At 71.5% G+C, this 54,918-nt stretch carries 57 protein-coding genes and 1 pseudogene (2 of these 58 cut by a window edge); 35 read left to right on the top strand and 23 right to left on the bottom strand.

From position 1 onward, the window contains the following. The 5 genes from AC07EQ_RS21915 to AC07EQ_RS21895 form a co-directional block, all read left to right on the top strand. A protein-coding gene (locus tag AC07EQ_RS21915; RefSeq protein WP_478389775.1) for a zinc ribbon domain-containing protein crosses the window boundary here: on the top strand, nt 1–47 show its 3' end. 250 nt of this gene lie to the left of the window's left edge; only the last 47 of its 297 coding nucleotides appear in the window; its start codon lies beyond the left edge, outside the window; it ends in the stop codon at nt 45–47. A gap of 31 nt (nt 48–78) precedes the next feature. Beyond that, nucleotides 79–1,632 carry an ABC transporter permease subunit gene (locus AC07EQ_RS21910; protein WP_478389774.1) on the top strand — a complete coding sequence of 518 codons (1,554 nt, stop codon included), beginning with the start codon at nt 79–81 and terminating at the stop codon, nt 1,630–1,632. Between the two features lie 190 nt (nt 1,633–1,822). Further along, on the top strand, nt 1,823–3,019 hold the full coding sequence (locus AC07EQ_RS21905) for an FAD-dependent monooxygenase (RefSeq protein WP_478389773.1): 1,197 nt from the start codon (nt 1,823–1,825) through the stop codon (nt 3,017–3,019). Nucleotides 3,020–3,177: 158 nt separating this feature from the next. Further along, entirely contained in the window at nt 3,178–3,387 is a 210-nt protein-coding gene (locus tag AC07EQ_RS21900; protein WP_478389772.1) for a hypothetical protein, read from the top strand. A gap of 781 nt (nt 3,388–4,168) precedes the next feature. After that, nucleotides 4,169–5,128 carry a sporulation protein gene (locus AC07EQ_RS21895; RefSeq protein WP_478389771.1) on the top strand — a complete coding sequence of 320 codons (960 nt, stop codon included), beginning with the start codon at nt 4,169–4,171 and terminating at the stop codon, nt 5,126–5,128. 95 nt (nt 5,129–5,223) lie between these two features. On the opposite strand, the gene AC07EQ_RS21890 is transcribed toward AC07EQ_RS21895, so the two are convergent. Together AC07EQ_RS21890 and AC07EQ_RS21885 are read right to left on the bottom strand one after the other, a co-directional pair. Next, entirely contained in the window at nt 5,224–5,607 is a 384-nt protein-coding gene (locus AC07EQ_RS21890; protein ID WP_478389770.1) for an inorganic pyrophosphatase, read from the bottom strand. Nucleotides 5,608–5,611: 4 nt separating this feature from the next. Continuing rightward, complete coding sequence (locus tag AC07EQ_RS21885) at nt 5,612–6,877, bottom strand: Nramp family divalent metal transporter (RefSeq protein WP_478389769.1); 1,266 nt, start codon at nt 6,875–6,877, stop codon at nt 5,612–5,614. Nucleotides 6,878–7,033: 156 nt separating this feature from the next. Between AC07EQ_RS21885 and AC07EQ_RS21880 the strand changes: the two are divergent. Together AC07EQ_RS21880 and AC07EQ_RS21875 are read left to right on the top strand one after the other, a co-directional pair. Next, nucleotides 7,034–7,424, top strand: a pseudogene (locus tag AC07EQ_RS21880) (aquaporin); the annotation flags it as partial. A 142-nt stretch (nt 7,425–7,566) separates the two neighbouring features. After that, complete coding sequence (locus AC07EQ_RS21875; protein ID WP_358565550.1) at nt 7,567–7,860, top strand: hypothetical protein; 294 nt, start codon at nt 7,567–7,569, stop codon at nt 7,858–7,860. A 21-nt stretch (nt 7,861–7,881) separates the two neighbouring features. Here the strand turns inward: AC07EQ_RS21875 and AC07EQ_RS21870 are convergent, their stop codons facing one another. The 3 genes from AC07EQ_RS21870 to AC07EQ_RS21860 are packed head-to-tail and all read right to left on the bottom strand — an operon-like array spanning nt 7,882 to nt 10,830. After that, nucleotides 7,882–9,333, bottom strand: a complete 1,452-nt coding sequence (locus AC07EQ_RS21870; RefSeq protein ID WP_478389768.1) for an aromatic amino acid lyase — start codon at nt 9,331–9,333, stop codon at nt 7,882–7,884. A 31-nt stretch (nt 9,334–9,364) separates the two neighbouring features. Continuing rightward, nucleotides 9,365–9,937 carry a cysteine dioxygenase gene (locus AC07EQ_RS21865; protein ID WP_478389767.1) on the bottom strand — a complete coding sequence of 191 codons (573 nt, stop codon included), beginning with the start codon at nt 9,935–9,937 and terminating at the stop codon, nt 9,365–9,367. Next, nucleotides 9,934–10,830 carry an amidohydrolase family protein gene (locus AC07EQ_RS21860; RefSeq protein WP_478389766.1) on the bottom strand — a complete coding sequence of 299 codons (897 nt, stop codon included), beginning with the start codon at nt 10,828–10,830 and terminating at the stop codon, nt 9,934–9,936. The genes AC07EQ_RS21865 and AC07EQ_RS21860 overlap by 4 nt, the downstream gene beginning before the upstream one ends. Before the next feature lie 107 nt (nt 10,831–10,937). Here AC07EQ_RS21860 and AC07EQ_RS21855 point away from each other — a divergent pair, with 107 nt between their 5' ends. Beyond that, nucleotides 10,938–11,942 (top strand): LacI family DNA-binding transcriptional regulator, encoded by a 1,005-nt coding sequence (locus AC07EQ_RS21855; protein WP_478389765.1) that lies wholly within the window; start codon nt 10,938–10,940, stop codon nt 11,940–11,942. A 163-nt stretch (nt 11,943–12,105) separates the two neighbouring features. On the opposite strand, the gene AC07EQ_RS21850 is transcribed toward AC07EQ_RS21855, so the two are convergent. Continuing rightward, the gene (locus AC07EQ_RS21850) at nt 12,106–12,447 is read right to left on the bottom strand and encodes an MmcQ/YjbR family DNA-binding protein (protein ID WP_478389764.1); all 342 of its coding nucleotides are present in this window, start codon (nt 12,445–12,447) and stop codon (nt 12,106–12,108) included. Nucleotides 12,448–12,555: 108 nt separating this feature from the next. On the opposite strand from AC07EQ_RS21850, the gene AC07EQ_RS21845 reads away from it, so the two are divergent. The 7 genes from AC07EQ_RS21845 to AC07EQ_RS21815 all read left to right on the top strand — a co-directional run bounded on the left by AC07EQ_RS21845 (nt 12,556) and on the right by AC07EQ_RS21815 (nt 19,697). Then, nucleotides 12,556–15,081, top strand: coding sequence for a helix-turn-helix transcriptional regulator (locus AC07EQ_RS21845; RefSeq protein WP_478389763.1), 2,526 nt, complete (start codon nt 12,556–12,558; stop codon nt 15,079–15,081). Nucleotides 15,082–15,385: 304 nt separating this feature from the next. Further along, entirely contained in the window at nt 15,386–16,504 is a 1,119-nt protein-coding gene (locus AC07EQ_RS21840) for a WXG100 family type VII secretion target (protein WP_478389762.1), read from the top strand. A gap of 20 nt (nt 16,505–16,524) precedes the next feature. Beyond that, on the top strand, nt 16,525–16,872 hold the full coding sequence (locus AC07EQ_RS21835; RefSeq protein ID WP_478389761.1) for a hypothetical protein: 348 nt from the start codon (nt 16,525–16,527) through the stop codon (nt 16,870–16,872). Continuing rightward, nucleotides 16,869–17,702 carry an ESX secretion-associated protein EspG gene (locus AC07EQ_RS21830; RefSeq protein WP_478389760.1) on the top strand — a complete coding sequence of 278 codons (834 nt, stop codon included), beginning with the start codon at nt 16,869–16,871 and terminating at the stop codon, nt 17,700–17,702. Before AC07EQ_RS21835 ends, AC07EQ_RS21830 begins: the two co-directional genes overlap by 4 nt. A gap of 38 nt (nt 17,703–17,740) precedes the next feature. After that, a complete protein-coding gene (locus AC07EQ_RS21825) occupies nt 17,741–18,163 on the top strand; it encodes a YbaB/EbfC family nucleoid-associated protein (protein ID WP_478389759.1) in 423 nt (140 codons plus the stop codon). Next, nucleotides 18,160–18,474, top strand: a complete 315-nt coding sequence (locus AC07EQ_RS21820; protein ID WP_478389758.1) for a type VII secretion target — start codon at nt 18,160–18,162, stop codon at nt 18,472–18,474. The genes AC07EQ_RS21825 and AC07EQ_RS21820 overlap by 4 nt, the downstream gene beginning before the upstream one ends. Further along, nucleotides 18,471–19,697 carry a hypothetical protein gene (locus tag AC07EQ_RS21815; RefSeq protein ID WP_478389757.1) on the top strand — a complete coding sequence of 409 codons (1,227 nt, stop codon included), beginning with the start codon at nt 18,471–18,473 and terminating at the stop codon, nt 19,695–19,697. Before AC07EQ_RS21820 ends, AC07EQ_RS21815 begins: the two co-directional genes overlap by 4 nt. Before the next feature lie 53 nt (nt 19,698–19,750). Here AC07EQ_RS21815 and AC07EQ_RS21810 read toward each other — a convergent pair whose 3' ends face one another. The 6 genes from AC07EQ_RS21810 to AC07EQ_RS21785 form a co-directional block, all read right to left on the bottom strand. Next, nucleotides 19,751–19,888 (bottom strand): hypothetical protein, encoded by a 138-nt coding sequence (locus AC07EQ_RS21810; protein ID WP_478389756.1) that lies wholly within the window; start codon nt 19,886–19,888, stop codon nt 19,751–19,753. Between the two features lie 265 nt (nt 19,889–20,153). Further along, nucleotides 20,154–20,783 (bottom strand): response regulator, encoded by a 630-nt coding sequence (locus AC07EQ_RS21805; RefSeq protein WP_478389755.1) that lies wholly within the window; start codon nt 20,781–20,783, stop codon nt 20,154–20,156. Beyond that, nucleotides 20,780–21,937 (bottom strand): GAF domain-containing sensor histidine kinase, encoded by a 1,158-nt coding sequence (locus AC07EQ_RS21800; RefSeq protein WP_478389754.1) that lies wholly within the window; start codon nt 21,935–21,937, stop codon nt 20,780–20,782. Before AC07EQ_RS21800 ends, AC07EQ_RS21805 begins: the two co-directional genes overlap by 4 nt. A 240-nt stretch (nt 21,938–22,177) precedes the next feature. Then, entirely contained in the window at nt 22,178–22,450 is a 273-nt protein-coding gene (locus AC07EQ_RS21795) for a phosphotransferase (RefSeq protein ID WP_478389753.1), read from the bottom strand. Between the two features lie 40 nt (nt 22,451–22,490). Next, nucleotides 22,491–23,117 carry a nucleotidyltransferase domain-containing protein gene (locus AC07EQ_RS21790; RefSeq protein WP_478389752.1) on the bottom strand — a complete coding sequence of 209 codons (627 nt, stop codon included), beginning with the start codon at nt 23,115–23,117 and terminating at the stop codon, nt 22,491–22,493. 28 nt (nt 23,118–23,145) lie between these two features. Beyond that, a complete protein-coding gene (locus AC07EQ_RS21785) occupies nt 23,146–24,513 on the bottom strand; it encodes a Gfo/Idh/MocA family protein (protein WP_478389751.1) in 1,368 nt (455 codons plus the stop codon). 181 nt (nt 24,514–24,694) lie between these two features. On the opposite strand from AC07EQ_RS21785, the gene AC07EQ_RS21780 reads away from it, so the two are divergent. The 4 genes from AC07EQ_RS21780 to AC07EQ_RS21765 all read left to right on the top strand — a co-directional run bounded on the left by AC07EQ_RS21780 (nt 24,695) and on the right by AC07EQ_RS21765 (nt 30,200). Then, nucleotides 24,695–25,477, top strand: a complete 783-nt coding sequence (locus AC07EQ_RS21780) for a DeoR/GlpR family DNA-binding transcription regulator (RefSeq protein ID WP_478389750.1) — start codon at nt 24,695–24,697, stop codon at nt 25,475–25,477. Nucleotides 25,478–25,574: 97 nt separating this feature from the next. Then, nucleotides 25,575–26,456: an SIS domain-containing protein gene (locus AC07EQ_RS21775; protein WP_478389749.1), complete on the top strand. Its 882-nt coding sequence runs from the start codon at nt 25,575–25,577 to the stop codon at nt 26,454–26,456. Nucleotides 26,457–26,536: 80 nt separating this feature from the next. Beyond that, on the top strand, nt 26,537–27,937 hold the full coding sequence (locus AC07EQ_RS21770; RefSeq protein WP_478389748.1) for a sugar porter family MFS transporter: 1,401 nt from the start codon (nt 26,537–26,539) through the stop codon (nt 27,935–27,937). 292 nt (nt 27,938–28,229) lie between these two features. Next, nucleotides 28,230–30,200: a hypothetical protein gene (locus AC07EQ_RS21765; protein WP_478389747.1), complete on the top strand. Its 1,971-nt coding sequence runs from the start codon at nt 28,230–28,232 to the stop codon at nt 30,198–30,200. A 32-nt stretch (nt 30,201–30,232) separates the two neighbouring features. Here AC07EQ_RS21765 and AC07EQ_RS21760 read toward each other — a convergent pair whose 3' ends face one another. The 3 genes from AC07EQ_RS21760 to AC07EQ_RS21750 form a co-directional block, all read right to left on the bottom strand. Next, entirely contained in the window at nt 30,233–30,520 is a 288-nt protein-coding gene (locus AC07EQ_RS21760) for a hypothetical protein (protein WP_478389746.1), read from the bottom strand. A 38-nt stretch (nt 30,521–30,558) separates the two neighbouring features. Continuing rightward, nucleotides 30,559–31,509, bottom strand: coding sequence for a class 1 isoprenoid biosynthesis enzyme (locus AC07EQ_RS21755; RefSeq protein WP_478389745.1), 951 nt, complete (start codon nt 31,507–31,509; stop codon nt 30,559–30,561). Nucleotides 31,510–31,673: 164 nt separating this feature from the next. Continuing rightward, entirely contained in the window at nt 31,674–31,931 is a 258-nt protein-coding gene (locus AC07EQ_RS21750; protein WP_478389744.1) for a cell division protein SepF, read from the bottom strand. A gap of 170 nt (nt 31,932–32,101) precedes the next feature. On the opposite strand from AC07EQ_RS21750, the gene AC07EQ_RS21745 reads away from it, so the two are divergent. Next, on the top strand, nt 32,102–32,530 hold the full coding sequence (locus AC07EQ_RS21745) for an MFS transporter (RefSeq protein WP_478389743.1): 429 nt from the start codon (nt 32,102–32,104) through the stop codon (nt 32,528–32,530). A gap of 16 nt (nt 32,531–32,546) precedes the next feature. Here AC07EQ_RS21745 and AC07EQ_RS21740 read toward each other — a convergent pair whose 3' ends face one another. Next, nucleotides 32,547–32,840 (bottom strand): hypothetical protein, encoded by a 294-nt coding sequence (locus AC07EQ_RS21740; protein WP_478389742.1) that lies wholly within the window; start codon nt 32,838–32,840, stop codon nt 32,547–32,549. A 214-nt stretch (nt 32,841–33,054) separates the two neighbouring features. On the opposite strand from AC07EQ_RS21740, the gene AC07EQ_RS21735 reads away from it, so the two are divergent. Further along, nucleotides 33,055–35,814, top strand: coding sequence for an ATP-binding protein (locus AC07EQ_RS21735; protein ID WP_478389741.1), 2,760 nt, complete (start codon nt 33,055–33,057; stop codon nt 35,812–35,814). Between the two features lie 44 nt (nt 35,815–35,858). Here the strand turns inward: AC07EQ_RS21735 and AC07EQ_RS21730 are convergent, their stop codons facing one another. Beyond that, nucleotides 35,859–36,272, bottom strand: a complete 414-nt coding sequence (locus AC07EQ_RS21730) for a cupredoxin domain-containing protein (protein ID WP_478389740.1) — start codon at nt 36,270–36,272, stop codon at nt 35,859–35,861. Between the two features lie 517 nt (nt 36,273–36,789). On the opposite strand from AC07EQ_RS21730, the gene AC07EQ_RS21725 reads away from it, so the two are divergent. After that, entirely contained in the window at nt 36,790–38,073 is a 1,284-nt protein-coding gene (locus AC07EQ_RS21725) for a diguanylate cyclase domain-containing protein (RefSeq protein ID WP_478389739.1), read from the top strand. 12 nt (nt 38,074–38,085) lie between these two features. Here the strand turns inward: AC07EQ_RS21725 and AC07EQ_RS21720 are convergent, their stop codons facing one another. Beyond that, entirely contained in the window at nt 38,086–38,781 is a 696-nt protein-coding gene (locus AC07EQ_RS21720) for a hypothetical protein (RefSeq protein ID WP_478389738.1), read from the bottom strand. Nucleotides 38,782–38,979: 198 nt separating this feature from the next. Between AC07EQ_RS21720 and AC07EQ_RS21715 the strand changes: the two genes are divergently transcribed. The 3 genes from AC07EQ_RS21715 to AC07EQ_RS21705 all read left to right on the top strand — a co-directional run bounded on the left by AC07EQ_RS21715 (nt 38,980) and on the right by AC07EQ_RS21705 (nt 42,332). Beyond that, complete coding sequence (locus AC07EQ_RS21715) at nt 38,980–39,249, top strand: DUF1876 domain-containing protein (RefSeq protein ID WP_478389737.1); 270 nt, start codon at nt 38,980–38,982, stop codon at nt 39,247–39,249. Nucleotides 39,250–39,472: 223 nt separating this feature from the next. Then, nucleotides 39,473–40,465: an alanine racemase gene (locus tag AC07EQ_RS21710; protein ID WP_478389736.1), complete on the top strand. Its 993-nt coding sequence runs from the start codon at nt 39,473–39,475 to the stop codon at nt 40,463–40,465. A 91-nt stretch (nt 40,466–40,556) separates the two neighbouring features. Beyond that, nucleotides 40,557–42,332 carry a serine/threonine-protein kinase gene (locus AC07EQ_RS21705; protein ID WP_478389735.1) on the top strand — a complete coding sequence of 592 codons (1,776 nt, stop codon included), beginning with the start codon at nt 40,557–40,559 and terminating at the stop codon, nt 42,330–42,332. A gap of 252 nt (nt 42,333–42,584) precedes the next feature. On the opposite strand, the gene AC07EQ_RS21700 is transcribed toward AC07EQ_RS21705, so the two are convergent. The 4 genes from AC07EQ_RS21700 to AC07EQ_RS21685 all read right to left on the bottom strand — a co-directional run bounded on the left by AC07EQ_RS21700 (nt 42,585) and on the right by AC07EQ_RS21685 (nt 45,678). Next, entirely contained in the window at nt 42,585–43,376 is a 792-nt protein-coding gene (locus tag AC07EQ_RS21700) for an FHA domain-containing protein (RefSeq protein WP_478389734.1), read from the bottom strand. A gap of 96 nt (nt 43,377–43,472) precedes the next feature. Further along, entirely contained in the window at nt 43,473–44,720 is a 1,248-nt protein-coding gene (fmdA, locus tag AC07EQ_RS21695) for a formamidase (protein WP_478389733.1), read from the bottom strand. A 12-nt stretch (nt 44,721–44,732) separates the two neighbouring features. After that, the gene (locus tag AC07EQ_RS21690) at nt 44,733–45,374 is read right to left on the bottom strand and encodes an AmiS/UreI family transporter (RefSeq protein WP_478389732.1); all 642 of its coding nucleotides are present in this window, start codon (nt 45,372–45,374) and stop codon (nt 44,733–44,735) included. A 31-nt stretch (nt 45,375–45,405) separates the two neighbouring features. Continuing rightward, nucleotides 45,406–45,678, bottom strand: coding sequence for an FmdB family zinc ribbon protein (locus tag AC07EQ_RS21685; RefSeq protein ID WP_478389731.1), 273 nt, complete (start codon nt 45,676–45,678; stop codon nt 45,406–45,408). A gap of 289 nt (nt 45,679–45,967) precedes the next feature. Between AC07EQ_RS21685 and AC07EQ_RS21680 the strand changes: the two genes are divergently transcribed. The 6 genes from AC07EQ_RS21680 (at nt 45,968) to AC07EQ_RS21655 (ending at nt 50,252) form a co-directional block, all read left to right on the top strand. Next, nucleotides 45,968–46,159: a hypothetical protein gene (locus AC07EQ_RS21680; protein ID WP_478389730.1), complete on the top strand. Its 192-nt coding sequence runs from the start codon at nt 45,968–45,970 to the stop codon at nt 46,157–46,159. A gap of 270 nt (nt 46,160–46,429) precedes the next feature. After that, a complete protein-coding gene (locus AC07EQ_RS21675; RefSeq protein ID WP_397529179.1) occupies nt 46,430–46,576 on the top strand; it encodes a hypothetical protein in 147 nt (48 codons plus the stop codon). A 216-nt stretch (nt 46,577–46,792) separates the two neighbouring features. Next, nucleotides 46,793–47,395: a TIGR03086 family metal-binding protein gene (locus tag AC07EQ_RS21670; RefSeq protein ID WP_478389729.1), complete on the top strand. Its 603-nt coding sequence runs from the start codon at nt 46,793–46,795 to the stop codon at nt 47,393–47,395. 126 nt (nt 47,396–47,521) lie between these two features. Beyond that, a complete protein-coding gene (locus tag AC07EQ_RS21665) occupies nt 47,522–48,403 on the top strand; it encodes a S1 family peptidase (protein WP_478389728.1) in 882 nt (293 codons plus the stop codon). A gap of 221 nt (nt 48,404–48,624) precedes the next feature. Beyond that, nucleotides 48,625–49,101: a hypothetical protein gene (locus AC07EQ_RS21660; protein ID WP_478389727.1), complete on the top strand. Its 477-nt coding sequence runs from the start codon at nt 48,625–48,627 to the stop codon at nt 49,099–49,101. Next, entirely contained in the window at nt 49,092–50,252 is a 1,161-nt protein-coding gene (locus AC07EQ_RS21655; RefSeq protein ID WP_478389726.1) for a L,D-transpeptidase, read from the top strand. Before AC07EQ_RS21660 ends, AC07EQ_RS21655 begins: the two co-directional genes overlap by 10 nt. Here AC07EQ_RS21655 and AC07EQ_RS21650 read toward each other — a convergent pair. After that, the gene (locus AC07EQ_RS21650; RefSeq protein WP_478389725.1) at nt 50,237–51,667 is read right to left on the bottom strand and encodes an MFS transporter; all 1,431 of its coding nucleotides are present in this window, start codon (nt 51,665–51,667) and stop codon (nt 50,237–50,239) included. The genes AC07EQ_RS21655 and AC07EQ_RS21650 overlap by 16 nt on opposite strands. 114 nt (nt 51,668–51,781) lie before the next feature. On the opposite strand from AC07EQ_RS21650, the gene AC07EQ_RS21645 reads away from it, so the two are divergent. The 4 genes in view from AC07EQ_RS21645 to AC07EQ_RS21630 are tightly spaced (at most 42 nt apart) and all read left to right on the top strand, a layout consistent with a single transcriptional unit that may run on beyond the window. Beyond that, complete coding sequence (locus AC07EQ_RS21645; protein WP_478389724.1) at nt 51,782–52,999, top strand: cytochrome P450; 1,218 nt, start codon at nt 51,782–51,784, stop codon at nt 52,997–52,999. Nucleotides 53,000–53,001: 2 nt separating this feature from the next. Further along, complete coding sequence (locus tag AC07EQ_RS21640) at nt 53,002–53,646, top strand: TetR/AcrR family transcriptional regulator (RefSeq protein ID WP_478389723.1); 645 nt, start codon at nt 53,002–53,004, stop codon at nt 53,644–53,646. A gap of 42 nt (nt 53,647–53,688) precedes the next feature. After that, the gene (locus AC07EQ_RS21635; RefSeq protein WP_132484958.1) at nt 53,689–53,889 is read left to right on the top strand and encodes a ferredoxin; all 201 of its coding nucleotides are present in this window, start codon (nt 53,689–53,691) and stop codon (nt 53,887–53,889) included. Continuing rightward, on the top strand, nt 53,886–54,918 hold the 5' portion of the coding sequence (locus tag AC07EQ_RS21630) for an NAD(P)/FAD-dependent oxidoreductase (RefSeq protein WP_478389722.1). It continues 149 nt past the right edge of the window; the window shows 1,033 of its 1,182 coding nt (coding positions 1–1,033); it begins with the start codon at nt 53,886–53,888; the stop codon falls past the right edge of the window. Before AC07EQ_RS21635 ends, AC07EQ_RS21630 begins: the two co-directional genes overlap by 4 nt.

Raw genomic sequence — 54,918 nt, 5'->3', positions numbered from 1 at the left:
TACCGCTCCAACCAGAACTGGAGTTGGTTGGAATCCCCCAGGTTTAACTGCGGGGAGAACGTCAAGATCTGGAAGTTCATGCTCCGCAGCGACGGCATGGTCAACACCGTGCTGGACGACCTCGGGGCCGGCGCGGGCGGCACCTTCTGGTTGCTGGGCGACAACGCCTTCGGCAGCATCGTCGTCACCTCGGTCTGGCGGCTGTGGCCGTTCTCGTTCCTCGTCCTGATGGCCGGGATGCAGTCCATCCCGGCCGACGTCTACGAGCAGGCCACAGTGGACGGTGCGGGGATCTGGCAGCAGTTCCGGTCCATCACCGTGCCGATGCTGCGGCCGGTGAACCAGGTCCTGGTGCTGGTGCTGTTCCTGTGGACGTTCAACGACTTCAACGTGCCCTACATCCTGTTCGACGAGCTGGCGGCGGTGGGCGGCAAGCCGGTGGTGCTGGAGGAGTTCGGCCTCTCCAGCGACCAGGTGTCGCCGGAGCACGCCGCGCACTACTACCGGCAGACGCTGCACAACTCGCTGCTCGCCGGATCGACCGGCTGGGTGGCGTGGAACAACACCGACTACGACGACCTCATCGAGCAGGGCCCGTACTCGCACCACCCCTTCGAGATGCACTTCGACATCACCGACGGCGCCGGGAGCCCGAAGCGGCCGCTGCACGAGCTGGCCGCGTTCGCCGACGTGCTATCCACTGTGGACTTCGCCCGGTGCGAGCGCACCGATGCGCAGGCGGCGCTGGTGGTGACCGAGTACCTGGAGCGCGGCTACCCGTTCAGCCAGGACGACGACCGGCCGCTCGTCTTCAGCTCGCTGCAGCAGGCGTACGTGGCCGCGCGGGAGGCCGACGTGCCAGTCGGGTTCACCAGGGAACGCGACGGCATCGACCCGGACTGCTCGCTGTACCTGCTGCCGTGCACCAAGCAGATCCAGGGGCCGACCTGGCAGTGGCTGCGCGAGCGGGTGGCGCAGGGCGCGGTGCTGTACCTGTCCTACACCGCCGGCGAGGTCGGGCACCACCGGCAGCCGTGGATCCCGTACCTGGACGAGACCTTCGGCGTCGCGAAGGAGATGACCTACGGCGTGGTCGACGAGGTGGCCGACGAGGTCGTCGAGTTCACCTTCGCCGAGGACTTCGGCGGCATCGGCGAAGGCGAGGTGCTGCGCTACCGGGCCGGCGGCAACGAGCACAGCCGGGCGTACCTCCCGGTCCACCCGCGCGGAGCGACGGTGGTGGCCACCGACGCGCACGGCAGGCCGGCCCTGCTGCGCCACCGCAGCGGGCGGGGCGAGACCGTGCTATGCACTTATCCGATCGAGCACTTCGCGGCGCGGAACGCGCGCGTCAACCCGGAGGACACGCACCGGCTCTACGCGGCGCTGGCCGAGATCGCCGGCGTCGAGCGGCCGATCGCGGTCGACGATCCGCGGGTGTTCGCGGACGAGCTCCGGCACGAGGACGGGCGCCGGTTCGCCTGGCTCGTCAGCCAGCACGGCCAGGAAGTCACGACAACGCCGCGGGCGGACGGTTCTTCCTTGCACGACACCAAGACCGGTGAACCACTTTCCAAGGTCACGCTCTTGCCCTACGGCGTCCGCGTCCTCGAGCTGCGCGCGGAGCGGTAGCACGGTGCCGTGTCGGGGGCGAAAGTCCCTTGCTCCGCAGCTCCGGTAGCGGGCAGACGGCGGCGCGCATGCGACCGGCTTCCCACCGGTGTACAACGGGGTCGTACCGACCCAAGCGGACACCGGTCGCTCGTGGTGCTCACGAGCATTCCGCGGTCACCACTCATCCCGCTGCTCGTGTGGAGACGCCATGAAGATCGTGTGCATCGGGGCCGGGCCGGCCGGCCTCTACCTGGCCATCTCGGCGAAGCTCAGGGACGCTGGGCACGACATCACCGTGATCGAACGGGACCCGCCTGGAGCCACCTACGGCTGGGGCGTCGTGTACTGGGACGACCTGCTGGACATCCTGTACCGCAACGACCGGGAGAGCGCGGAGCAGATCCGCGCCGCGTCGACGCTGTGGCGAGAGCAGGTCGTCTCGCTGCACGGCACCGAACACGCCTACATGGGCGGATACGGCTACAGCGTGAACCGCGCGCCGCTGCTGGAGATACTCGCCCAGCGCGCCACCGACCTCGACGTGGACGTCCGGTACGAGCACGCCGCGGAAGACCTGTCGGAGTTCGCCGACGCCGACCTGATCGTGGTCGCCGACGGCGCGAACAGCCGCACCCGGCAGCGCTACGCCGAGGAGTTCGGCACCCAGGTCGACCACGGCCACAACCCCTACATCTGGCTGGGCACGGACCGGGTGTTCGACATGTTCACCTTCGACTTCGAAGAAACACCCGAGGGCTGGATCTGGTTCCACGCCTACCCCTCCAGCGCCGGCATCAGCACCTTCATCGTCGAATGCCAGGACACCACCTGGCGACGACTGGGGTTCGACCAGATGGGCGACGACGAGAGCATGCGGTTGCTGGAGGACATCTTCGACCAGCCGCTGGCCGGGCACCCCCTGATCAGCGCCGCCCGGGGAAGGCCGGCCTCGTGGCAGCGCTTCACCCAGGTCTACAACCAGACCTGGCGCCACGAGAACATGGTGCTGATCGGCGATGCCGCGCACACCACGCACTTCACGCTCGGCTCCGGGACCAGGCTGGCCATGACCGACGCGGTGATGCTCGCGCACAAACTGCTGGAGCGCGAGCAAACGTCCATGGCGCTCAAGGAGTTCGACGAGGAAGGCCACGCCATGATGCGCATGGCGCAGGCCTCGGCGCGCTCCAGCATGGCGTGGTTCGAGAACACCGACCGCTACACCGACCGCAACGCCGTGGACTTCTGCTACGCGATGTCCGGCCGGAACAGCTTGCAGCCGCCCTGGCACTACCAGCATCACCTGCTGACGCAGCACCTGGTGGCGCGCAAGACCCAACGGCTGTTCGGCAACGGCTTGCGCTGGGCTCGCGCGCGCAAGCGCGGCGAGTCGCTGCGCCGCTGAGGCGGGCCGGAACGCCGTCGCTCACCGCTTCCCGGCTTCGCCGAGCAGGTCGCGGATCGCGTGCAGCACGGCGTCGGGATGCTCGATGTGGATGTACTGGTGCTGGGCATCGTCGAGCACCGGACGCGGGCATCCTGGAAGTCGAAGAAGAGCAAAGAGTGCGCGGCGCCGTGGAGCGCGTGTACCGCCTGCGCCGGGAACGAGCGGTGACCGACCACGAAACGGCCATGACGGTGCCGCCGGAGGAGCACCGCCGTGGCTTCGCCGCCGCCATGACCACGCTGATCGCCGAGTTCAACGCCTATCTCGACCGCGAGCGGGCCGACCCCGCCGCCGATTCCGTCGGCTACCGCCAGCACGCGATCTGACTCAGCCCCGGCGAACTCGCCGAGATGATCGACGGGATGCGTGGCGCCATCGCGCCTCAGCTGGCCAACGAACCCGCACCGCACCGCAGCCAGTACCCGCTCAGCCCGATCCTGTTCCCCATCGAGCAACCACCCCAGGGCACACCCGAGGAGTAGCGCTGACCGGCCAGCCGGTCATTGGCGCCGGAGCGAGTGGCGCTGCGCGCTCTGGTTGCACAGCACGCTCGGCTGGGAAGCGTGCCCGGTTCGCCACGGACTTGGCCGCAGTTCCTGGAGTTCGACCGCTTTGCCAGGCACAGCACCGGCATCGCGGGCGAGTGATGTTGTGTTGATCACGTTTTTTGAGTCGTTCGTCCGGAACCCGATGATCTGTTGCGCCGTTGCTACGGGCATGGGCGATGATCCCGGAAGTACCTGCCGCGCCCCTGGCGAGCCGAGGGGCGCGGACCCTGCTGGACCGCCGACGTCGTGCGTCGGCCGCCTTGCCCGCCGGGAGCCGGCGGGCCGCGCCCTCCCCCCGGAGTCGCGTCACGACCGCCGGTCGACGCCGCCCGTGACTCCGCACTGCGTCCGTTCAGGACCGCCTGGAGAAGTCGAGGCCGGCGCGCCTCAGCACCGTGCAGCCGAAAGCGTCCGGCGCTCCTCCCGCAGGTGGCAATCCTTTCCCCGCACGGCACCGCAGCTCGCAGCCTCTCCGGGAGGATCCGCACCACCGGCAACCCGTTCGACCACACGCACCGCAACTGAATCGACAGCGAAAAGAAGAGGAAGGGCCAGCAGAATGGTCTTCAAGAAGCTCCTGGGCGTGCTCGGCGTCGGCGGCCCGTCGGTGGACACCGTGCTGCACCACCAGCACGTCCGCCCGGGCGAGAACCTCGCCGGGGAAGTCCGCATCACCGGCGGGAACCAGGACGTCACCGTCGAGAACGTCGCGCTCGGCTTCGTCACGCGCGTCGAAACCGAACACGGCGGCCACGACGGGCATGCCGGCGTGGAATTCCACCGCGCCGTGGTGGCCGGCCGGTTCGAGCTGCGCGAGGGCGAGAACAAGACCATCCCGTTCCAGCTCCCGGTGCCGTGGGAAACGCCGATCACCAGCGTCTACGGGCAGCACCTGCACGGCATGACGCTCGGCGTGCGCACCGAGCTGGCCATCGCCAAGGTCGCCGACAAGGGCGACCTCGACCCGGTGTCGGTGGAGCCCCTGCCCGCGCAGGAGAAGGTGCTGGAGGCGTTCTCCCAGCTCGGTTTCCACTTCAAGAGCGCCGACCTGGAGCACGGCCGGTTGCACGGCGTCCGCCAGGAACTGCCGTTCTTCCAGGAGATCGAGTTCTACCCGCCCCAGCAGTTCGCGGGGCGGATCAACGAGGTCGAGCTGACCTTCGTCGCCGGCCCGCACGGGTTGGACGTGGTGCTGGAGGCCGACAAGCGCGGCGGGTTCTTCACCCCGAGCCAGGACGCCTTCGGCCGCTTCCACGCCTCCCACGAGGAAGCCCTCGGCACCGACTGGGCCGGGCGGATCCACGGCTGGCTGGAGCAGGTCGCCGAACGCCGCGGCACGGGCCAACCGATGGCCGGGTACGACCACCACGGCTACCACGACGAGCACCACCGGCGCGGATCCGGGATGGGCGGCATGGTCGCGGGTGCCGCGCTCGGCGTCGGCGCCGGTGTCCTCGGCGGCATGGTCGTGGGTGAGGTGCTGGAAGAGGTCTTCGAGGGCGACGAAGAGGAGTTCTGATCCTCCGGTGGGCGCCGGGAATCCGTTCCCGGCACCCACCGCGCGCCGGTCGGCTCAACTCCGTCGGGGCGCCGCGCCGGCCGCCCGGACGCCTGCTAGGACTCGCCCCGCAGGACGAGATGACCGCCGATGCCGAGGACTCCGCTGACGAAATCCCTGGCCATCCCGGCCTCCTCGGGCGAGCAGTCGACGAGCACCTTGATCTCGGCGTCCCGCTCGGCCAGGTCCGCGGTGAGCAGGACGCCCGCCACTCCCGCGCCCGCCGCCGAGCCGACGAAGACGTCGATGCCCTCACCGTCACCGCCGGTGGTGCCCGCTAGGTAGCCGTAGTCCAGCGGGTAGACGACGTCCGGGATGCGCGGGTGCGGTCGTCCCCTCGGCCGGTCGACGACGATCTCGCCGTGCCGCACGAGATCGGCCAGCGCGGCGAAGAATCCCGCCGATCCGGGATGCGCCCCGTCCGGCGCTTCGGTTCTCATGGGCTCAGCCCAGGAACTGGTCGTAGAGGAGATAGGCGTTCAGGCCGATGATCAGCGTCGTGATCGCCGTCATCACCGCCGTCAGCCAGCGCGGGTTCGCGAAGTCGCCCATGACCGAGCGGTCCCTGGTCACCAGCAGCAGCGGGATCAGCGCGAACGGGATGCCGAAGCTCAGCACGACCTGGCTGAAGTTCAGGACGTCGGTGGGGTTCATGCCGAGCACGATCACCACGAGCGCGGGCGTCATCGTGATCAACCGGCGCAGCAGCAGCGGAATCCGGAAGTTGATGAACCCGGCCATCACGACCTGCCCGGCGAAGGTGCCGACGCTGGAGGACGAGATCCCGGACGCGAGCAGGGCGACCGCGAACACCAGGGCGGCGGTGCCGCCGGCGAAGGTGGCGAGGCCCGCGTGCGCGTCCTCGATGCTGCTGATCCCGGTGTTGCCGCTGGTGTGGAACAGCTTCGCGGCCATGACCAGCATCGACAGGTTGATCAACCCGGCGAGGCCGAGCGCGATGACCACGTCCCAGCGCTCGAAGCGCAGCACCTTCCGGCGGTCGTCGTCGGTCGAGACGGCCACCCGGCGGCTGGTGAGCGCCGAGTGGAGGTAGACCACGTGCGGCATCACGGTGGCGCCGACGATCCCCACCGCGAGGTAGGCGCTGCCGGCCGGCAGCGTCGGCACCAGGCCGGCGATGGCCTGGGTGGGCTCCACGCCGATGCGCAGCAGCTGGTAGGCGAAGCCGGCGATGATCAGCAGCAGCAGCCCGGCGATCGCCCGCTCGAAGGGCCGGTAGCCGCGCGCCTGCAGGCCCAGCAGCGCGAACGCGACGACAGCGGTGATCAGCGCCGCCGGCACCATCGGGATGCCGAACAGCAGGTACAGGCCGAGGGCGGCGCCGACGAACTCGGCGAGGTCGGTCGACATGGCGACGATCTCCGCCTGCAGCCACAGGCCCCACCGCACCGGCCGGGAGTGCCGCTCCCGGCACACCTCGGGCAGCGTCTTGCCGGTGACCACGCCGATCTTCGCGGACAGGAACTGCACCGGCATCGCCATCAGGTTCGCCAGCACCACGACCCACACCAGCGCGTAGCCGAACTCCGCGCCGGCACCGATGTTGGTCGAGAAGTTGCCGGGATCGACGTAGGCGATGGCCGCGATGAAGGCGGGCCCCAGCATCGCGAGCGAGCCCCGCATCCGCCCCCGTCCGAGCACCTGCCCCAGGTCCTCCCGGGAATCGCGTCCCGCCTCGGTCACGCCCATCGGTCCCCCTGTGCCGCTACCTGCGCGCCGATGACGGCCTCCTGCCGGTACGCGCGCGGCGCCCCGGTGGGCCCGCGCGAACAACGATTCGTCTTCCCGTCCACGAGATTACGGTATGCCGAAAAATTCTCTTCGCAAGCCCCCACCCGGCCGCTCGCGGCGCTGGTGTACGCGACGTACGGGTGGGCGATCGACGCGTTCAACGCGAAGGCCGGTCTCGCCCGCCCCCAGTCCCTGGACACCTTCGCGATCTTCGCCACGTTCCCGGCCGAGTACTTCGCCGGGTCGTGGTGGGGGCCGCTGCTGGACCAGATCGTCGGCACCGCGATACCTGGTGCTGCTCATCTTCGCGCTCACCGACACCCGCAACACCGCGCCGTCGGCCAACCTCGGGCCGTTCCTGATCGGCCTGGCCGTCACCGCGATCGGCCTGCCCTTCGGGCCCAACGCCGGCTACGCGATCAACCCGGCGCGCGACTTCGGCCCCCGCCTGTGGACGTTCATCGCCGGCTGGGGCGATATCGCCCTGCCCGGGACCTACCAGTGGCGCCGGAAACCGGGCGGGTGAACGAGGACGTGAGCTGAGGCCGCCCGGTTAATCCGACCCGGTAGCGGCGCCGTCCGCCGGATTACGGCCGGAATCGGCCCGGGTACACCCATTTCGAACATCGGGATGGGTGGCGGTGACGATGACGCAGCAATACCTCGTCGGCGAACTGTCCGTTCGGCTGGCCCAGCTCCAGGAGGCGGCCGATCCGCAGGCCGCGGACCGGTTCGCGAGCCTGCGCCGGGAGGTGGAGGCCGCGCCGCCGCACGCGCTGGGCCCGGCGGTGGAGCGGGCGATCCGGCTGGCCGACGAGTACTGCTGGGACTCGGTGCGCAGGGGCGACGTCACCGCGTTCGACGGCCTGGCCGCGTGGTCGGCGGAGCTGTGCGAGTTCGCCGCCTGCGCGGGCCTGCTCGATCGGGAGGCCGGCGGTTGACCGCTGACATGTCCACATCGGTCAATCCCGGCGAACCGGCCCGACCAGCCGCGGGATCTCGTCGACGACGGCCGCCGCGGCCGCGACGTCGCCGGACAGCGGCCGCTCCTGGGTATCCGGGTCCAGCGCGTCGCACGCCCGCTGGTAGACCGCGCGGAGCGGTCGTCCCGGGCCGATGCCGCGCAGCCGGTTCGCACGGACCGCGGCCACGAGTTCGCAGGCCAGGACGAGCCGGTACGCATCCGCGGCGCGCCGGATCTGCCGGACTGCCTGCGGGGCGAAGCTCGCGTGTTCTTCGGCGCCCCTCGACAGCGCGATGTGGCCGAGCGTCGCCGGGAACGCCGCGGCGCGCAGTTCGGCGAGCGCGGAACCCGCGCCGTATTCGAGCGCCATGATCCCCGAGCTGCCCGGCGGCCCCGCCGCCAGGAACGGGCGCAACCCGGTCATCCCAGGTTCGGTGAGCGTCGCCAGCCTCGCCACCGACAGCTGGGCCGTGGAGAGCATCGCCAGCCGCAGCCGGTCCAGCGCGAGGGTCAGCTGGGCGGCGTGGAATCCGCCGTGGTGGCGGGCCGCCGCCGGTTCGCCGGTCGTGATCAGCGGGTTCTCCGCGGCCGCGTTGAGCTCCACCGCCACGACCGCGTCGGCGTCGGCCACGGCCTCCACCGCCGGGCCGTGCACCTGCGGGAAGCACCGCAGCCCGAACGGATCCTGGATCCGGCGGCCCGGACCCACCTGGCCGCCGAGCAGCGCCAGCACCTCGGCCGCGACCCGGGATGCGCCGGCGTGCGGGCGGCCCGCGTGCACCTCGGGCGCGAACGGCTCGGTCGAGCCGTCGACGGCGAGCGCGGTCAGCGCCGCGATCGCGGCGGTCGCCGACACCAGGCCCCGCACCGCGGCCACCGCCAGCGCCGCCTGGCCGATGGTCAGGGCGTTGCTGCTGATCAACGCCAGCGCCTCGCCCTCGGCCAGGGCGACCGGGGCCGGTCCGCGACCGATCCAGCGCGCCTCGCCCGCGAGGGCGAGCCCGAGTTCGGCCAGCGGCCCGAGATCGCCGGTCCCGACCGAACCGTGCTCGTGCACCTCCGGGTACGCCCCGGCGTTGAGCGCCGCGGCCATCGCCTCGGCGAGCCCGCGCCGCACGCCGGTGCCGCCGCGCAGCACCTGGTTCAGCCGGACGGTCAGCATCGCCCGCACGTCCCGCTCCGGCAACGGGTTCCCGATCCCGCTGGCATGGCTGCGCAGCAGCCGCATCCCGTGCTCGGCTCCACCGGGCACCACTTCGGAGCGGTTGGCACCCACGCCCGTGGTGCGCCCGTAGACCGGCCCGGTGAGCACCGGTGCCCCGCCGAGCCGGGCCAGCGCAGCGGGCGCGGCACGGACCGCCACCCGGTCGTCGGCGATCCGCACGACATCCACAATGGACATATCAGCGCCGTCGAGGAGCACCGGGGCTCCGGCGCGCACCGCGGTCATGACCCTTCCCTCCCCGCGGACCCGTGCCGGGTCAGACGGGCGCGGTGTCGTCGATGGGACGCAGTTCCTCCGCGTAGGACACGGAAACGCGCCGGATCACGCCGTCGGCCACGGAGTACTGGCCCATCCGCCACAGCGGCGGCGAGTAGGCGTGGATCGAGACGCTGCGCGGCTCCTGACCGGTGAGCCGGTGGATGTGGTCCGGGCCGCCGCCGTACGCGAAGCCCGCCGCGACCCCGGTGGCCGCGCTCGGCCCGGCGACGGCCAGGTTGTGCTCGACGAGCGCGCCGCGGGCCACCGCGACCGCGAACGCGGAGATGTCGTGGTCGTGCCAGCCCGTGTCGTTCTCCGGCGTCCAGCACAGCACCCAGACGTCGACGTGCGCGTCGCGGTGCAGCGATGCGTAATGCCGCTTCTCGTCGCTGAACGCGACGTGGTGCCGCCACGCCTCCGGTCGGCGCGCGAGACCCGCGACCAGTCCGAGCAGTTCGCCTTGGTCGAGGTAGCGCCCGGGCAGCGCTTCGAGGGTGAATCCGCCCGGCACGTCGCCGATCCGGCGCGCTCGCCTGGCGGGCAGGCCGGGCGCGGTGGGTTCGCCGATCACGGTGTTCCTCCTTCCAGCAGACGACGCGGGTTCGAGCAGCGGATGGCCCGGGCGGCGGCCTCCCCCAGCCCCGGATCGGCCGGTTCGGCGTAGGGCCGGTCGCTGCCGAGGACGACCGGGTCGATTCCGAGCACCCGGACCAGCGCGTCCACCCCGCGCGGCCCGTACGACGAGGTCTCGACGAAGACGCCCGGATCGACGCGGTCGAACGCGCCTCCCCTGGCCGCCAGCCGCTCGTGGTGCACCGGCGCCAGCCCGGCTCCGGCGGCGAAGCAGATCCGCAGCCGCGGGAGCAGTGCGCGACCCGCGACGTGCCAGGACCACCACGCCGCCTGCAGCTGTGCCACGTAGTCGACGACCGGTGGCCACCAGCCGGGCACGCCGGCGGCCGGGCTCGTCGCGGCGCCGGGGTGCACGAACACCGGCCGGTCCGCCTGCTCGCACACCGCGAGCAGCGCGGCGATGCGTTCCACATCGGCCGGTTGCCGCATGGCGTCGGCCGGGATCTGCAGGCCGGCGCATCCCCTGCCGAGCGCCTCGCGCACCTGCTGTTCGTCGGGCTCCAGCACGTTGGCCGCCGCCCACACCCGGAACGGATCGGGCAACGCCGCGGCACCGCGATGCCAGGCGTCCAGCAGTGGCGCTGCCTCGTCCGGCGGCAGCCACTCGATGCCGAGCGGGCTGGACAGCGACACGAGCGCGACCGCCGTCCCCGCTTCGCGAGCGGCGCGCTCGGACGGCTCGTGATCGGCCGGGTCCACCTCGAACGGCGGCTCGCCGGCCAAGTGCAGCGTCCAGCCGCGCAGCAGCGGTGGGTCCGCGCGTGCGCGCAACGCGTCGACGAACTCCGCGGGCCACAGATGCTGGTGCACGTCGATCACCGGATCGGACACGGACACACCCTTGTGAAGCGTTTCAGTGAACGGTTTCAGTGAACCGCCTCAGCGGTCGCGCGGTCAAGGGCCGAACGTGCGCATCCGCCGCGCGCTAGGCTTTCCAGGTGCAACGCCGCAAGCGCCCCACGATCAAGGACATCGCGGCGGAGACGGGGCTCTCCCCGGCCGCCGTGTCCTACGCGCTCCGCGGCCTGCAAGTTCCCCCGGAAACCCAGCAGCGCGTGCGGGAAGTCGCCGATCGCCTCGGCTACGAGGCCGACCCGGTCGCCCGCGCGCTGGCCAGCGGCCGCACCGGCATGGTGGGCGTGCTGTGCAGTTCGCTGGACGACCTGTGGCAGCAGAACTTCGCCACCACGCTCGGCAGGCGCTTCCTCGCCGCCGACCGCAACACGCTGTTCATGGATTCCGCCGCCGATCCCGCGCGCGAGGCCCTGCTCGCCAAGAATCTCCTCGACCAGCGGGTCGACGCGCTCGTCACGATCCCCGTCGATCCGAATTCCCGGCACTGGCCGGACGCCGCCGAGCGGACCATGCTCGTCGCGATCGGCGACCCGCTGCCCGGGGCGGCGACCGCCGCCGAGGTGGTGTTCGACAACGGCCTGGGCGTCACCGACGCGCTGAAAACGCTCAGCTCCGCCGGGCACGACGAGATCCTGGTGCTGACGCCGGGGCCGCGGCTGCTGCGCCAGCGTCCCGCGGAGAAGGTCGTCCGCGAGGTCGCGCAGGAGCTGCGGATGAGCCTGCGCGTCGTGGCCTGCCCGAACGACCTGACCGGCGCCGCCGAGGTCGCGCGGGGCGCGCTCGCCGAAAAACCCCGGCCCACAGCGGCGTTCTGCCTCACCGACTCGATGGCCTACGGCGTCTACGAGGCCGCGCGCGATCTCGGCCTGGCCATTCCCGCCGATCTCTCGGTCCTCGGCTACGACGACCACCCGGTGTCGCGCCTGCTGACGCCTGCTCTTTCCACCTACCGCTGGGACGTGCGAACCGTCGTCGACGCGGTCGTCGAGCGCGTGCTCAAGGCGGTCGACAAGAACCGGCGGAGCCGCCGCAAGCTCATCGCCCCGGAGCCGAAGCACCGCGACTCGGTGGCCGAACCGCGCGGCTGAACCCGGGCCTCCATCCACAATGGCCCGTCCTCGACGCCGTAGGGAATCCCAATTTTAGGCAAAATTGGAAACCAGCCCAGGCATGGGTCACCTGGGGAGGAACCCAATTTCAGGCAAAATCGGAGCGCTCACCGCGGATCGGCCGGGCGGCGGCCGGCGCCGGTTACGGGAGCGGGTTCTCCTCGACGAGGGTCTCCGGGGCCGAGAGCCGCCACGCCTCGTACACCAGCTCGGCGAGCTCGTCGGCGTCGATCTTGGCCAGGTGCACGACGACCCACCCGTAGCCGCCCGCCGTGAACTGCACCTCGAACACCTCCGGCCGCTCGGCCACCAGCGCGACCTGCTCGGACAGCGTCTGCTTCAGCCCGGCCGTCTCGGTGCGCGGCCAGTAGTAGCCGAACCCCTTCCCGCGCACGCTGAACGACGTGTAGTTGCTCGAGTCGGCCTGCTCGACCTCGGCGAGCTCGTCGACCATCCGCAGGAACTGACCGCTCGGGACACCCATGTGGAGCATTCTCCCGCAAGCCCCTGACAGGAACCGGCCACCTGGGGTTTTCTGGGCGGATTCGCCTCTGGTCGTGATCATCCGCTTGTAGGATTCCCGCTGATTGCGATGGTGAACTTATTCGGACGAGACGAGGCGCAGCGCCTGCTCGCTGACGCCACAGCGGCAGCACGTGCCGGGCGCGGCGGGCTCGTCGTACTGCGTGCCGATCCCGGTCTCGGCGTGACCGCCCTGCTGGACGCGCACCTCTCGGCGGCGCGTGAACTGGGCATGCGGACCCACCGGATTCCCGTGCTGCCGCAGAGCGGAACCACCGCGTTGCCGGCCGGTGCACCGGACTGGACCGAGCCCGCCACGATCGTCATCGACGACCTGCACCGGGCGGACGACGCGACGCTGCTCGCGCTGCACGAACTCGCCGCGGGACTGCCCGACCGGCCGCTGCTGGTCGTCGCCGGACGGCATCGCGGCGTCGAGCCCGCCCGGTTCGCGGGGCTCGACCGGCTCGCGACCGCGCACGACCTCGAACCGCTGGACGACTGCGCGGTCCGCGCCGTCCTCACCGAGGTCTCCGGTGGTGAACCGCCGGAATCGCTGCTGCGGCTGGCCGACGGCGCAGGTGGCAACCCGTGGCTGCTGGTGCGCCTCACCGAGGACGACCGCGCCGCGGCGGTGACTGCTTGGGCGACCGGGCTGGCGGGCGACGACGCCGCCCTGCTGCGCTTCGCCGCGATCCTGGCCGAACCCGCGTCGGTGGACGAGCTGGCCGCCGTCGCCGGAACGACACCGGTGGACGCGCTGGCCCGGATCGAGCGGCTGGCCGGGGTCGGGTTGCTGGCGGAAGAAGGCGGGCTCGTCCGGTTCCGGCATCCGGTGGTGCGCCAGTCCCTGGCGGCGACCTCGGCGGGTTTGCGCGGCTCCGCGGCCCGGGCGCTCGCGGCCCGCAACGCCCCGCCCCGGACGGTCGCCGAGCATCTCGCGCACACTCCCGTGGACGCGTGGACCGTCGACTGGCTCGACGACCACGCCGATCGGCTCGCCGCCCGGCCCACGCCCGCGGTGGTCGACCTGTTCCACCGGGCCGTTTCCGGGCTGCCGCCCGGCGATCCGCGCCTGCACCCGCTGCGCGCCGCGCTGGCCGAGGCGCTGATGTGGTCGGGCCGGACCGACGAGTCGCAGCGCATCGCCACCGCCAGCCTGGCCGCGCATCCGGACACGCCGACCCGGCACCGGTTGCGGGCCGTGCTCGCCCTGATCTGCTTCCGGGAAATGGATCCCGCCGCCGCCATCGCGGCGCTGGACCCGGAACGCGTCGACGGCAAGCTGTCCGGGCGGCTCGCCGCGATCGACGCCGCCGCCTGCCTCGCGGCCGGCGATCTGACGGGGACGGAGCGCGCCGTCGAGCTCGCGACGCCGGCCGCCGCGCACGACCCGCTCGTCGAGGTGTTCCTGCTCAACGTCGAGGCGACGGGCCTGTTCGTCTTCCGCGACCTCGACGGGGCGTTGGAGCGGCTGGACCGCGCGGACGCACTGCTGGAGATCGCCGTCGACGACCGCGGGCTGTGGCTGATGTCGCGCCTCCTGCGCGCGGTGGTCCAGGACCTGCGCCACGACAAGGCCGCGTTGGAGACCGTCGAGCAGGCGCGCCCGATCGCCCGCGAGATCGGCGCGGGCCTGCTGACCTGGCTGCACACCATCGCCGCGTTGGCCTCGTTCAACAACGGGCTCTGGGACCGGGCCCTCGACGAGATCGGCGCCGCCATGGCGCTGCCCGACCAGTACGGGCTGGCCAGGCCGCTGCACGGGGTGGCTTCCATGATCATGCTGCACCGCGGCGACCTGCCCGCCGCCCGCGTTCACGCCGAGCTCGCCGAGCGGTCCCCGAGCCGCGGCGTTGCCGTGTTCTACGAGCAGATCGCCGTCCTGGCCAGCGCGCATGTCGCCGACGCCGAGGGAAATTCGCAACGGGCGCTGGAGATCGTGCACACCCTCGCCGCCGGCGACGTCGGCGTGCACCACGCGCACGCGGTCGCCACGGTCGGCGCCCGGCTCGTGCGCATCGCGGTCACCGGCGGCGACCGCGACCTGGCCAACCGGCTCGTCGCACAGATGCGGGACCTGAGCACCGGCGAATCGGCAGGCGAGCGCGGCGCGCTGATGTACTGCCAGGGGCTGGTCGACAGCGACGTCGACGTCCTGCTGGCCGCGGCCCAGGAGTTCACCGACACCGGATCGCCGATCCTCGCCGCTCGGGCGGCGGAGGACGCGGCGAAGGTCCTGGCCGCGTCCGGCAGATCCGCGGACGCCCGGGCGGCCTACCAGACCGCGATCGACCGGTACACCGCGCTGACCGCCACCGGCGACATCGTCCGGGCGGACGCCGCGCTGCGCGCGTTCGGCCTGCGGCGGGGCGCGACCGGCTCCCGGCGCAGGCCGAAGCACGGCTGGGAGAGCCTCACCGCCGCCGAGTACCGCGTCGCGGAACTCGTGGCACAAGGCCTGACCAACCGGGAGGCCGCCGAACGGCTGATCGTGTCGGTGCGAACGGTCGATTCGCACGTGTCGCGGGTGCTCGCCAAGCTCGGCTACTCGTCGCGGATCGAGATCGCGCTCGGATTCGGGGAGCGCGAATGATGCCCGCTACCTACCCGGCTCCCGGAACATCAGCAATGTTGCGGATGATTCCGCTGCGCCGTTCTGGTGATCTTTGTGCGGCGCCCGCAGAGGGGAAGCGGGCCCGGCACGAAGGTGGACATCCCGCATGGATCTCGTGCGCAGACCAGCGCCGATCGGCGGCCCCGTCGCGCCCGCCGTGAGCGCACCACCGCTGCGCGACGACGGCGGCAGCCGTCTCCAGCAACTGTGAACTCAGCAAGATCACCGTGATCGGTGGTCCGCCGCCGGATCGGCGGACCGATTGGAAGGCAGAACACCGGACATGATCAACGACTCGGAGACGGCGAACGTCGTTGAGATGGCGACCGCCGGCGTGCAAGACCTGGCGAACGCCGCCACCTCCGTGCTGGACCAGGCCGGGCCGGCCGGCGCGCTGGCGCAACCCGTGGTGAACGCCCTGCGCAACGTGTGGGAGGGGTACTTCGGTTCGCCGATCCCGCCCGAAGGCACGAACTGGAACTCCTACTCCCACGAGCAGCTCTACCAGATGCTGTGGGACAACGCCGATGTCGGGGACGTCAGCGCGGTCGCCACGGAGTGGGGGCGGCACAGCAGCGAGCTGACCGATCACGCCGAATCGATGCGCCAGCAGCGGACCGCCATGCAGACGAACTGGACCAGTTCGTCCGCCGACCTGGCGACGGAGCGGCTCGGCTCGATCGGCGAGCGGACCGACGACATCAGCACCCGCGCGGCCACGACCCAGCAGGCCACCCAGGACGCCGGCGACGCGCTTTCCGTCGCCCGCAACACGATGCCGCCGCCGCCCGGCGATCCGACCGGAGGCGCCGTGGCCAGCGCCGCGGCCGGTGCCGGGGCCGGCGCGGTCATCGGCGGCCTGATCGGCGCGGGCGCGGGCGGCGTCGGCGCGGGCCCGGGAGCCCTGATGGGTGCCGCGATCGGCGCCGTGGCGGCCGGTGGCGGCAGCCTGTTCCTCGCCAACGTCGCGGCCGCCGAGAAGAAGGCCCAGGCGGTGCACGTGATGCAGCAGTACGAGACGAGCCTGCTCAACAGCAGCAAGACGATCGCTCCGGCCGGTTCGACGGAGACCTTCGCCTTCGGGGCACCGGCGTCGACCTCCGCGGCCGGATTCGGCGGCGCGGCCGGCGGGGCCGGCGGCGGCACGCCCTGGGGGAAGCTGGTCGGCGCCGGACCGCTGGAGGCGGGGCTGCGCGGCGGAGCCGCGGGCGGCGCCCTGCTGGCCGGGTCCGGCTCGATGGCCGGTGTCGCCGGGCGCGGCGGGGCCGGCGGCGGCATGGGGCCGGCCGGCGCGCGGCGCGGCGAGGAAGAGGAAGAACAGGTCCACCAGAACCGCATGCCCACCGTCGACCAGAAGCTCTTCGCCGACGACCGGCCGGCCAGCGCCCCGGTCATCGGCTGACACGAACAGGAGTGAATCCCTTGACCTCCGAAGCGAACCCAGGGCCCGGCTACCAGGTCTCGCCGCAGGACCTGGCGGCCCAGGTCAAAACGCTCACCAACCTCGGCGAGCAGACCAACGGCCTGGTGACGTCCGCGCGCCAGCTCGCCGAGCGGATGCCGATGCTCGGTACCGCGCCGCCCGCGATGCACCTGGCGATGCGGCTGCGCGAGGCGGCCGGCCAGTCCGGGCTCACCGGCGAGATCAGCGCGGCCGACACCGAGCTGAACGGCTTCCACGACGCGCTGCACCAGACCGTCACCCGCTACGTGAGTTCCGACGACAACACCGCGCAGGTGCTGCGCAGGACGGGCGGTGCCACGGAATGACGACCGCGACCACGCGCACCGCCCGGCGCGGGGTCACCGACGGAACCATCCACTTCGGACAGATCGAGCTCGATCTCCTCGCCTCGCACGTCGGCGTGCGCTTCCCCTTCCCGCTGCGCGTGCCGTCGTTCGGGCGGATCGAGGGCGAGCGGGAGGTGCTGCTGGCCACCGCGGGCCAGACCCTCCAGGCGCGCGGGCTCGCCGACGAGGACGGGCCCGCCGGGGCCGCGGCCGAGCTGGTCACGGCGCTGCGCGAGTACCGGGGCACGGTCGATCTCGTGCTGTTCGACGGCGACGGCGCGACCGCCGTCGTGGCGATGGTCTACCGGTCGTGGGCGCTGATCTGCGAGCAGCCGCTGGACGGCGACCCGGCCAGCCCGGTGCGGATCAGGCGGGTCATGGCGAACGCGCTGGGCGACGCGCTGCGGCCGATGGTGCCCGACCTGGGCCCGGCCCGGGCGATGCCGATCTCGTTGCCCGAGCGCGCGATCGGCAGCGCGGCGGAGCTGATCCGCGACGCGGCGGACGACGAGGCGAAGGAACGCCTGCTGCGGGAGCTCGTCCGCGACTGCGGCGGCGACCCCGACGTGCTCGACCAGCTCACCGGGCTGCTGCCGACCCTGACCGGCCGGGGCCAGCTCGGCGCGACGCGGCGCGACGGCGCCGGGAACGTCCGGGCCGGCGCGGAACTGTCCTGGTTGGACGGTCCGCGCGGCCGGTTGCGGGTCAACCCGGCCCGCAACGGCTGGGTGAGCATCAACCCGTTGCGCAGCGAGGACCTGCGCTTCGCGCTCGACGAGCTGGCCGGGATCGCCCGCCGGCCGCGGTGAGCGCAGGCAACTTCCAGGACGAAGCCGGAGGAAACACCGTGGATTCACCAGCGCAGTGGCTGGCTGACTACGACAAGAAGCTCGCACGGGCGGCGGCGAACGCCCGCGCGGCCAGCGAAAGCCTGAACCGGATGAGCGGCACGGCGTCCTCGCCGCGCGGCGAGGTCACCGTGCAGGTAGGGCCCAGCGGCGCGATGGAGGACATCCGGCTGACGCCGGCGGCTCGCGCGCTGGAGGCCGAGCAGCTCGCGCGGCTCATCCTGACCACCGCGCAGCAGGCGCAGCGCTCGGTCGGCGCCCAGGTGGTCGAGATCATGACCGACTACGTCGGCGACGGTCCCGCGCTGGACTTCGTGAAGCAGAACATGCCGCCGGCCGCCGGCGTCGACGCCTCGTCCGGCCCGCCGCCGCCGGACGACGACGACTACTTCTTCGCGAACCCGCAGGTGATCGTCCGATGAGCGCGCCAGGCGAATTCCAGGTCGATCCCGGGCAGATCCGGGAGCACGCCAAGACGGTCGCCGGCATCGCCGACGGGCTGTCCGCCGCCGCCGGGGGCCTGCCCGGCGCGCTGGCCGACAACGCGCTCGGCTCGTTCGTGCAGTTCATCACGGCCGGGCTCAGCGGCGCCATGACCCAGGCCGGGGAGGCCATCGGGAGCGCCGCGTCCGCCATGGACGGGATGAGCTCGGCGCTCGTGCAGACCGCCGAGGGCTACGAGCGTTCCGACGACCGCAACGCCGGCTTGCTGTTCGGGAGGGACGCGCGATGACCGTGGAGATCAACTTCTCGGCGAGCCCGGACCCGTCGAACGCCTCGCAGGTCGTCGACGACCTGAAGTCGACCATCCAGGCCGTGCAGAACAAGGACTGGCAGACCGGTGACTTCGGCGGGGCCGGTGCCGGGCTGCAGGTGCTCGGCTCGGTGTCCGACCCGCTGTCGGCACTGGCCGGTGCCGGTTTCGGCTTCCTGGCGGAATCGGTGTCGTTCCTGGCCGAACCGCTGCAGCAGCTGGCCGGCGACCCGAGCTCGATCGCCTCGGGCGCGCAGGGCTTCCAGAACGCCGGGCGAGCCGTCTCGACGATCGCCTCGGAGTACGGGCAGTCGACCGGGCCGGAGACCAACGGCTGGTCGGGCGAGGCCGCGGCCGGATACCTGAAGACCGGCGCGGAGCTGGTGGACGGGATCAACGGGCTCGGCCAGGCGGGGGTCGCGCTGGCCGAAGCCGCGGCCGGCGCGGGCGAAGCGGTCGCGAAGACCCTCCAGGAGGTCACGACCCTCGTCAACGAGGCCGTCGGCAAGATCATCATGATCATGAACCAGGCGATCGCCGCGGCCCAGGCGACCTTCGGGGCGAGCATCGCGGCCGCGATCCCGCAGGCCGTGCAGGTCGCCGTGGAGTACGGCGGCCGGATCATGGGGCACCTGCAGACCCTGCTCTCCAGCGCGCAGAACCTGATGAAGCACGTCGATTCGACGGCCAAGGCCGTGGCCTCGCTGACCGACAAGATCGTGCAGATCAGCGAGCTCGCCCAGCAGAGCAGCGGCTCGCCGAGGGGCACGACGGCCCAGAGCACGCGGTCCGGGCTCTCCGGCCTGCCCCAGGACCAGTCGTCGCTCCCGGGATCGTCGTACGAGGGGTCGCCGTACTCGGGCGCGGCAGGCACGGCCGCGGCCGGCGCGACCTCGTCGCTCGCCGGCTCGTCTCGGCTGGGAGCGGCGGGTTACTCCACCGCCAATCCCGTGGGGGCCAACCCGGGTACGTCCGGCTCGGCCTACTCGGCCGCGGCCGGGGCGGGTTCCCAGAGCGGCTCGCCCTACATGGCGGCGGGCGGCCCGATGGCGCGTCCGGCGAACTCGTCCGAAGCGGCGACGACCCGCAAGAACCCGTACGAAGCGACGTGGCCGGACCCCGACTCGTCCGAAACGACCCAGTACGGCACGGGTCAGTACGGCACGGGTCAGTACGGCGCGCCCCCGCCCGGCAACGCCTGAGCCCTGCCGATGAACGCCTGCACTCCCGGCTGCGCCCGGGAGTGCAGGCGTTTTCAGCCCACCGACACGGCCACGAACAGCAGTCCGATGGCGATGACCCCGGCGACGACGATGATCAGCAGGTTCGACTTCTTGTCCATGGCGATCACCTTCCAGGCCGGCACCGGGGCGCCGACGCCGACCGTTCGCACCGCCGAGCCCCTGACCTGCACCTACGCCGGATCCGGCACGCGATCGAACCGATGGGTGAGACGCAGAACGCACAGCCGACCCCCACACCTGTGGGGTTTCGCCCCCGAATCGCGGGCTACCGGCGCCCCCGTTCGGGTTGAGGCGGCGTTTTCGCGCGAAACCGTCATTCGCCAGGCGTGCGGGGCGGCGGTTTCGCGCGAAAACGCCGCCGCTTCCGCAGGGACCCGACTTGCGCCGGCGTGTCGGGCGAGGCCCGGACAGGCTCTACAGGAGGCCCGACTGGGCGGCCTTGGTGATCAGCTCGATCCGGTTGCGGGCGTTGAGCTTGCGCATCGCGTTCCGCAGGTAGCCGGTGACGGTGTGCCGGGTGAGGCCGAGCTGCTCGGCGATCTCCGGGTTGGTCCGCCCCGCGGCGGCGTGCCGGACCACGTCGTACTCGCGTTGCGTCAGCCCGGTGTCGTGCAGCCGGGCGCGCATCCGGGGCGCCGCCCGGGCGTCGACGCGCGGATCGAAGATCGCGACCCCGCTCACCGCCTGGCGCACCGCCGCCACCAGGTCCGTCGCGCCGGCGTCCTTGAGCAGGCAGCCGTCGACGCCGGCGTCGAGCGTCGCCTGGAGCGCGGCGTGGTCGCGGAAGGCCGTGAACACCACGATCCGCGCGTCGGGCGCGGCTTGGCGCAGCGGTGCGACGAGTTCGCTCGCCACCGCGTCCGGCAACCGCAGGTCCAGCAGGACGACGTGCGGCCGGGCCCGGGCGACCAGCCGCACCGCCGAGGCGGCATCCGGTGCGCCGCCGACCACGCGGATCGCCGGATCGTCGCGCAGCAGCAGGCGAACGCCGTCGAGCACCACCGGGTGGTCGTCGACGACGACGAGGCGGATGTCCTCGCTCACGTCAGCGGAACCCGGATGCGCACGGTCAGCCCGCCGTCCTCGTTGGCCACCACCGACAGCGTGCCGCCGACCTCACCGACCCGGTCGGCGGTGGCCCGCAGCCCGATGCCGTTGCCCTCCTGGCCCCGGCCGGGCCAGCCGCTGCCGTCGTCGGCGACCGAGACGGTGATCTCGTCGTCCAGCGCGATCGTGCTGATGAGCACCGAGCGGGCGTTGGCGTGCTTCTCCACGTTGAGCAGCGCCTCGCGGGCGGCCGCGAGCAGCACCCGGGTGCGGTGCGGCCCGCAGTCCGGCACCGCGCCGACCTCGACCGACTGCGCCGTCGTGCCGGTGCGGCGCTGGAACGCCGCGCAGTCCCGGGACAAGGCCTCGGCGAGGCCGCCGCCCGGTTCGCCGTGGTCCAGGGCGTGCACCGAGTCGCGGAAGGCGGACGCGGTCTCCGCGAGCTGGTTCTCCAGCGACACCAACCGGTCCAGCAGTTCGCTGCTGCCGCCTTCGGCGTGCGTCCGCAGGTCGTGCAGCTCCGCGCCCATCCGGAACAGCCGCGCTCCCACCGAATCGTGCAGCTCCGAGGCGATCCGGCGGCGTTCGGCCGCGGCCGCCGCCTCGCGCTGGCGCCGCGCTGCCGACGCCGTCTGCAGCGCCAGTCCCCCGCTGTTGGCGACGTGCACGGCGGCGTCGAGCTGCCTGCCGCCGAAGTCGGTGATCTCGCGCATCGCCGCGTAGACCACGCCGTGCACCTTGCCCGCCCGGACCATCGGCACCGCCAGCATGGTCTTGATGCCGTCGGCGGAGATCGGCCCGTCGAAGTCGTGGGTGATCAGCTCCGACGCGCAGTAGTCGTCGACCCACACCGGCCGCAGCTCGGCGAAGCCCAGCCCACCGAGCCCGAGGCCCATCGGAACGCGCAGGTCGTGCAGGCCGGTGGCGCAGGTGCCGTTCCACTGCCGCAGCACCAGCAGGCGGTCGGCCTCGACCGGCCCGGCCAGGCCGATGTGCGCGCCGCATTCCTCGCGCACCCGCTGCGCGAGCCCGCGCAGCGCGGCCGTGTCGTCGAGCAGGTGCAGCACCTGCGCGTGCTCGTCCAGCAGGTGCTCGAATCGAACGCCCTGTTCCGCCGCCCGCTCCACCTGCGCGCCGTGCCCTTGCGCCACCCGGCCCCCGAACTTCCGTCCACTGTGCTCGCAACGCGAAAGCCGGCCGGGATTCCGCTGGCCGGCGGGAGGTTTCGCGCTCCGGCCACCCCCGGGATGGCCGGAGCCCGATGCTACCCGGCAGCGTCCCGGCCCCGGCAGGACCGAACCGCCGCGCGTCGATCACCGCAGGTCGAGGCTCGGCTCGCCTCGTGCGGCTCAGCGCCGGTGTGGCCGGCACCATCGCAGGTGGCAAGCTGCCTAGATCGATGCCAGAACGCGGTCGAGTGCCGCCCGGCCCGCGGGTCCCCAGGCCGGCTTGCCGCCGGGCAGCCCCCGTTCTCCGGCCTGACCCATGAGGATGAGGAAGACGCTCTTGGCCACAGCCCACCCTCGTACGCGCCGGATCATCGCCTCGTCCGCGTGCGCGTATGCGTCGAAGAGCCGTGCAGCCGCGCCCTCGGGTAGGAGGACCCATGCGGCCGCGAGATCGACCCCCGGATCGCCGGTGCACATGTCACCGAAGTCGATCACGCCTGAGAACGGGCTGAGGACCGCACCGCGGTTCCGGGCGTCAGCCGGGATCGCGCGGGGCTTCGGCGGGGACGAGCGCGGACAGCCACGGATGGGCTCCGCAGGTGGTCGCGATCGCGTCGGCGAGCCAGCGCTGCTGCGCCGCGTCGAGGCTCGGGAGCACCGCCGCGAAGTCGGCCTCGTCCTTCGGGCGCGGCTTCGCCGCCTTGTAGAACAGCTGGATCTCGGGCACCAGGAACGGGATGCCGTCCGCGGTCCGGCCGCCGATCTCGGCGATGGGCCGGCGGAGGTGCCGCGCTCGTCTCGACACCCACTCGTCGCCGGCCGATTCGTCCAGCATCACCTGGATCCGCCAGGGCGAATCCGCGTTCCGCCGGCACCAGATGTCGTGCACGCCGGCGGGCAGCCGCTCGTCGCGGCGCCAGGGCCGAAGTGTTCCGGGCGGGTCGGCCGCCCACCACTCCCAGCCCGCCAGGGCCTGCTGGACGGCGAGCTGGTCGCGGCGCAGCAGCAGCACGTCGATGTCACCGTGCTCGCGCAGCCTGCGCCCCGCGGCGAGTTCGACCGCGTACCCGCCGGCCACCCACCAGGGCGCGGACTGCCGCGCGAAGAGGCGTTGCACCTCGGCCGGTCCGGCCGGGTCCCACGGCGCGAGTTCTGGTGCCACGCACCGATCCTCGCAAATGCCCGGGGCGTCAGGGCTTGGCGGAATCGGTCCCGGGGTGCGGGGTGTCCCACCGGCCGCGGGTGAAGTCCGGGAAGTCGACCGCGGAGCTGCCGCCGGCGATCGACTCCGCGCTGAGCACGAACGGCGCGCTCCAGGTCGCCGAGTCGTAGACGTCGATGTCCGGCGGCAGCCCGAGGCGCATGGTCTGCGCGAGCCGGTAGAGCATCAGGTAGTCCATGCCGCCGTGCCCGCCCGGGCCAGGGCCGACGTCCTTCCACAGCCAGTGGTCGTGACCCGCGTAGTCGTCCCAGTTGCCCCACCCGTGCGGATTTCCGGTCGGCTCCAGGTAGATCCGCGGCGGGTAGTCCTCGAACACGCCCTTGGTGCCCTGCAGCTGGTTGAGCCGGCTGTAGGGCCGCCCGTTGGACACGTCGTGCACGAGGTGGATGACGCGGCCCGCCTCGGTCTGGATCAGGCTCATGGTCGCGTCACCCTTGACGTAGGGCTCCTGCCATGCCGGGTCGTCCGCGGGCAGGTGCTCCTGCCGGTAGGCGGCCAGCCCGAGCGCCGGGGTGCTCATGGAGGTGATCCGCGTCAGCCGGTCGCCGCGGTTGACGTCGAGGTACGCCGCGACCGGGCCGAGCCCGTGCGTCGGGTACAGGTCGCCGTTGACCTTGGTGTGCCACGCGCGGCGCCACTGCTTCGCGTAGTAGGTCTTGGAGAACAGCAGTTCCCGCAGGTCGTGGAGGTAGGCGCCGGCGCCGTAGAGCAGGTCGCCGAACATGCCGTCGTGCGCCATCCGCAGCACGCGCAGCTCGTTCTGCCCGTAGCAGCAGTTCTCCAGCTGGATGCAGTGCCGCCGGGTCTGCTCGGAGGTGTCGACGAGTTCCCACAGCTCGGCGGTGGTCACGCCGGCCGGGCATTCCACGCCGGCGTGCTTCCCGTTGCGCATCGCCGTGACCGCCATCGGCGTGTGCCATTCCCACGGGGTGGCGATGTAGACGAAGTCGACGTCGTCACGGGCGCACAGGGCCTCGAAGTCGTGGTCACCGCCGCTGTGCTTGGCCGGTTCCGGGCGCCCCGCGTCGACCACGGCCTGGGCCGCGCGGTTCACGGCGTCGGGGTTCGCGTCGCACAGCGCGGTGATCGCGACGCCTTCGAGCTCCAGGAACAGCGGCAGCATGCTCGCGCCGCGGTTGCCCAGGCCGATGATCCCGACGCGGACGGTGTCGAGCGGCTCGAAGGGCACGCCCATCATGGAATCTCCCTTGGCCGCGGGCCATGCCTGCCGCGCTGCGGCGGATCCGGCCGCCAGGTCGGCGAGCCCGAGCCCGGCTCCGGCCACCGCACCGGTTCGCAGCAGGGTCCGCCGGGAAAGAGGAGTGCGGTCAGCCATCGGTCTCCTCCTGCGTGAAAGTGCGTGATGAAACAATGTTTCGCGCAGAATTGCACATCTATCACCGAAGCAGTACCGACGCACGGGCGGTTCGGCGATGATCCGTTCGGCTGTCCCGATGCTCCCGAGGCGCGACGGGCGTTGTAGTACTTTTCGTCGAGGCCGCGCGAAAGGAATGGCTGTGAACCGGCACGAACGGCTGAGCAAACTCCTGGACATCGTCGGCCGGCGCGAACGCGCCGACGTCGAGGAACTGGCCGCCGAGCTGGACGTTTCCGCCGCGACCATCCGCCGCGACCTCGACCACCTCGCGGACCAGCAGCTGCTCGCCCGCACCCGCGGCGGCGCGGTGGCCACCAACGTCGCCTACGACCTGCCGCTGCGGCACAAGGCCGCCCGGCACGCGCCGGAGAAGCAGCGGATCAGCGCGGCGGCGGCGCGGCTTGTCCAGCCCGGCATGGTGATCGGGCTCAACGGCGGCACCACCACGACCGAGGTCGCGCGCTGCCTGGCCACCCGGCCGGACCTCAGCGAGCGCGGCGATCCCGGGCTTACCGTGGTCACCAACGCGTTGAACATCGCCAACGAGCTGGTGGTCCGGCCGCACATCAAGATCGTGGTCACCGGCGGCGTGGCCCGGCAGCAGTCCTTCGAGCTCACCGGGCCGCTGGCCACGCACATCCTGCACGAGATCACCCTCGACCTGCTGTTCCTGGGCGTCGACGCGATCGACAGCGAGCTCGGCGCCTACGCGCACCACGAGGGCGAGGCGAGCATCAACCGGCTGATGGCTTCGCGCGCGGCGCGCGTCGTCGTGGTCGCCGACAGCTCGAAGCTGGGGCGCCGCGCGTTCGCGCAGATCTGCGCGGGCGACGCGATCGACACGCTGATCACCAACTCCGGTGTCGACGACGAGGTCCGGCACGCCTTCGACGCCGCCGGGACCAGGGTCCAGGTCGCCTGACTGATCAATGATGCTCGAATAGAGCATTGATCGCGCACTTTCGCGCACTTAACCTGAGGGCTGTTTCATTCGCCGACGCCCTTCGGAGGAGCGCGCGATGGCGCAGTCGTTCGTGCAGGCCGAGATGACCAGCCAACCGGAGTGCTGGCGCCGGGCGGCCGTGCTGGCCGACTCGGTGCAGGACGCGTTGCCGCGGGCGGGCGAGCGGGTCGCGGCGATCGGTTGCGGGACTTCGTGGTTCGTCGCGCAGTCCTTCGCGGCGCTCCGGGAGGCGTCCGGGCTGGGCGTGACCGATGCGTTCCCCGCGTCGGAGATGCCGGCCGGCCGCCGCTACGACCGGGTGCTGGCCATCACGCGCTCCGGCACGACGACGGAGGTCCGGCAGCTCCTGGCTTCGCTTCGCGGAAAAGTGCCCACCACGGTGCTCACGGCGACGCCCGGCGCGGTGCGCGACGTCGCCGACGAGATCGTGGACCTGTCGTTCTGCGACGAGCGCTCGGTGGTGCAAACCCGTTTCGCCACCAGCACTCTCGCGCTGCTGCGCACGCATCTCGGGCAATCCCTGGCCGGCGCCGCCGACCAGGCGGAGACCGTGCTCCGCGAGCGGCTGCCGAACCTGTTGGAGGCGAACCAGTTCACGTTCCTCGGCACGGGCTGGACGGTCGGGCTCGCGCACGAGGCGGCGCTGAAGTTCCGCGAGGCGACGGGGATCTGGGCCGAATCCTATCCGGCGCTGGAGTACCGGCACGGGCCGATCAGCATCGCCGAACCGGGGCGCGTGACGTGGCTGTTCGGCGCGGCGCTGACGGACCTGGAAGCCGACGTGCGGCGCACCGGCGCGACGTTCGTCCGGCACGCCATCGACCCGATGGCGGACCTGGTCCGCGCCCAGCTGCTCGCCGTCCGGCTCGCGCGGCGCCGCGGCCTCGACCCGGACGCGCCGCGGCACCTCAGCCGCTCCGTCGTGCTCGACCGCTGACGGCGGAGATCCCCCCGCCGCCGTCGACCCCCGCAAGCACCTGGACGTCCTCGGAACCCGACCGCACCAAGGAGAGTGCCATGTCCGGAGCCTCCCCCTCGCTGGGCGCCGCCTCGGCAACGGCCCGGCGGATCGCGATCGCCGCCGCGACCATCGGCGTCATCTACGGCTACGACATCGGCAACGTCTCCGGCGCGCTGCTGTTCATCACCGAGGAGATGCGCCTGTCCCCCGCGCTGCAGGGCAGCGTGACCACGGTGCTGGTCGCTGGCAACATCGTCGGCGCGCTGCTAGCCGGGAAGCTGGCCACCGCGATCGGCCGGAAGCCGACGATGATCGTCGTGGTGCTCGGCTATGCGGTGTTCGCCGCCTGGTCCGGGCTGGTCTCCGACATCCTCTGGCTCGACATCGCGCGGTTCTTCCTCGGCGTCAGCATCGGGTTGTCGCTGGTGGTGGCGCCGATCTTCCTCGCCGAGTCCGCGCCGGCGGCGATCCGCGGCGCGCTGGTCGTCGGCTACCAGGTCGCCACCGTGGCCGGCATCCTCGCCGCCTACCTGGTCGACTGGAGCCTGGCCGCGTCCGGGAACTGGCGGCTGATGCTCGCGCTGTCCGCGATCCCGTCCGTGCTGGTGGTCTTCCTGCTCGTGCGGCTGCCCGACACCGCGCGCTGGTACGTGCTCAAGGGCCGGCACGACGAGGCTCGCCGGACCCTTCGGCTGGTCGACCCGAGCGCCGACGTCGAGCGGGAGCTCGCCGAGATCCGCGCCGACATCTCGGCCCGGCACGGCGGCCGGTTCGGCGAGATGTTCCGCCGCCCCTACTCCAGCGCGACGATGTTCGTGCTGGTCCTCGGCTTCCTCGTGCAGATCACCGGGATCAACGCGATCACCTACTACAGCCCGATGATCTTCAAGCAGATGGGTTTCCAGGGCAACGCCACCGTGCTCGGGCTGCCCGCGATGGTGCAGGCGGCGGCGCTGCTGGCGACCATCGGATCGCTGTTCATCGTGGACCGCGCCGGGCGGCGCCCGATCCTGCTCGGCGGCATCGCGGCGATGATGGCCGCCGGGGTCGCGATGATCCTGGTGTTCGCCACCGGATCGCTGGGCGGCGGCGGGTCGTGGTGGGGTTTCGCGGCGATCCTGGTGTTCACCGCCGGGTTCAACTTCGGTTTCGGTTCGCTGGTCTGGGTGTTCGCCTCGGAGAGCTTCCCCGCGCGGCTGCGCGCCTTCGGCGCGTCGCTGATGCTGACCGCGGACCTGGTGGCGAACCTGATCGTGGCCCAGTTCTTCCTGCCGCTGATGGACGGCCTCGGCGGCGCCACCACGTTCGCCATCTTCGTGCTGCTCGCGGCGATCGCCTGGGCGTTCGTGTTCCGCTTCGCCCCCGAGACCAAGGGGCAGCCCCTGGAGAGCATCCGCGCCTACTGGGAGAACGGCGCCCGCTGGCCCGCTGAATCCACCAACCGCCGCGGCGAATAGCGGGAGCCTGTTCGGAACCGCTGCCCGAGTCCTCGCCCGTGAATCTTCTGAGTTGCCACAACCGGCAAGAACGCCCCTGGTCACTCGCGATCACTTGTGGGCAGCCAGCCGACAGAATGCCGCAAGCCAGGCCGACCGGAGCCAGCGACGACGCGCGATGAGAACTGCGATTCGAGGAACCCGGGTGGACCAGCAGCCATCCCACCCGGACCTTCCTCGATCAAGTCCCGATCCTTCCACCCGTCTGCAGTAGTTCCTGTTCCCCGACAGCCGATTTCGGTTTAATGATCGAGTGTCGCGAAAAGGCGCGTTGGGACGCATCACGCTGTGGGCCGCGTTGGTGCTCGGGCTCACGATCATGTGGGTTCAGTACGGCGCTGCCGCCGCGACGACGCTGCTGACCATCATTTCCGGAGCCGCTGCAGTTGCCCAGGCCGTCGCCGCTTGGCGGTTGCGGTCGAAGCGGATGGAGCCGAGCACATCGGAACAGGTCGACCGTGCCGCCGAGGCGCTCGCCTGGGAAGTGCGCACGCAGCGGGAGGCCGAGGCCGGCCAGCGGCTGCTCGAGGATGCGGAGACGCTGCCGGTCCGCTGGCAGGCCGGGAGCGGCTCGGACGCAGGCGACCTGCCTCAGCTCATCGCTTCCTACGCCGAAAACCCGCGCCGCCTCGTGGTGATCGGCGAGCCCGGCTCCGGCAAGACGGCGTTGTGCCTGTTGCTGACGCTGGAACTGTTGCGTCGGCCTGCGCCTCCCCGGGTGCCCGTGCTGCTCCAGATCTCGTCGTGGGATCCAGCGGAGAACCTGCACGCTTGGCTGATCCGCAGCATTCTCGACAACTACCCGTTCCTCGGCAACGAAGCCCGCTACGGTGCCACTTCGGTGCGGGATCTGCTTGCTCAGCACCGAATCCTGCCGGTGCTCGATGGGCTTGATGAAATGGCCGCAGACGACCGGACCAACGCATTGCGAGCCATCGAACTGGACGCACGCAACGCAGAACCGGTGGTGGTGACCTGCCGCAGCGACGAATTCGATGCGGCGAACACGACCGGCATCGTGCGCGACGCGTTGGTGGTGCAACTCTTGCCGGTGGCCGCCGAGACCGCTGCCGACTACCTGCTCGACGCAGCACCCGACACCGGCATCGACCGCTGGGACCCGGTGTTGGCCAAGCTCACCGAGGGACGCGATGAGCCGATCGTCGAGGCACTGCGCACCCCGCTGATGCTCTTCCTCGCCCGAACCGCGTATGCCCATCCCAGCACCGATCCTGCGGAACTCCTCGCGCTTCCCGACGCACGCCGGATCGAGGAACGCCTGCTGGACGTGTTCACCCGGCACGCTTTCGCGGCGCGGCCGCATTCTCCGCTGTCCAGTCCCGCACAGCCGGCGCGGCGTTGGGATCCGGCGAAAGCTGAGCGGTGGCTGGGTTTCCTCGCCCGCAACTGCGGCCGGGAGATCGCCTGGTGGCGGCTCCGCGACTTGGTGCCGAAACCGGTGTGGCCCAGCACGGCCGCGTTGTTCGGCGGTTCGTCGTGCACATTGCTGGGCTGGTTGTTCTTCGGACTGTTCGGCCGCCCTGGGTTCGGGGTGTTGTTCGGGCTCGCGGTCGGTGTGATCTGCGGGTTCGGGCTCAGCTTCGTCCGGCCGGAGAACCCTCGGCGGTTCGTACCGCGCCCACTGCGTCGGCGTGAACTCACCCGCGACCTCGGGTTCGGTGTGATCGGCGCGCTGGTCGGCGGGATCATCGTCGGGGTGCTCTGGGGCGCCGGTTTCGGGGTGGCGATCGGGCTGGCCTTCGGGCTCGCGTTCGGAGTCGTCCGCCGGTTCACCGAGCCGACCGAGTCGCGCGAAGCTGTCACCCCTGCTCGCACGCTGCGCGACGACGAACTGGCGGTGCTTTATGCAGCGGGTCTCGGTGCCGTCGTCGGAGCCTTGGTCGGGGCTGCGATGGGCGGCGTTTTCGGCGCGGCCGACCGCGGACTGATCGTCCCGATCGACGATCCCGCACTGGTCGGCTTGCTCGGCGCGGCGGTCGGCGGATTGATCGGTGCCTGTGGGCTCGGTCTCGTCATGCAGTCCACGAGCGCTTGCGGCGCTCTTCTCGTTGCCCGACTCTGGCTCGCGCTGCGCGGCCGAACGCCCCTGCGGCTCATGTCCTTCCTCGTGGACGCTCACCGTCTCGGCGTGCTGCGTCAAGTCGGTCCGTACTACCAGTTTCGGCACGCTGTGCTGCAGGATCGACTGGCCGCACGACCGTGAGCGCCACCGGCCCGCCCAGCAGCCAATAGGTGCTACCGCCGGATGGCCGCAGCTCGCAGGTCTGCCGCCGCGTCCGGATCAGACAGGCCGTAGGTGCGGTCGCCCACATCACAGCGCATCACTTCAAAGTTCGCCGCACGCAATGCGGATGACCGCTCGGCGAGCCAGACGGGCTCGAATGCGTACTGCTGTCGCTCCAACGCCGTCAGCAACGCGGTTCGCAACGCGGTGTAGGCCGCCAGTGCGACACCGCAGGTCGTGACCGGCTCACGCACCGAACCTACGACGAGCTGTCCGGCTGCCACCAGCACGACCGACATAAGCACCAACCACGAGGTCCACCATCCTCCGGCGGGCGTCACCTGTCAGCCCTGGTTCGTCGTCCCAGCGCCCACTTTCGGGCCAAGGACACCAGCACTCTCGCCGGGGTACCCGCGGCAAGCCGGCTGGGCCAGCGGCGCCGCAGGAAGCAGCCCCACAAATGGAGGTAGATGACACCGCAGAGCGGTTGATCCCGGCCGTAGAGGTGGCGCAGCGCGGGACGCAACCCGCACAGCTGTCGACAGATGCGGGTGAGCGACAGTTCTCCTCTCGTCGCAGAGGTGGTGATCCCGGTCTTCTGGTCGTCTGCGACGTCCAGGTAGTCGTCGGCGAGTTGCAGCGCCTCGCCCAGCTCCCGCACCAGTTCCTGCTCTCGTGCCTCCATCTCCGGTCGTAGCAACGCGAACAGCACCACCGTCGCGTGCCCACCCTTGGCCCGCGTGATTTCCGCCAGAACCGACGACGGGATCGAAGGATCACGCTGGCGCTGCGACCTGATCTGCACTTCGTGCAACGCGGCCAGCACGAGGTTGATGGGATCGTCGCGGCTCCGGCCGAGTCGCCGTTCCAACTCCAGGTACAGGGCGGACAACAGCCGTTCGGCTGCGCTGGCGGGCGCGAACGCGCCACCGGCGAACAGCGCCGAAAGCCGCTCGAGAAGGTCACCGTCGCCGTACTCGTCGACGAGATCGTCGTACACCCTGGCGACAGCGCCACCGAGCACCACGAGATCCGCGTGGAAGGGCACGCTCGCGGTGGTCGCGTAGCCGGAGAGCAGGAAGCAAAGCTTGGCGCAGATCTCGCACATCGCGCCGTCCAGGTACCGGCTCGGGCCCGATCGGTCCAGTACCGACTCGACGATCGGCGCAACCACCTGCTCGTACGCGGTGACGTACTCGACGGTGCGGCGCCCGATCGACGGCACGGCGCCGGCGAGTTCGACTGACCGCAAGAGCGCGAGAACATCCCGCCACAGTCCGCAGTCCATGCGTCGATTCGAGTGGTCGACGCGAGAGAAGTCGAGACGCCACAACGGTACAAGCCGAATCAACACGAACGGCCCGGCGCGGCGGGTAGCGGGAGCCCGCCCGGACCGTCGGTGAGACCGGCTGTCAGGTTTGGCGGAGCAGGCTCGGCGCTGTTTCGTGCGCGTCAGGAGGGCGCGATCGCCGGATCCGGCCGGACATCGCCGGCCGGCACTCCCGGGGGCGTCAGCAGGAATACCCGAGGCGCGACCCGGTCCATGGAGCCGCCGCGCCCGACGACCATGCCCGCGGCGAAGTCGACGAGCCGCACCGCTTCCGCCTTGGGCAGGCTCGTCAGGTCCATCACCACCGGCACGCCCTTGCGGAAGTAATCACCGACGTCGTAGGCGTCGCCGTAGTTCTGCGGGTGCAGCGTCTTGACCACGTCATCAGTCTCGTCGGCCGGGCGGCAAAGTCAACTGGAAGCGGATGAGCCGCCCCGTCCCGCCGGGCGGGAACCCGCGCCCGGGTCGCAGCCACCCCGTTGCACATGTACTAATGTGATCGCTAAATTGAACTCATTAGTTCAATGTTAGATACGACTCGGGAACGGACATGGCTGCTCGCTCAGAACCAGCGGATTCCGCGCTCCGCAAGTTGCTGGTCACCATGCCCCTCGGCGCGTTCCTGGCCCTGCTGGACACGACCATGACCGGCGTCGGAATCGACACGCTGGTCCGCGAATTCGGCTCGACGCCGGCCGCGATCCAGTGGGTGACCACCGCCTACCTGCTCGGCGTCTCGGTCACCGCGCCGCTGTCCGGCTGGGCGATCGACCGGTTCGGCGCCCGCCGCACCTGGCTCGCCGGGCTGCCGACGCGGCGGCCCGCTCGCCGCCATCACGGAGCGACTGCTCGGACCCGGGTGACACCGCGAATTCGCCCGGCCGACTGCTTCCGCCGCAGCGGCGCTGCAGCCCGGCCGGGCGGTCGCTGTCGGCACTGCTGGTGGTGCGCTGCGACGCGGTCACCGGTGGGTCGGTGAGCGACTGACGACATCGTCACCCGCCGACCGTCACCGGCAATGCCGTCTGCCCGGAGACTCCTGTGTTGGTGTTGCTCGAGCTGCTGCTGCTCCGGCTGCTGGTGCTGCCTTCGCTGCTGTCGGTCTCGCCCCTGGTGTTGCCCCCCTTGCTCTTCTTGTTCTTGTCGTTGTCCTTGTTGTCGGTGTGGAAGTGCCCCGCTGCCGAGACCGGCTGCTGCGCGGCCGCGGCAGCCGTTCCGATGTCGGCAACTCCCAGTGCGAGAGGCGCGGCCAATGCGAGTGCGGCCAACGCCCTAACCGCTGTGCGCATGGAGATTTCCCCTGGTTCCGTTACTTTAGTCCCTTGCCCGTACCTTCTCCGCCGTGTTCGCGGCTTCGAAACCCCCGGACACCACCGAGTTTTCTCCGGCCGCGCACCGAATGCGCCAGTGGAACACCCGGGCCCGCCCCCTGGCCGCGTCCGCTCTTCCACGGGTGCCCGGCGGAGTTGCCAATCGAGGGGTCGCCGCCCCTACCATCGGAATATGGCTATTTCCGGCCGTGCTGGGGCCGGGCTGCGTGGCCGGAACCGCGAGTGCGAGTTCCTGGATCGCCTGTTGGCGAGAGCCCGGATGGGGCAGAGTTCCGCGCTGGTGCTCCGCGGCGAGCCCGGTGCCGGCAAGACGGCGTTGCTGGACTACGTCCGAGAACGAGCGTCGGGTTGTCGCCTCGCCCACGTCGTGGGCGTGGAGTCCGAAATGGAACTCGCCTTCGCCGGTCTGCACCAGTTGTGCGCGCCGATGCTCGACCGCCTGGACCGGCTTCCGGAGCCGCAGCGGGACGCGCTGCGCGTCGCGTTCGGCCTGCACGAGGGCGGCGCCCCGGATCGCTTCATGGTGGGCCTGGCCGTCCTGACGCTGCTCTCGGAAGCCGCCGCGGAGCGGCCGCTGGTCTGCCTCGTCGACGACGCCCAGTGGCTCGACCGGGCCTCGGTGCAGGCCATGTCGTTCGCGGCGCGCCGCCTGCTGGCCGAGCCGGTCGCGGTGGTGTTCGCCGTGCGCGAGCCCAACGACGACCACGACCTGGCCGACCTCCCGGAGCTCTCCGTCAACGGCCTCGGTTCCGCCGACGCCGCCCAGCTGCTGGCTTCGGTGATGCACGGACGGCTCGACGAGCAAGTGCGGGACCGGATCATCGCGGAGGCCCGCGGAAACCCGCTGGCGTTGCTGGAGTTGCCGCGCGTGTTCACCCCGGCCGAGCTCGCGGGCGGGTTCGGGTTGCCCAACCCTGGGCCCGTGTCCGGCTGCCTCGAACAGTGCTTCACCCGCCGGATCCGGGCGGTGCCCGGCGATACCCAGCGGTTGCTGCTGACCGCAGCGGCCGACCCGTCGGGCGACGCCGGCCTGCTCTGGCGGGCCGTCGCCGGGCTCGAGCTGCCGGCCGATGCGGCCGGCCCGGCCGAGGCCGCCGGGTTGATCGAGATCGGCGGCCGGGTGCGGTTCCGGCATCCGCTGGTGCGCTCCGTGGTCTACCGGACGGCGTCGCCGGACGAGCGCCAGCGGGTGCATCGCGCGCTGGGCGAAGCCACCGACCCAGCAGTGGATCCGGATCGGCGCGCGTGGCACCGCGCCCGCGCCGCCCGCGGCCCGGACGAGGTGGTGGCCGGCGAACTGGAACGGTCGGCCGACCGGGCGCACTGCCGCGGCGGGATCGCGGCGGCGGCCGCCTTCCTCGCGAAAGCGACCGAGCTGACGCCCGATCCGGCACGCCGGGGTGCGCGCGCCCTGGCGGCCGCCCAGCAGAAGCTGGATGCCGGGGCGCCCGATGCTTCGCTGGGACTGCTGGCCATCGCCGAAGCATCACCGCTCGACGAGCTCCAGCACGCCAGGGCCGACCTGTTGCGCGCCGAGATCGCGCTCGCGGTGAACCGGGGCCGCGACGCGCCGCCGCTGCTGCTGCGAGCCGCCGAACGCCTCGAACCGCTCGATGTCGCGCTGTCGCGCGAAACGTACCTCGAAGCGCTCGAAGCGGCGATCTTCACCGGCCGGGTCGGCAACTGCAACGAGGCGCTGCGGGCGACCGAAGCCGCCCGGCGCGCACCGCAGCGGCCGATAGACCTCCTGCTGGACGGGCTGGCCGCACGGTTCACCGACGGCTTCGCCTCCGGCGTTCCGACGCTCCAACGCGCGGTGCGGGCACTCCGCCGCAGCGGCACGGCCGGGACCGACGACGCCCGCTGGATCGGGCTGGCCTGCCGCGTCGCGACCGACCTGGGCGACGACGAGGCGTGGCGCGAGCTCGCCGCCCGCGGCCTCCGCCGGGCACGCGACACCGGCGCGCTCACCACGCTCGCCACCGCGCTCAGCTACCGCGCCGGGGAGCACGTTCACGCCGGCGAGCTCGACGTGGCGTCGGAGATGCTCGACGAGGCCGATGCGATCGCCCAGACGTCCGGCAACGCGCCGCACCGGTACGCCGCGATGACGCTCGCCGCGACCCGCGGCCGCGAAGCCCAGGCGCTGGAGCTGATCGAGACCAGCGCGCGGGATGCGGACGCCCGGGGCGAGGGGCGAGCGATCACGATGGCCGACTACGCGACCGCAGTGCTGGCCAACGGCCTCGGCAAGTACGAGACGGCGGTCGCCGCCGCCGAGCGCGCCTGCCGGAACGACCAGCTGAGCGTCTACTGGTGGGCGCTGGGCGAGCTGGTCGAGGCTGGCGTGCGAAGCGGCCGGCGCGAGGTCGCCGAGGACGCCTTCCGGCGGCTCCACGAGCGAACGAGAGCTTGCGGCACGAACTGGGCTTCCGGCATCGAGGCTCGCTCGCTGGCGCTGCTGAGCACGGGTGAGGAGGCCGAGAAGCTCTACCGCGAGGCCGTCGAGCGGCTGGCCCACAGCCGTGCCGCCGTGCACCTCGCCAGGACCCACCTGCTGCACGGCGAGTGGCTGCGCCGGGAGAACCGGCGCCTGGAGGCGCGCGAACAGCTGCGCACCGCGCACGAGATGTTCGGCCGCATCGGAACCGAGGCGTTCGCCGAACGCGCCCGCCGGGAACTCCTGGCCACCGGCGAAACCGTGCACCGGGCCACGCCGCAGACGCTGGTCGTGCTCACCGCCCAGGAGGCGCAGATCGCCCGGCTGGCCCGCGATGGTCACACCAATCCGGAGATCGGCGCCCAGCTGTTCCTCAGCCCGCGCACCGTGGAATGGCACCTGCGCAAGGTGTTCACCAAACTCGCCATCGGTTCGCGCCGGGAACTCCGCCGGGTCCTCTCCAGCGCCGCTCTAGCGGATTCGCGCACTTAGCGGCGGCCGGCCCGGGTCCGCTGCGGAACCCGGGCCGGGCCGGTTCACCCGACGTAGACGTTCAGCTGCATTCCCATCTGCCGGTGGTTGCCGATCGGGCACCAGAAGTCGTAGAGCCCGCGGCGCAGATCCACGGTGAGGTCGGCGGCCTGACCCGCCTGCACCGTCGGCGTGCGCGCGTTCGCGACGCCGGGTCCGCTGATCTGCAGGGCGTGCGGCGCGCGCCCCTCGTTGATGGCCCGGAACGTGTAGCGCCCCGGCGGCAGGAAGGCGGGCTGCAACAGCCGGTAGTCGACCATCTTGACGATCACCAGGTGCGATCCGCCGACCACCGGTCCGGCCGGCGCCGGCGGTGCCGCGGCGGCCGACGCACTGGTGCAGACGGTCGCCACCAGTGCGAGCACGCCGAGCAGCACGCTCAGCAGCACCCGCCTCGTTCTTCCGGATTTCCTGCCCATGACCCTTTTTCCGCTCACTTCGATCAGCATTGCCGACCCCCACGAGAAATTCGGCACCGGGCCGGGAAATGCGCTAGCATTCGGAAAACCATTACCGGCCCGGCTGTTTCGACGGTGCGAGCCCGTCCAGAGTAAATCCGCAGGCCGTCCGTTTGGTGGCGGAAGTTCCCGGCGTGGCCCCTGTTGCCGGTCTTGCGGCCGAAAAACCCGCGACCGCGCGGGCGCATCGGCTCGGCGCGTGGATTTAGGTATGGAAATCGGTAATTCCAACGCCGCCAGGTACCGCGGTTCTCACGCAAGGTGGACGGCATCGTCCCCGTCCCCCGACGTTCGAGGCCGGTATGTCCCGTTTCGCTCGTCCCCGACAGACCAACCGAATCACCCCGTTCCCCGGGCCGCCAGGCATCGGACGCCCCCTCGGCGGCCCGGGGAGCGGAGGTGCCCCCGAGTTCGCCGGATATGCGCGCGGCTGCCGTCCAGAAGTCGCACACCGGCAGAACTCCTCCCCGGAAACCTGATGCGAACCACCCCCGATCACGAACCGACCGAGCAATGGCTGCCGCTGCTCGACAGCGCCACCACCCCGATGGCGCTGCTCGACGCGAGCGGCCGCTGCGTGCACGCCAACGGCGCGCTCTGCCGCGCGCTCGGTTACGACCGGGCCGGCCTCGTCGGACACCCGCTCGACGGCTTCACCGCGGATGAGGCCGATCCGCGAAGCACCACCGGATCAGGAACGGCCGAACGGCGATTCAGGCGTTCCGATGGCGGCACCGTGCGGATGCTCCAATGCACGTCGCCGATCCACGGCCGCGGAAGCGAGCCGGGGCTCTTCCTCTCGCAGTTCCACGAGATCGAGGACCGCCCGGAGACCGGCCCCCTGTGGAGTCGCGTGTTCGCCAACGCCCCCACCGGCATGGCGCTGCTGGACCACGACGGCCGCTGGGCCGACGTCAACGAGGCGTGGTGCGAGCTCCTCGGGTACAGCAGGCGCGAAATGCTCGAAATGCACATCCTCGACGTCACCTACGCGCAGGACCACGAACACTCCGCGGCTGCGCTGGCCGACCTGGCGGCGGGCCGGCTGACCACGGTCAGCTTGAAGAAGCGCTACCGGCACAAGAACGGCCATCCGATCTGGGTGCTGATCCGGACCAGCGTGGTCCCCGGCGCCGACGACCGCCCGGCGTACCTGGTCAGCCAGTGCGAGGAGCTCGGCGAGCGCGGCGCCTCCGACGTCCACCTCGCCCACCTGGCGCTGCACGACCCGCTGACCGGGCTGGCCAACCGCGCCCTGCTCGACGATCGCCTGGCACACGTCCTCGCGGACCTCGAACGGGACGGCGGCGTGGTCGCGGTGCTCGTCGCCGACCTCGACGAGCTGAAGCCCGTCAACGACACCTACGGGCACGCCGCGGGCGACCGGCTCCTCATGACCGCCGCCGACGAACTGCTCAACGCGGCGGGCCCGGCCGACACCGTGTGCCGGATCGGCGGCGACGAATTCGCCGTCATCAGCCGGGTTCCCGATGTCCGGGCCGCCGCGGAGTTCCGCGACCGCGTCGCCCGGCGCCTCCGGGCCGAATGCGACACGCCGCACGGCCTCCTGCGGATCCGGGCCAGCGTCGGACTGGCCACCACGACCGACCCGGCGACCCGTCCGAACGCGCTGCTGCACGAAGCCGACCGGGACATGTACCGGCGCAAGCACGACATGCGCGCGGTCGCGGAGGCGACCGCGCACTGCCCGCACTGCCAGGCCAGGAACGAGCCACCCACCCGGCCCCGGGCGGGTGGGTGACGCGTTCGGCGGTCAGTGCGCGAACGCCGTGCCCGGCACCTCGACGCGGTCGACCTCCGGCCGGTACAGCATCAGCACCGCGGCGTCACCGATCCACACCGCGAACACGATGCCGGTGACCATGGCCGCGATCGTGACGAACGGGCCGGACACGTAGAAGGCGGTGACCCCGGCGATCAGCCCGATCGCGGCCACCGCGAACCCGAACCAGCCGACCCAGGGCCCGAGCACCTCGCGGCGCACCATCGCGGCGCCGGTGGTCGCGGCGAACAGCGCGACCAGCAGCCCGAGCGGCCCGAGCGCGAGCCGGTGCAGCTCGGAGAGCACGAACACCGCCGACCCGCTCGCGGTCGAGATGTCCCGGCTCATCGACGCCAGCGCGGTCACCGGGAGCATGCTCAGCATCGTCATCGCCGACAGCACCACCCCGGCGGCGAACACGACCGGCGAGAACGCCTCCGCACCGCCTTCGGCGCGCTGCAACAGGTGCCTCAGGTGCCCGACGAACCACAAGAACACCACCGCCGCCAGCGTCGCCAGCAGCGCGGCCAGCACCACCGTGCCCCGGTTCCCGGCGACGTAGAAGAAGGTCAGGACCGGCTCGTCCCCGGTCGGGGCGGTCGGGTTGAGGAACAAGCTGACCAGCAGCAACACCGCCGCCACCAGACCGCTCGCCGCCCCCGCGCGCTCCCATGCCCGCTCGTTCATCGCAGCCTCCTCCGCTCGGATTCCGCAAGCCACCGGGTTACCCCGACAACGACGTGAACCCAACACGACGCACCCCGGCCACCGGGCCGGGAAAAACCGGCACGACGTTCCGCGACGACGGCGGCGATGCACGTGCCAATGGGCTCTGGCATCCCGCGCGACGGCTCCGCGATGCTGCGGTGTTGGAGGCGAACAGCAATGGCCGCGACGAAGCACTGGACGGTCGACGTCTACTTCGACGAGGACATCGACCACACGCACGCCGAAGCGCGCCTGCGAGTACCGGTGGCCGGGGAACTCCACGGCAAGGGCGCGGCACGGCGAAACCCGCAAGACCGCAGCGTGCCGGAGATCGGCGACGAACTAGCGGCGGCGCGAGCGCTGTTCGACCTGGCCCGCCGCCTGCTGAGAACGGCGGAAGACGAAGTCGAGCGAATGACGGGCCACCCGGCCCACCTCCACACCTGAGTCCGCAGAACCACGGAGAGACACGCTCGTGCGGGTTTGGCGGTGTCTACGACCATGCGGTGCGGGCGCTCGAAACTCCCGCTGGTGGCCAAGTTCTTCGAGCTGTCGGCCGCGGTCGACCTCGACGGGGAACGGCTGCCCACCTCGTCGCGATGACGGGGAACGCCGTCGGCGGAACCGTATGATCCGGGCGGGAAGACCGGTACCGGCGAGGGAGACGACGTTGCACCTCTTGGACCTGCAGACCCCTGCGCTCGTCGTCGACGCCGCGCTGCTCGATGCCAACCTGCGGACGATGGGCGAGGCGCTGCCCGGGGCCCGGCTGCGCCCGCACGTCAAGGCGCACAAGACGACCGCGCTCGCCCAGCGCCAGGCGGACATCGGGCATCGCCGCTTCACCTGCGCCACCGTCCGCGAGGTCGAGGGCATGGCCGCCGCCGGGCTCGGCGAAGACCTGTTGCTGGCCAACGAAGTTCTCGACACCCGGCGCCTCGGCGCGGTCGTGCGCGGCGGTGCCCGGGTGACGTTGGCCGTGGACTCGCCGGAAACCGTCGAAGCCGCCGCATCCGGCGGTGTCCGCGAAGTGGTCGTCGACGTCAACGTCGGCCTGCCGCGCTGCGGCATCGATCCCGCCGCCGCGGGCGAGCTCGCCGATCTCGCTCGCAGCAAAGGACTTTCCGTTCGCGGCGTGATGGGGTACGAAGGCCATCTCATGCTGCGCAAGGACCCGGCGGAGCGCGCCGAGCGCGCGGCCGAGAGCATGGCGCTGCTGCTGGCCGCGCACGAGGACGTCGGCGGCGATCTCGTCAGCGCGGGCGGCACCGGGACGTACGCGGTGAACACCTGGGCCACCGAGGTCCAGGCCGGCTCCTACGCCCTGATGGACACCGCCTACGCCGAGCTCGGCCTGCCGTTCCGGCAGGCCCTGACCGTTCTCGGAACCGTCATCTCGGCGTCCCCGAAGTGGGTCGTCGCCGACGTCGGGATCAAGGCGCTCGGCATGGACCACGGCAATCCCGCGATTCCGGGCGCGCGCGTGCACTTCTGCTCCGACGAGCACCTGACCTTCACCCCGGAGCTCCCGGCCCGGGTCGGCGACCGGGTCCGGGTGCTGCCCGCGCACATCGACCCGACCATCGCGCTGCACGAACGCATCCACGTCGTCGACGGCGACGAGGTCGTCGAGATCTGGCCCGTCGACCTACGCGGCTGGTGATTTCGCCGGACCGGTCCCGCCCGGCGTCCGCCGTGCAATAGGGTTGCGCCGCCTCGTCCGAGGCTGGCCCGGCTCGTGGATCGGAGTGACGGTGCGGATCGGTCAGTTGGTCAGCGGCCGGTATCGGTTGGCGGAGCAGATCGGTTCCGGCGGCAACGGGACGGTCTGGCGCGCCGTCGACGAGGAACTGGGCCGGGACGTCGCGATCAAGCACGCCGTCTCACGGGACAGCGAGCACGGCGCCGAGCGGATCCGGCGGCTGCGCACCGAGGGCAAGATCCTGGCGAAGGTGAACCACCCGAACGTCGTCACGTTGTACGACGTGGTGGACGAGGGCGGCGAATGGCTGCTGGTCATGGAATACCTCCCCGCGCCGGACCTGGCCCACCACCGCATGTTGTCGCCCGCGCGGGTGGCCAGGCTCGGGGCGCAGCTGGCCGCCGGCCTGGCCGCGGTGCACGCCACGGGCATCCTGCACCGCGACATCAAGCCCGGGAACGTGCTCGTCACCGCCGACGACATCGCCAAGCTCGGCGACTTCGGCATCTCGCGCGCCGTACACGCCGACGTGACTCTCACCGAGACCGGCCTGCTCTCCGGGACACCGGGCTTCGTCGCCCCCGAGGTGGCCAACGGCGCGGACCCCACCGCGGCCTCGGACGTCTTCTCGCTCGGCGCCACCCTGTTCGCCGCGATCGAGGGCGTGACGCCGTTCGGCGAATCCGGCAATCCGTTCGTGCTGCTGCGGCAGGCCGCGGCGGGCAAGGTCGCCGCGCCCAGCCAGGCCGGGCCGCTCACTCCGGTGCTCGCCCAGCTGTTGCGGGTCAATCCGGCGAAGCGGCCGAGCGCGGCGGAAGCCAGGACGATGCTGGAGAACGTCGCCGCCGACGTGCCGGTCGAGAAGCGGCGGCGCGGTCGCGTGGTCGCGGTGTCCGCGGCCGTCGCCGGCGTGCTGGCGGCCGGTGCCCTGGTGGCGACCGGTTTTCCGCCCACCGCGGCGGATCGGCCCCCGACTGATCGGGCCGGAGCGCCGAGGCCGGTGTCACCGATCGGCGAGCCCCGCACGGCCGACCCCTGCGCCCTGCTCGACCCGGTGGCGCTCGCCCGGTTCGGCGAAACCGACCTGAACGCCGAGTACGGCAACTTCAACCGGTGCGACGTCATCGTGGATTCCGGCGACGGCGAGGTGGACGTCGAGGTGCTGTTGTCCGCCGCCGACGGGCCGCCGGAGGGCCGGGTCGAGAAGATCGGCGCGCTGGACATCGTGCGGGAACCGCAGGAAAGCGACGAATGCGCCCGGATCCTGCCGATGCCCGACCGGCGAACCCGGGTCGTGATCACCGCGGACCAGCTCGGCGAGGGCCAGTCCGATCTGTGCGGCATGGCCGAGGCGGCGGCTACGACCGCGGCCGGGGTGCTCGGCCGGGGCGAGGTTCCGCGCCGGCCCGCGCCGAATCCCGCTTCGCTGATCAACGCCGACGCCTGCGGCCTCCTCGACGGCGATGCGCTCGCGCGCTTCCCCGGTGTCGACGCGATCCGCCCGGAGCCGGGCTTCGGCGGCTGGAGCTGCCGGTGGAACAGCACCACCGGACCGGCCACGCTCCGGCTCATCTTCGACCGGCACCAGCCGCCCACCGCCGACGACGGGCGGCCCGTCCGGTTCGGCGACCACCGGGCGTTCGTCGAGCCGGAGGGCTACGGCGAGGAGTCGTGCCAGGTCGGCATCGTCCACCGCGAGTACCGCGGCGAGGACGGCCAGCTGGTCGAGCGGCTGCTCGTCGTCGTGATGGGTCCGCAACCCACCGACGAGCTCTGCCGGCTGGCCACCGCCCTCGCCGAACCGGCCGCCGCAGGCCTCCCCACCTGACACCAAGACCCGCACCACGCGAGGCCCCGCTGGCTGACGTGAAGTGAACGGCCTGTTCGCCTCGATAGATGAAGTGAACGGTCCGTTCACCTCATCCATCCGATGCCGGTGGACACCGCTGGAATTGGGTGAACGGACCGTTCGTCTCAATAGGTGAAGCGAACAGGCCGTTGACTCCGCCGCCTCCAAGGCTGTAGCGGGCCAAGACTCGCTGCTCCGGAGCAGGTGCGCCACCAGAGGAGCCAACCCGGGTCAGCCGTCGAGGCCCCTCAGGTCCGGCGGGACGAGGGTGGTGCTCTCCATCAGTTCGCGGATGAGGTTGTGGTTCAAGGTGTTCCCGACCGGCTCGCCGACCTCGTCCCGGGTCAGCCCGGGCACGCCGCCCTTCGACAGCCTGGTGCGGACGTCGACGACGTCGTGCTCCACCCGCTTCGCCGTCCACCCGGCATCCGGTTGCAGCTCGGCGAGGTGTTCGGCGGCCTGCCGCCAGGACAGCGGCTGCGGGTAGGCCTCGTGCATCAGGTAGCGCTGGCCCAGGACGACCAGGAGGAGCTTCTCGGTCGGCGAGAGCTTCCACGTCCTCGGCGGTTGCGTCGGGTCGCTGTGCTGCGACGCGGGCGGCTGCCCGTCCGGCCCCGCCACGTACAGCTCCAGCAGGTGCTCGCGACCGCTCGAACCGCGCAGGAACAGCGGCGTGTACCCGGTGGTGAGCGGGACCGGCTCGTCGTCGGCGAACAGCAGCCGGGAGCCGGGGAAGCGGACCGGGAGGCGCCCCGTGTTGTGCACCCACCAGTGGTCCAGGTGGTGGGTCAGCAGCCCGTGGTGGCGGCTGATCCGCCGGTCGTTCTCCCCGACGCAGACGTGCACCTCCGGCCGGTTGCGGCCGAACACGATCGTCCGCCCCTCCCGCGGCCGGACCGTGATGCCCCCGGTGACCGACAACGCGAAGATCGTGCCCGGCGCCGACCCGGGCACCCCGAACGCGAGGCTGCCGTGCCCGGCCGCGAGCGGACGACCCCCGGCCACCTGCAGGTTCTCGCGCATGCCCACCTCCGCTTCCTCGAACGCACCTGCAGCATTCCACGGCCGGCCGGGAGCCCTCCCGGAACCGGTGCGGCCCCGCGGGGCCGCTGCCGGTGATCAGGACGTGACGGCGCACTGGCCGCGATCCTCGCGCGCGGGCCCGGCCGCGGTGGGCCGCACGTCGAAGTCGAAGATCGCCGCCGGGACGTAGAGCGTGCAGCAGGCGTTGGGGATGTCGACGATGCCGCTGATCCTCCCCTCGACGGGCGCCGAGCCGAGCAGCAGGTACGCCTGTTCGCCGGTGTAGCCCCACTTCTTGAGGTACTCGACGCCGTTGAGGCAGGCACGCCGGTAGGCGGTGGTGGCGTCCAGGTAGTGGTTGGTGTCCGTGTCGTGGTCCACCGAAACCCCGGAGAACGACAGGAACTCCGAGTACCGCGGTTCGACGTTGCCCGGCATGAACACCGGGTTGGTGCTGATGCCGAACTTGTCCATGCCGCCCTTGATCAGGTCGACGTGCAGGTCGATGAAGCCGCCCATCTCGATCGCGCCGCAGAAGGTGATCTCGCCGTCGCCCTGGCTGAAGTGCAGGTCGCCCATGGACAGCTTCGCGCCCTCGACGAAGACCGGGTAGAAGACCCGCGACCCGCGGGTGAAGTTCTTGATGTCCTGGTTTCCTCCGTTCTCCCGGGCCGGCACCGTCCGGGCGCCCTCCCGGGCGATCCGCTGCGCCTCGCTGCCGTCCGCCTGACCGGCCAGCGCCCCGGGCTCGGTCGGCGGCAGGGCCAGCGGTGGCACGCGGTTCGGGTCGGTGTCGATGAGCGCCTGCTCCCGCCGGTTCCACTTGGCCAGCAGATCGGCCGATGGCGCGGTGCCCATCAGGCCGGGGTGGGTGATGCCGGTGTAGCGGATGCCCGGCAGGTGCCGCGAGGTGCACTGCTGCCCGTGGAAGTCCCAGATCGCCTTGTAGGCGTCCGGGAAGTAGTCGGTCAGGAAGCCGCCGCCGTTGACCTTGGCGAACACGCCCGTGTAGCCCCATCCCTGCCCCGGGGCCTCACCGGTCTCCTGCGGCACCGGCCCGAGGTCCAGGATGTCGACGATCAGCAGGTCGCCGGGTTCGGCACCTTCGACGCCGATGGGGCCGCTGAGCATGTGCGTGAGGTTCAGGTCGACGTCCCGCACGTCGTTGGCGGAGTCGTTGTTGCCGAGCTGCGCGTCGGTCCACTCCCGGCATTCGACGCGGAACTCCTGGCCGGGCCGGACCATCGCGGCCGGCGGGATGTCCGGGTGCCAGCGGTTGTGCCCCGGCACCGCCTGCTCCCGCATCGACTTCGACTGGTCGACGCTGAAAACCACTTCTGGCATGGGAAATCCTCCTCACTGATGTGCCGGACGGTGGGGCGCGGACAACGTCCGGAAGCCCCGGACCGACCACACGCCGGTGGTGAACAACCACAGCGCGACGAAGACGACGACGCCGAAGACCACCAGCGCCGTCGCGATGGCGTTCGGGTTCTGCCAGTAACCGGTCATGATCAGGAACGACGGGATCGCGGCGGTGACCCAGCCCTCGATCGCGGCGACCCAGCCGGTGTAGCGGGTTAGCCGCTCCATCTTGAGGCCCAGCAACAGGAAGAACAGCAGCCACAGGAACGACCAGTACAGCCAGATCACGCCGAACGGGCTGTCCCCGAGCAGCCGGAAGTTCGCGAACGAGTAGCCGAGCGCCATGATGGCGACGAACAGCGAGAACCAGCCGACTCCGCTCGTGTCGAAGTCACCGAGCAGCCCGATCCCCACGTACAGGTAGGTGAATCCGAAGAGGTAGATGCCCGACGCGCTGAGGACCGTGACCGGGTCCCCGAGGTTCACCGCGATCAGGATCGTCGGGGTGATCACCTGGAGCGCCCCGACGAAGAGGTTGAACACGCCGATCGCCTTCGGGTCGGCCTTGCCCAACAGCATGACGCCGTTGAGGAACAGCACGGCGCCGACGTACAGCAATCCCACGTATGCCACCGATGACACCTCCGCTGGCGCCTGGGCCCGGTCAGGGGCGCGGGAGCCGGGACAGCGACGGATGCGGCTCGGGCGGCTTCCCGCGGGGCACCTCGGTGACCACCTCCGGTTCCGCGCCGCTGCGCTCCGCCCGGTCGAGCGCGGCGGCGAGCCGCGCGGGCACGGCGGCGAGGTGCGGTGCGGAGAAGATCCTGCGGGCCGGTCGCCCGCAGTGGAGGCATTCGCGTGAAGCCGAGGCCGTCCCCATCGGCTGGTGCGTCTCGAAGCGACCGCACCGAGGGCAGTCGTACTCGTAAGTCGCCATGGCCGGCCCTTCCCCCGAAGACCTGAGACCGATGCGATCCCGCTGCGGTCGCCGGCCGGAAAATCGCGGACCGACGGCCCAGAACCGAGGAGACTCCCGGCGTCGTGCGCTGTCAAGGGCGGCATGATCTGCGGCGACGCGGCCCTGGCGGTCGGGTTCGGCGTGGCGCGCGGCACTGTTGACTGCGCGTGCCCGCCTACCCAATAATTTCCGCCCAACAGAGTGAGCACCCGTCGGAGCGGTCACAGCATGCAGGCGGCACCCGACACGATCAGAGTGGTGGCTGCCCATGCGTCCCCGACACGATCCCCGCGGTCGCATCATCCTGACCGCCTGGCTGTGCCCGGGCTGCGACGTCGCCGGACGTTCCGCGCCCGAGAACGAGCCGGAATGCTGGAACTGCGGCGGCCCGGTCGTGGTCACCGCGCGCCCCTCGGTGCCCGTCGCCGAACCTGCCGCCGGCTCGCCGGTCAACTCCTGACCGTCCGTCCACTGTGCACTCCGATCGACCCCCGACCGTCCGCTAGCACAGCGTGACTGATCGACTACGGATCGAATTCGGGGCGAAAGACCCCTTTACCGGCCTTTTCCTGGCAATACCGTGACAAGTACCGGCGAAAAGCCGGTGAATCCGACGGCGTACTCACGTCGCCGGGGTCGGCAGAAAAGCACCGGGAGTCCCGGTGGGCTCTTCGCGCCCCGGAAAGGCCCGGTGCGGCAATCCCCATCATGGGATTAACGAGGGATCACGATGCAGATCAGCACAATCTTCAGCAACCGTCACGGCTGGGGCTGGGGCCACGGCTGGGGCTGGGGCTGGGGCTGGGGTTGGGGCTGGGGTCGCTGGGGCGGTTGGGGCGGCTGGGGCGGCTGGGGTCGTTGGGGCGGCTGGCGCTGAGCCGGCTTTGACGTCCTGAGAACCTCTTCCAACCAGCAACCACATCCAACCCAAAAGACCAGTCCAGCATTTCCGGTAGCTCCCGTCCGCATTGAGGCGGGAGCTACTGCTGCGTCTGGACGACCCTCGTTGTCCACACAGGACTCGAACACCGCGCGGAAGTGCCGGGGCCGATTCCCGCCGGACACGGGCCGGCGGTGACACCATGATCGACTCATGCGTGCTTCCGACGACGTGCTGTTCGCCCACCTCCGCCGCACCAACGCGGATTTCGCCCGCCGGGTGAGGTCGATCGAGCCCGGCCAGTGGGCCGATCCGACCCCCTGCGCCGAATGGGACGTGCGCGCGCTGGTGAGCCACCTGGTGCAGGCGAACGCGATCTACCGCCTGCTGCTGCACGGCGGCCACAGCACCCAGTTCCTGATGATCCGCGAGCAGGACGCGCTCGGCGACGACCCCGCCGGATCGTTCGACGCCGCCGCGGCGAGCTGCCTCGCCGCCTTCGGCGAGCCCGGGGCGCTGGACCGGGTCGTGGACTACCCGTTCGGCCCGGTCGACGGCCGCAAACTGCTCGGACTGCTCATCGCCGACACCGTCGTGCACAGCTGGGACCTCGCCCGCGCCACCGGCGGCCCGGAGGAACTGGACCCGTTGCCGGTCGAGTGGGTCGACGACAACTTCGAGTGGCTCTACACCGGCGTCGCCGAGGGGCCGCTCGACCCGGGCAGCACGCACAGCTACTTCGCGGCGGCCGCGGCGGCTCCCGCCGACGAGACCCGCCAGCAGCGGGTGCTGCGCCTGATGGGCCGCCGACCCTGAGCTCCGCCACCGGAATCCGATCCGGAATTCGATCTTGCAGAATCCGCTCCCCGCGCGCCCGGCCTGGGCTACCTTGATCAACATCGCACGTGATCTTCGTGCGGGGAAATCGGAGGACAACAGCAGATGACCAGGAACCTGCCGGGGTCGGTGAAGCGCACCGCGGCGCTGGCCGCCGCGGTCGCCGCCGCGGGCGCGTTCACGAGCTTCGGGACGGCGCAGGCCGACGAGCCGACCGGCGACGTGACGCCCTCGATCATCGGCGGCACACCCGCGGACCAGACCTACTCGTTCATGACGTCATTAGAGTACGAACGCGACGGGGACCCGAACTCGCACCGCTGCGGCGGCGCGCTGATCAGCCCGGAGTGGGTCGTGACGGCGGCGCACTGCGTCACCTCGCCCGACCCGAACGGCGGCGCCTACGTCGTGATGGACCCGGCGCTGCTGCACGTGCGCGTCGGCTCCAACGACCGGACCTCCGGCGGAACCATCGCCAAGCTCCAGGACATCGTGGTGCACCCCGAGTACCACTCGTACGAGGACCGCGAGCTGGGCAAGGACATCGCGCTCCTGCACCTCGACGGGCCGATCGCCGACGCGCCGGCGCCGATGGCCGACGAGCTCACCGCGCCGGGCACCGCGGTCCGCGAGATCGGCTGGGGCTACGTCTCCAACGCCGACGCCGGTGACCCGACCAAGCTGCCGACGCAGCTCCAGCAGCTCGACACCTCGATCATCCCGTCCGACACGCCGAAGTGCGTGGCGGGCCCGGACGGCGACACCTCCTGGGGCATCCACGACGGCGACGTCTGCGCGGACAACCCCGAAGGCGTTCGCGGTCCCTGCGGCGGCGACTCCGGTTCGCCGCTGCTGGTCAAGGAAGGCGGCCGCTGGCGGGTCGTCGGCGTGGACAGCCGCGGCGTCGGCCACGTCTGCGGCGAGTCGCCCGACGTCTACACCAGCGTCGGCCACTTCCGCGGCTGGATCGACAGCGTCATCGCGTGATCTCCTGATCGCGACAGGGCCCCGGCGGTGGATCGCACCGCCGACCGACCGTGCGCACTTTGTGCTGCTATTGCGACACAAAGTGCGCACGGGCCGGTTGAAGACCGCGAGGACGAGACGCGACATCTGACCAATCTGGACCCGCACCAGCCCACCTCCTCGAGAGCCGCGGCGGATGCACCGCCGGGAAAGATCGCCGGTTTCGTGTTGTCGATTCCGGTGTGATCAGCACCGCGACCGCGATCGAGCCCGGCGACCGGGCGGGCTTCGAGCAGTCTTTCGGCGAGGACGCGAAGGGCGCCACGCCCTACTACCTCCGCCACACCGTGGAGAACCTCGGCGGCACCGATCCGACCGGCAAGAACGGCCCGCTGACCGACGGGCTGCCGACAGACAGCACCACCACCGGCATGTTCATCACCGGCTCGATGCCGGGCAGCAACGCCGCCGCTCCCCCGCCGACTTCGACAGCCCGGCGCCCGGTACGACAGCCGCCGGCCGGACGCCGCGGGCGACGAGGTCGTCGCCGCGAAGTAGGACGGCGGCGACACGACGAGAACCCGGTCGTCTGGCGGCTTCCCGGCAGGTGGCCGGCGCGGCGCGGCCGCATGATCGTGTTGAGATGTTCGCCCCCGCCCCGGACAGTGGTTTCGATGTCGGGCACATCGGCAAGGGACGGGGGCCGGGGATGCGGGTAGCAACAGCGTGGCAGGTCGTCGTCGGAGGCGTGCTCGCCTGCGCGATGGCCTCGTGCACGGCTCCACCGAAGCCTTCGGCCGCGTCCGTGACGGCCTCGGTGCCGGACCGCGCCGCGCAGGTCGCGCCCAGCGAGCCGCTGGTCGTCACCGCGCACGCGGGCACGCTCACCTCGGTCACCGTTACCACGGACGGGGGAAGGACGATCCCCGGTTCGCTGCGCGACGGCGGCCGCTGGTGGAGCACGACGACACCGCTGGAGTTCGGCACCACCTACCGGGTGCACGCCCTGGCCGAGGACGTCGAGCGGAAGCCGTCGGCGCCGCTGAACTCGACCTTCAGCACGGTCAAGCCCGTGGACACCGTCACCGTCGAGCGGACCCGGCCCACCGACGGCGACACGGTCGGCGTCGCCATGCCGGTGTCGATCTACTTCAGCCGGCCGGTGACCGACCGGGCCGCCGTCGAGCGCCGCCTGTCGGTCGAGCCGTCGGTGCCGACCGAGGGCTCGTTCCACTGGATGAGCGACGAGCAGGTCAACTGGCGCCCCAAGGAGTTCTGGAAGTCCGGCACCATCGTCCGGGTGCGCGCGCAGCTGTACGGCGTGGACACCGGCGGCGGCGTGATGGGCACCGACGACACCGAGACCAGCTTCCTCATCGGGCGCGACCAGCGCGCGATCGGCGACGTCAACACCCACACGTTCACCGTCTTCCAGGACGGCCAGCCGATCCGGGAGCTCCCGGCCTCCTACGGCAGGAGCGTCTACCCGACCCAGTCCGGCGTCCACGTGGCCTTCGAGAAGCACACCTCGACGCGGATGCGCTCGGACACCTGGGGCGGGCCGCAGAAGGGCCAGCCCGGCTACTACGACGAGGTCCTCCCGCACGCCGTGCGCATCTCCAACAACGGCGAGTTCGTGCACGTCAACGCCGCGACGGTCGGGCAGCAGGGGGTCGCCAACGTCTCGCACGGGTGCATCAACCTGTCGCCGGCCAACGGCAAGTGGTACTTCGACTTCGTGCAGATCGGCGACCCGGTGGAGATCGTCGGCTCCGACCGGCCGCTGACCCCGGCCGACGGCGACATCCCGGACTGGACGATCCCCTACGACGAGTACATCAAGGGCAGCGCCCTCTACCAGCCGCGCTGAGCGGCGTGCCGGGGCAGGAAGGCCGCGATCGCGAGCGCGAGGAGGGCCGCGGCGGCGGCCATCGCCATGATCACCTGGAAACCTGCCTCGGACGGCACGGTCAGCGCGCCGAACGTCGCGGTCAGCTGCGCGAGCACGGCGCCCGCCACCGCACTGGAGACCGAGGTGCCGATGGCGCGCATCAGGGTGTTGAGGCTGTTGGCGGCAGCGGTCTCCGCGACGGGCACCGCCGCCATGATGAGCGCGGGCATCGCCCCGTAGGCGAGCCCGATGCCGGCGCCGATCACGCTGGAGACGAGCACGAGCTGCCAGACCGCGGACATCAGCACGATGCCCAGGCCGTAGCCGGCGGCCACCACGACGGCGCCCAGCATCAGCGTCGTCTTCGGTCCCCGGGCCGTCGAAATGCGCGCGGACAGCGGCGCCATGGCCATCATCAACAGACCCGACGGGCCCATCGCCAGCCCCACGACGAACATCGTCTGCGCCAGGCCGTAGCCGGTGGCCGCGGGCAGCTGCAGGAGCTGCGGCAGCACCAGGGACATCGCGAACATGGCGAACCCGAACACTGCGGACGCGATGTTGGTGAGCAGCACCTGGCGGCGCGCGGTGGTGCGCAGGTCCACCAGCGGCCGGGCGACGCGCAGCTCCCACCAGCCCCACAGCAGGAACAGCACCGCCGACGCACCGAGCAGTCCCCCCGCTCGGGTGGCGGTCCAGCCCCACTCCGCGCCCTTGGAGATCGCCAGCAGAAGGCAGATCAGCCCGGCCGACAGCCCGATCGCGCCCACGAGGTCGAAGCGCCCGCCGCTGCGCACGCCGGATTCCGGCACGAACGCCGGCACCAGCGCGGTCGCGACGGCACCCAGGCCCGCCGACGCCCAGAAGAGCACGTGCCAGTCGGTGCGTTCGGCCAGGAAGGCGGCCGCGGGCAGGCCGAGCGCGCCGCCGACGCCCAGCGAGGCGCTCATCGTCGCGGTGGCCGAGCCGAGCCGTTCGGCCGGGAGCACGTCGCGCATGATGCTGATCCCCAGCGGGATGACGCCCGCAGCCAGCCCCTGCAGGCTCCGCCCGACGACCATGGGCGCCAACGAGTCGCTGAGGCCGCAGACCGCCGAGCCGGCCACCAGCAGCACCAGGCTGATCAGCAGCATGCGCCGCTTGCCGTACATGTCCCCCAGCCGGCCCACGACCGGGGTCGCGACGGCCCCGGCGAGCAGCGTCGCGGTGATCGCCCACGCGGCGTCGGACGCGGACGCGCCCAGCAGCGCGGGGAGCACCGGGATCAGCGGGATGACCAGCGTCTGCATCAGCGAGACCACGATCCCGCCGAAGGCCAGCACCGCCACGACGGTGTTCGCGCGCGGCGGGCCCGAAACCACGGCGTCGGCGGCTCGGGCTGGGGCGTGGGGCATGGCGGGGCCTCCGTCGGGGTGATCGGCGTTGCCGGTCGGCTACTTTAAATCAGCTGATTGACTTAAAATAGCGGGACCGGTTAACTGGTCGCAGACCGACCGGGAGGAGCGCGCATGACCGGCGAGGGCGAACAGGTCCTGGACTACCCGATTCCCAGCGCGGCGGCGCTGGAACCGCCCGCGGAGTGGGCGCAGCTGCGGCAGGGGTGCCCGGTGGCGCGGGTGTCGCTGCCCAGCGGCGACGAGGCGTCGCTGCTCACCCGATACGACGACGTCAAGCGGGTGCTTTCCGACCCGCGGTTCACCCGGCAGCTCAGCGCCGAAGGCGCGGCCCGGATCTCGGCCAACGAATCGGGTGGCGTGTTCAACAGCTCGATGGCGGACTCGCTCCCCCAGACCGGCGAGGAGCACCAGCGGTGGCGGCGAATGGTCGCCAAGTGGTTCACCGCACGGCGGATGACCGCGCTGCGGCCCGAGATCGAGGCGATGGCCGATCGCCTCATCGACGACATGGTGACGCGCGGCGCGCCTGCCGACCTCAAGGCGGGCCTGGGTTTCCCGCTGCCGGTGTGGGTCATCTGCACCATGCTCGGCGTTCCGGACAGCGACCGGGACAAGTTCGCGTACTGGTCCGACACGCTGCTCAACCTGACCAGGTACCGGCAGGAGGAGATCGACGCGGCGCAGGCCGAGTTCGTCGCGTACATGGCCGCCCACGTCGCCGCCAAGCGGGCGGAACCCGGTGAGGACCTGCTCAGCGAGCTCGTCGCGGCCACGGATGCCGAGGGGCGCGGGCTGACCGACGGGCAGCTGGTGGGCACCGGCCAGGGCCTGCTGGTCGCCGGGCACGAGACCACGGCGAACATGATCGGCAAGATGGTGGCGATGCTGCTGGCCGACCGCACGCGGTGGGAACAGCTGCTCGCGGACCGGTCGCTGGTGCGCACCGCCGTGGAGGAGGCGCTGCGGTTCGACGCCAACCCCGGCTTCGGCATGCCGCGCTACATCGGCGAGGACGCCGAGGTCGCCGACATCGAGCTGCCCGCGGGCACGACCGTGGTGTGCAGCATGGCCGCGGCCAACCGCGACGCCACTGCGTTCGACGGCGCCGACGAGATGGACCTCGGCCGCAGTCCGAACCCGCACCTGGCCTTCGGCGCGGGGGCGCACTCCTGCCTGGGTCAGGCGTTGGCCCGCACCGAGCTGCAGGCCGTGCTCGACGTGCTGCTCCGCCGCCTCCCCACGCTGGAGCTCGCCGTGGCACCGGAAGACCTCAACCGGGTCGAGGGCCTCGCCGTCGGCGGCCTCCGCGAACTTCCGGTGCGGTGGTGACGATGGCCGGGAAGACCGTCCGGGCGGAGCGGGTCAACGCGACGCGGGAGCAGATCTTGGCGGCGGCGGAACGGCTTTTCGCCGAGCACGGGGTGTTCGCCGTGTCCAACCGCCAGGTCAGCGAGGCCGCGGGGCAGGGCAACAACACCGCGGTCGGCTACCACTTCGGCACCAAGGCCGACCTGGTGCGGGCGATCGCGCGCCGGCACTCCGCGCAGATCGAGCGGCTGCGCCTGGCCATGGTCGCCGAGGCCGACGGCTCCACCGACGTGCGGGACTGGGTGGCCTGCCTGGTCTGCCCGGTCACCGAGCACCTGGCCGCCCTCGGCAGCCCCACCTGGTTCGCGCGGTTCGGGGCGCAGGTCATGACCGATCCCGCGCTGCGCGAGATCATGATCGACGAGTCCCTCACCGCGCCGTCGCTGCTGACGGTCCTCGACGGCCTCAACCGGTGCCTGCCCGACCTGCCGGTCGACGTGCGGCTGGAGCGCGGCGACATGGCCCGCCAGCTCATGGTGCACATGTGCGCCGAGCGCGAACGCGCTCTCGCCGAAGGCACCGCCACACCGCGGAACAACTGGCAGGACGCCGCGAGCGGCTTGATCGACGCTATCGTCGGGATGTGGCTGGCACCGGTCACGCGGTGATTTCCGTTCGGACCAGCCGAAATCCGCCCGAGGAGGATGCTCGTGAAGGTGACCGTCGACGAGGACAGGTGTTGCGGCGCAGGGCAATGCGCGCTGCTCGCCCCCGAGGTGTTCGACCAGCGGGAGGACGACGGGGTCGTGATCCTGCTCGACGCGGCACCGGCCGAGCCGCTGCACGCCGCGGTCCGCGAGGCGGCCGGCGTGTGCCCGGCGGCGGCGATCGAGCTGGGCGAGAACGCGTGAGCGCGCCCGCAGGCGTGCTGGTGGTCGGCGCGTCCGCCGCCGGCATCACCACCGCAGATGCGTTGCGCCGCAAGGGATATCTCGATTCCCTGACCCTCCTGGGCGCCGAGCCCCACCTGCCCTACGACCGGCCGCCGCTGTCCAAGCAGGTCCTCTCCGGGATCTGGGAGGCCGAGCGGGTGCGGCTCCGGTCGCCGGAGAAGCTGGCCGAACTGGACGCCGACATCATCCTCGGTGACCCGGCGGTCGGCCTGGATCCGGCGACCCGCACCGTCCGCACCGCCTCCGGCCGGACCCTGACCGCCGGAACCATCGTCGTGGCGACGGGGCTGCGGCCCAGCACGCTGCCCGGCCAGGACGGTCTGACCGGCGTGCACGTGCTGCGCACCGTCGACGACTCCCTGGCACTGCGATCCGCCCTGTTGAGCGCGACGCGGGTGGTCGTGGTCGGGGACGGCGTCCTCGGCACCGAAATCGCCGCCACGGCAAGGGGAATGGGTGCGGACGTGACGCTGGTCGGCCCGCAGCCGGTGCCGATGGCGAGCCAGTTCGGCACCCTGGTCGGCGGGCTGCTCGGCGAACTGCACGCCGAGCGCGGCGTCCGGCTGCGGCTGGGCACGGCCGTCGACGGGCTGACCGGGCGGGACGGCAGGGTCACCGGCGTGCGCCTGGACACCGGCGACGAACTGCCCGCCGACGTCGTCGTGGTGGCGCTCGGCGCCGCGCCGGCGACGGAATGGCTCGCGGAAAGCGGGCTGCAGCTGGACAACGGGCTCGTCTGCGACTCCCGCTGCCGTGCGGCGGAAGGGATTTACGGCGCCGGGGACGTGGCCCGGTGGCAGCACGACGCGCTCGGCGTCCCGCTGCGGCTGGAGAACCGGACCAACGCCACCATGCAGGCGAACGCCGTCGCGGCCAACATCCTCGGCGAGGACCAGCCCTACTCCCCCGTGCCGCACTTCTGGACCGACCAGTACGACACCAAGATCCAGGTCCACGGCCTGCCCACGGCCGCCGCCGAAGCGACCA

The sequence above is a fragment of the Saccharopolyspora sp. NPDC045839 genome, from assembly GCF_056431645.1.
This window is presented reverse-complemented; position numbering and strand designations above follow the sequence as displayed.

Bases quoted from the DNA above. Each gene is read 5' to 3' on its own strand.
- AC07EQ_RS21685 (WP_478389731.1), bottom strand. From the start codon at position 45,678: ATGGCGACTTACGAGTACGACTGCCCTCGGTGCGGTCGCTTCGAGACG.
- AC07EQ_RS21815 (WP_478389757.1), top strand. From the start codon at position 18,471: ATGACCGTGGAGATCAACTTCTCGGCGAGCCCGGACCCGTCGAACGCC.
- fmdA (WP_478389733.1), bottom strand. From the start codon at position 44,720: ATGCCAGAAGTGGTTTTCAGCGTCGACCAGTCGAAGTCGATGCGGGAG.
- AC07EQ_RS21670 (WP_478389729.1), top strand. From the start codon at position 46,793: ATGCGTGCTTCCGACGACGTGCTGTTCGCCCACCTCCGCCGCACCAAC.
- AC07EQ_RS21700 (WP_478389734.1), bottom strand. From the start codon at position 43,376: ATGCGCGAGAACCTGCAGGTGGCCGGGGGTCGTCCGCTCGCGGCCGGG.
- AC07EQ_RS21740 (WP_478389742.1), bottom strand. From the start codon at position 32,840: ATGCGCACAGCGGTTAGGGCGTTGGCCGCACTCGCATTGGCCGCGCCT.
- AC07EQ_RS21720 (WP_478389738.1), bottom strand. From the start codon at position 38,781: ATGAACGAGCGGGCATGGGAGCGCGCGGGGGCGGCGAGCGGTCTGGTG.
- AC07EQ_RS21745 (WP_478389743.1), top strand. From the start codon at position 32,102: ATGGCTGCTCGCTCAGAACCAGCGGATTCCGCGCTCCGCAAGTTGCTG.
- AC07EQ_RS21665 (WP_478389728.1), top strand. From the start codon at position 47,522: ATGACCAGGAACCTGCCGGGGTCGGTGAAGCGCACCGCGGCGCTGGCC.
- AC07EQ_RS21645 (WP_478389724.1), top strand. From the start codon at position 51,782: ATGACCGGCGAGGGCGAACAGGTCCTGGACTACCCGATTCCCAGCGCG.
- AC07EQ_RS21875 (WP_358565550.1), top strand. From the start codon at position 7,567: ATGACGCAGCAATACCTCGTCGGCGAACTGTCCGTTCGGCTGGCCCAG.
- AC07EQ_RS21890 (WP_478389770.1), bottom strand. From the start codon at position 5,607: ATGAGAACCGAAGCGCCGGACGGGGCGCATCCCGGATCGGCGGGATTC.
- AC07EQ_RS21755 (WP_478389745.1), bottom strand. From the start codon at position 31,509: ATGGACTGCGGACTGTGGCGGGATGTTCTCGCGCTCTTGCGGTCAGTC.
- AC07EQ_RS21905 (WP_478389773.1), top strand. From the start codon at position 1,823: ATGAAGATCGTGTGCATCGGGGCCGGGCCGGCCGGCCTCTACCTGGCC.
- AC07EQ_RS21820 (WP_478389758.1), top strand. From the start codon at position 18,160: ATGAGCGCGCCAGGCGAATTCCAGGTCGATCCCGGGCAGATCCGGGAG.
- AC07EQ_RS21725 (WP_478389739.1), top strand. From the start codon at position 36,790: ATGCGAACCACCCCCGATCACGAACCGACCGAGCAATGGCTGCCGCTG.
- AC07EQ_RS21680 (WP_478389730.1), top strand. From the start codon at position 45,968: ATGCGTCCCCGACACGATCCCCGCGGTCGCATCATCCTGACCGCCTGG.
- AC07EQ_RS21845 (WP_478389763.1), top strand. From the start codon at position 12,556: ATGGTGAACTTATTCGGACGAGACGAGGCGCAGCGCCTGCTCGCTGAC.
- AC07EQ_RS21715 (WP_478389737.1), top strand. From the start codon at position 38,980: ATGGCCGCGACGAAGCACTGGACGGTCGACGTCTACTTCGACGAGGAC.
- AC07EQ_RS21675 (WP_397529179.1), top strand. From the start codon at position 46,430: ATGCAGATCAGCACAATCTTCAGCAACCGTCACGGCTGGGGCTGGGGC.
- AC07EQ_RS21910 (WP_478389774.1), top strand. From the start codon at position 79: ATGCTCCGCAGCGACGGCATGGTCAACACCGTGCTGGACGACCTCGGG.
- AC07EQ_RS21840 (WP_478389762.1), top strand. From the start codon at position 15,386: ATGATCAACGACTCGGAGACGGCGAACGTCGTTGAGATGGCGACCGCC.
- AC07EQ_RS21850 (WP_478389764.1), bottom strand. From the start codon at position 12,447: ATGGGTGTCCCGAGCGGTCAGTTCCTGCGGATGGTCGACGAGCTCGCC.
- AC07EQ_RS21870 (WP_478389768.1), bottom strand. From the start codon at position 9,333: ATGACCGCGGTGCGCGCCGGAGCCCCGGTGCTCCTCGACGGCGCTGAT.
- AC07EQ_RS21650 (WP_478389725.1), bottom strand. From the start codon at position 51,667: ATGCCCCACGCCCCAGCCCGAGCCGCCGACGCCGTGGTTTCGGGCCCG.
- AC07EQ_RS21885 (WP_478389769.1), bottom strand. From the start codon at position 6,877: ATGGGCGTGACCGAGGCGGGACGCGATTCCCGGGAGGACCTGGGGCAG.
- AC07EQ_RS21735 (WP_478389741.1), top strand. From the start codon at position 33,055: ATGGCTATTTCCGGCCGTGCTGGGGCCGGGCTGCGTGGCCGGAACCGC.
- AC07EQ_RS21655 (WP_478389726.1), top strand. From the start codon at position 49,092: ATGCGGGTAGCAACAGCGTGGCAGGTCGTCGTCGGAGGCGTGCTCGCC.
- AC07EQ_RS21775 (WP_478389749.1), top strand. From the start codon at position 25,575: ATGGCGCAGTCGTTCGTGCAGGCCGAGATGACCAGCCAACCGGAGTGC.
- AC07EQ_RS21895 (WP_478389771.1), top strand. From the start codon at position 4,169: ATGGTCTTCAAGAAGCTCCTGGGCGTGCTCGGCGTCGGCGGCCCGTCG.
- AC07EQ_RS21770 (WP_478389748.1), top strand. From the start codon at position 26,537: ATGTCCGGAGCCTCCCCCTCGCTGGGCGCCGCCTCGGCAACGGCCCGG.
- AC07EQ_RS21760 (WP_478389746.1), bottom strand. From the start codon at position 30,520: ATGTCGGTCGTGCTGGTGGCAGCCGGACAGCTCGTCGTAGGTTCGGTG.
- AC07EQ_RS21785 (WP_478389751.1), bottom strand. From the start codon at position 24,513: ATGGCTGACCGCACTCCTCTTTCCCGGCGGACCCTGCTGCGAACCGGT.
- AC07EQ_RS21730 (WP_478389740.1), bottom strand. From the start codon at position 36,272: ATGGGCAGGAAATCCGGAAGAACGAGGCGGGTGCTGCTGAGCGTGCTG.
- AC07EQ_RS21830 (WP_478389760.1), top strand. From the start codon at position 16,869: ATGACGACCGCGACCACGCGCACCGCCCGGCGCGGGGTCACCGACGGA.
- AC07EQ_RS21640 (WP_478389723.1), top strand. From the start codon at position 53,002: ATGGCCGGGAAGACCGTCCGGGCGGAGCGGGTCAACGCGACGCGGGAG.